The sequence below is a fragment of the Vibrio eleionomae genome, assembly GCF_009874545.1.
Classification (GTDB): domain Bacteria; phylum Pseudomonadota; class Gammaproteobacteria; order Enterobacterales; family Vibrionaceae; genus Vibrio; species Vibrio nitrifigilis.
Window position 1 is genome coordinate 1 of the sequence record NZ_WEKT01000020.1, and the last position, 57,671, is coordinate 57,671.

General features: G+C 41.2%; 45 protein-coding genes and 2 pseudogenes (1 of these 47 running past the window's edge). 18 read left to right on the top strand and 29 right to left on the bottom strand.

Going from position 1 to position 57,671, the window contains the following annotated elements:
* Nucleotides 1–107 precede the first annotated feature (107 nt).
* The 3 genes from F9817_RS12020 (at nt 108) to F9817_RS12030 (ending at nt 3,570) form a co-directional block, all read left to right on the top strand.
* On the top strand, nt 108–1,787 hold the full coding sequence (locus F9817_RS12020) for a hypothetical protein (protein WP_161155823.1): 1,680 nt from the start codon (nt 108–110) through the stop codon (nt 1,785–1,787).
* Nucleotides 1,788–2,076: 289 nt separating this feature from the next.
* Nucleotides 2,077–2,331, top strand: coding sequence for a helix-turn-helix domain-containing protein (locus tag F9817_RS12025; protein WP_161155825.1), 255 nt, complete (start codon nt 2,077–2,079; stop codon nt 2,329–2,331).
* A 3-nt stretch (nt 2,332–2,334) separates the two neighbouring features.
* The gene (locus F9817_RS12030) at nt 2,335–3,570 is read left to right on the top strand and encodes a type II toxin-antitoxin system HipA family toxin (protein ID WP_161155827.1); all 1,236 of its coding nucleotides are present in this window, start codon (nt 2,335–2,337) and stop codon (nt 3,568–3,570) included.
* Nucleotides 3,571–3,583: 13 nt separating this feature from the next.
* Here F9817_RS12030 and F9817_RS12035 read toward each other — a convergent pair whose 3' ends face one another.
* Both F9817_RS12035 and F9817_RS12040 read right to left on the bottom strand, forming a co-directional pair.
* A complete protein-coding gene (locus tag F9817_RS12035) occupies nt 3,584–4,330 on the bottom strand; it encodes an aminoacyl-tRNA hydrolase (RefSeq protein ID WP_161155829.1) in 747 nt (248 codons plus the stop codon).
* Between the two features lie 520 nt (nt 4,331–4,850).
* A complete protein-coding gene (locus F9817_RS12040) occupies nt 4,851–5,126 on the bottom strand; it encodes a helix-turn-helix domain-containing protein (protein WP_345789730.1) in 276 nt (91 codons plus the stop codon).
* A 225-nt stretch (nt 5,127–5,351) separates the two neighbouring features.
* On the opposite strand from F9817_RS12040, the gene F9817_RS12045 reads away from it, so the two are divergent.
* Nucleotides 5,352–5,780, top strand: a complete 429-nt coding sequence (locus tag F9817_RS12045; RefSeq protein WP_161155831.1) for a hypothetical protein — start codon at nt 5,352–5,354, stop codon at nt 5,778–5,780.
* 76 nt (nt 5,781–5,856) lie between these two features.
* On the opposite strand, the gene F9817_RS12050 is transcribed toward F9817_RS12045, so the two are convergent.
* The 5 genes from F9817_RS12050 to F9817_RS12070 form a co-directional block, all read right to left on the bottom strand.
* Nucleotides 5,857–6,267, bottom strand: coding sequence for a PaaI family thioesterase (locus F9817_RS12050; protein ID WP_161155833.1), 411 nt, complete (start codon nt 6,265–6,267; stop codon nt 5,857–5,859).
* Nucleotides 6,251–6,736 carry a NifB/NifX family molybdenum-iron cluster-binding protein gene (locus F9817_RS12055; protein WP_161155835.1) on the bottom strand — a complete coding sequence of 162 codons (486 nt, stop codon included), beginning with the start codon at nt 6,734–6,736 and terminating at the stop codon, nt 6,251–6,253. Before F9817_RS12055 ends, F9817_RS12050 begins: the two co-directional genes overlap by 17 nt.
* Nucleotides 6,737–6,876: 140 nt before the next feature.
* Complete coding sequence (locus F9817_RS12060) at nt 6,877–7,146, bottom strand: DUF134 domain-containing protein (protein WP_161155837.1); 270 nt, start codon at nt 7,144–7,146, stop codon at nt 6,877–6,879.
* Between the two features lie 77 nt (nt 7,147–7,223).
* Entirely contained in the window at nt 7,224–7,535 is a 312-nt protein-coding gene (gene yciH / locus F9817_RS12065; RefSeq protein ID WP_161155839.1) for a stress response translation initiation inhibitor YciH, read from the bottom strand.
* A gap of 7 nt (nt 7,536–7,542) precedes the next feature.
* Nucleotides 7,543–7,929: a DUF3319 domain-containing protein gene (locus tag F9817_RS12070; protein ID WP_161155841.1), complete on the bottom strand. Its 387-nt coding sequence runs from the start codon at nt 7,927–7,929 to the stop codon at nt 7,543–7,545.
* Nucleotides 7,930–8,033: 104 nt separating this feature from the next.
* On the opposite strand from F9817_RS12070, the gene F9817_RS12075 reads away from it, so the two are divergent.
* Nucleotides 8,034–8,993, top strand: coding sequence for a tyrosine-type recombinase/integrase (locus F9817_RS12075; protein WP_161155843.1), 960 nt, complete (start codon nt 8,034–8,036; stop codon nt 8,991–8,993).
* Here F9817_RS12075 and F9817_RS12080 read toward each other — a convergent pair.
* From F9817_RS12080 to F9817_RS24520, 3 genes and pseudogenes are all read right to left on the bottom strand, one after another.
* Nucleotides 8,977–9,981 (bottom strand): D-alanine--D-alanine ligase, encoded by a 1,005-nt coding sequence (locus tag F9817_RS12080; RefSeq protein ID WP_161155845.1) that lies wholly within the window; start codon nt 9,979–9,981, stop codon nt 8,977–8,979. The genes F9817_RS12075 and F9817_RS12080 overlap by 17 nt on opposite strands.
* Before the next feature lie 219 nt (nt 9,982–10,200).
* A pseudogene (locus F9817_RS24515) lies at nt 10,201–10,530 on the bottom strand (SPOR domain-containing protein); the annotation flags it as partial.
* 56 nt (nt 10,531–10,586) lie between these two features.
* A pseudogene (locus F9817_RS24520) lies at nt 10,587–10,764 on the bottom strand (SPOR domain-containing protein); the annotation flags it as partial.
* 317 nt (nt 10,765–11,081) lie between these two features.
* On the opposite strand from F9817_RS24520, the gene F9817_RS12090 reads away from it, so the two are divergent.
* Nucleotides 11,082–13,772 (top strand): bifunctional acetate--CoA ligase family protein/GNAT family N-acetyltransferase, encoded by a 2,691-nt coding sequence (locus F9817_RS12090; RefSeq protein ID WP_161155848.1) that lies wholly within the window; start codon nt 11,082–11,084, stop codon nt 13,770–13,772.
* A gap of 58 nt (nt 13,773–13,830) precedes the next feature.
* On the opposite strand, the gene F9817_RS12095 is transcribed toward F9817_RS12090, so the two are convergent.
* Entirely contained in the window at nt 13,831–14,718 is an 888-nt protein-coding gene (locus F9817_RS12095) for a LysR family transcriptional regulator (RefSeq protein WP_161155850.1), read from the bottom strand.
* Between the two features lie 280 nt (nt 14,719–14,998).
* Between F9817_RS12095 and F9817_RS12100 the strand changes: the two genes are divergently transcribed.
* Nucleotides 14,999–17,095: a TonB-dependent hemoglobin/transferrin/lactoferrin family receptor gene (locus F9817_RS12100; protein ID WP_161155852.1), complete on the top strand. Its 2,097-nt coding sequence runs from the start codon at nt 14,999–15,001 to the stop codon at nt 17,093–17,095.
* Nucleotides 17,096–17,377: 282 nt separating this feature from the next.
* On the opposite strand, the gene F9817_RS12105 is transcribed toward F9817_RS12100, so the two are convergent.
* The 3 genes from F9817_RS12105 to F9817_RS12115 all read right to left on the bottom strand — a co-directional run bounded on the left by F9817_RS12105 (nt 17,378) and on the right by F9817_RS12115 (nt 19,870).
* On the bottom strand, nt 17,378–19,090 hold the full coding sequence (locus tag F9817_RS12105; RefSeq protein ID WP_161155854.1) for an SgrR family transcriptional regulator: 1,713 nt from the start codon (nt 19,088–19,090) through the stop codon (nt 17,378–17,380).
* Between the two features lie 115 nt (nt 19,091–19,205).
* Nucleotides 19,206–19,436 (bottom strand): DUF3389 family protein, encoded by a 231-nt coding sequence (locus tag F9817_RS12110; protein WP_161155856.1) that lies wholly within the window; start codon nt 19,434–19,436, stop codon nt 19,206–19,208.
* A 2-nt stretch (nt 19,437–19,438) separates the two neighbouring features.
* Nucleotides 19,439–19,870: a hotdog fold thioesterase gene (locus F9817_RS12115; RefSeq protein WP_161155858.1), complete on the bottom strand. Its 432-nt coding sequence runs from the start codon at nt 19,868–19,870 to the stop codon at nt 19,439–19,441.
* Between the two features lie 252 nt (nt 19,871–20,122).
* Between F9817_RS12115 and F9817_RS12120 the strand changes: the two genes are divergently transcribed.
* From F9817_RS12120 to F9817_RS12130, 3 genes are all read left to right on the top strand, one after another.
* Nucleotides 20,123–20,689 carry a PhnA domain-containing protein gene (locus F9817_RS12120; protein WP_161155860.1) on the top strand — a complete coding sequence of 189 codons (567 nt, stop codon included), beginning with the start codon at nt 20,123–20,125 and terminating at the stop codon, nt 20,687–20,689.
* A gap of 402 nt (nt 20,690–21,091) precedes the next feature.
* Nucleotides 21,092–22,996: a methyl-accepting chemotaxis protein gene (locus F9817_RS12125; protein ID WP_161155862.1), complete on the top strand. Its 1,905-nt coding sequence runs from the start codon at nt 21,092–21,094 to the stop codon at nt 22,994–22,996.
* Nucleotides 22,997–23,962: 966 nt separating this feature from the next.
* The gene (locus tag F9817_RS12130; protein ID WP_202436442.1) at nt 23,963–25,948 is read left to right on the top strand and encodes a M6 family metalloprotease domain-containing protein; all 1,986 of its coding nucleotides are present in this window, start codon (nt 23,963–23,965) and stop codon (nt 25,946–25,948) included.
* Nucleotides 25,949–26,073: 125 nt separating this feature from the next.
* Here the strand turns inward: F9817_RS12130 and F9817_RS12135 are convergent, their stop codons facing one another.
* On the bottom strand, nt 26,074–26,283 hold the full coding sequence (locus tag F9817_RS12135) for a hypothetical protein (protein WP_161155863.1): 210 nt from the start codon (nt 26,281–26,283) through the stop codon (nt 26,074–26,076).
* 392 nt (nt 26,284–26,675) lie between these two features.
* Nucleotides 26,676–28,403 carry a bifunctional metallophosphatase/5'-nucleotidase gene (locus F9817_RS12140; protein ID WP_161155865.1) on the bottom strand — a complete coding sequence of 576 codons (1,728 nt, stop codon included), beginning with the start codon at nt 28,401–28,403 and terminating at the stop codon, nt 26,676–26,678.
* Nucleotides 28,404–28,685: 282 nt separating this feature from the next.
* Here F9817_RS12140 and F9817_RS12145 point away from each other — a divergent pair, with 282 nt between their 5' ends.
* A complete protein-coding gene (locus tag F9817_RS12145) occupies nt 28,686–30,329 on the top strand; it encodes a DUF2813 domain-containing protein (RefSeq protein WP_161155867.1) in 1,644 nt (547 codons plus the stop codon).
* Nucleotides 30,330–30,370: 41 nt separating this feature from the next.
* On the opposite strand, the gene F9817_RS12150 is transcribed toward F9817_RS12145, so the two are convergent.
* Nucleotides 30,371–30,925: a cytochrome b gene (locus tag F9817_RS12150; protein ID WP_161155869.1), complete on the bottom strand. Its 555-nt coding sequence runs from the start codon at nt 30,923–30,925 to the stop codon at nt 30,371–30,373.
* Between the two features lie 358 nt (nt 30,926–31,283).
* On the opposite strand from F9817_RS12150, the gene F9817_RS12155 reads away from it, so the two are divergent.
* A complete protein-coding gene (locus F9817_RS12155) occupies nt 31,284–31,919 on the top strand; it encodes a hypothetical protein (RefSeq protein ID WP_161155871.1) in 636 nt (211 codons plus the stop codon).
* A 304-nt stretch (nt 31,920–32,223) separates the two neighbouring features.
* Entirely contained in the window at nt 32,224–33,084 is an 861-nt protein-coding gene (locus F9817_RS12160) for an EAL domain-containing protein (protein WP_161155873.1), read from the top strand.
* Between the two features lie 53 nt (nt 33,085–33,137).
* Here the strand turns inward: F9817_RS12160 and F9817_RS12165 are convergent, their stop codons facing one another.
* The 3 genes from F9817_RS12165 to F9817_RS12175 all read right to left on the bottom strand — a co-directional run bounded on the left by F9817_RS12165 (nt 33,138) and on the right by F9817_RS12175 (nt 38,612).
* Nucleotides 33,138–35,447, bottom strand: coding sequence for an FdhF/YdeP family oxidoreductase (locus F9817_RS12165; protein ID WP_161155875.1), 2,310 nt, complete (start codon nt 35,445–35,447; stop codon nt 33,138–33,140).
* Between the two features lie 846 nt (nt 35,448–36,293).
* The gene (locus F9817_RS12170) at nt 36,294–36,794 is read right to left on the bottom strand and encodes a hypothetical protein (RefSeq protein ID WP_161155877.1); all 501 of its coding nucleotides are present in this window, start codon (nt 36,792–36,794) and stop codon (nt 36,294–36,296) included.
* A 579-nt stretch (nt 36,795–37,373) separates the two neighbouring features.
* A complete protein-coding gene (locus tag F9817_RS12175) occupies nt 37,374–38,612 on the bottom strand; it encodes an MFS transporter (protein WP_161155879.1) in 1,239 nt (412 codons plus the stop codon).
* A gap of 312 nt (nt 38,613–38,924) precedes the next feature.
* Here F9817_RS12175 and ylqF point away from each other — a divergent pair, with 312 nt between their 5' ends.
* Entirely contained in the window at nt 38,925–39,869 is a 945-nt protein-coding gene (ylqF, locus tag F9817_RS12180; RefSeq protein ID WP_161155881.1) for a ribosome biogenesis GTPase YlqF, read from the top strand.
* 56 nt (nt 39,870–39,925) lie between these two features.
* On the opposite strand, the gene F9817_RS12185 is transcribed toward ylqF, so the two are convergent.
* Nucleotides 39,926–40,945 carry a CobW family GTP-binding protein gene (locus F9817_RS12185; RefSeq protein WP_161155883.1) on the bottom strand — a complete coding sequence of 340 codons (1,020 nt, stop codon included), beginning with the start codon at nt 40,943–40,945 and terminating at the stop codon, nt 39,926–39,928.
* 775 nt (nt 40,946–41,720) lie between these two features.
* Between F9817_RS12185 and clcA the strand changes: the two genes are divergently transcribed.
* Nucleotides 41,721–43,163: a H(+)/Cl(-) exchange transporter ClcA gene (gene clcA / locus F9817_RS12190; protein ID WP_161155885.1), complete on the top strand. Its 1,443-nt coding sequence runs from the start codon at nt 41,721–41,723 to the stop codon at nt 43,161–43,163.
* 279 nt (nt 43,164–43,442) lie between these two features.
* On the opposite strand, the gene F9817_RS12195 is transcribed toward clcA, so the two are convergent.
* The 4 genes from F9817_RS12195 to cra all read right to left on the bottom strand — a co-directional run bounded on the left by F9817_RS12195 (nt 43,443) and on the right by cra (nt 51,128).
* Nucleotides 43,443–45,533, bottom strand: a complete 2,091-nt coding sequence (locus F9817_RS12195; RefSeq protein ID WP_161155887.1) for an ATP-binding response regulator — start codon at nt 45,531–45,533, stop codon at nt 43,443–43,445.
* A gap of 129 nt (nt 45,534–45,662) precedes the next feature.
* On the bottom strand, nt 45,663–48,698 hold the full coding sequence (locus F9817_RS12200) for an AAA family ATPase (protein WP_161155889.1): 3,036 nt from the start codon (nt 48,696–48,698) through the stop codon (nt 45,663–45,665).
* Nucleotides 48,699–48,702: 4 nt separating this feature from the next.
* The gene (locus tag F9817_RS12205) at nt 48,703–49,842 is read right to left on the bottom strand and encodes an exonuclease SbcCD subunit D (protein ID WP_161155891.1); all 1,140 of its coding nucleotides are present in this window, start codon (nt 49,840–49,842) and stop codon (nt 48,703–48,705) included.
* A gap of 299 nt (nt 49,843–50,141) precedes the next feature.
* Nucleotides 50,142–51,128, bottom strand: coding sequence for a catabolite repressor/activator (cra, locus tag F9817_RS12210; protein WP_161155893.1), 987 nt, complete (start codon nt 51,126–51,128; stop codon nt 50,142–50,144).
* A 323-nt stretch (nt 51,129–51,451) separates the two neighbouring features.
* On the opposite strand from cra, the gene fruB reads away from it, so the two are divergent.
* Genes fruB through fruA form a run of 3 tightly spaced genes read left to right on the top strand, consistent with a single transcriptional unit; the run spans nt 51,452 to nt 55,311 of the window.
* Nucleotides 51,452–52,597, top strand: a complete 1,146-nt coding sequence (gene fruB / locus F9817_RS12215) for a fused PTS fructose transporter subunit IIA/HPr protein (RefSeq protein ID WP_161155895.1) — start codon at nt 51,452–51,454, stop codon at nt 52,595–52,597.
* An 11-nt stretch (nt 52,598–52,608) separates the two neighbouring features.
* Nucleotides 52,609–53,562, top strand: a complete 954-nt coding sequence (gene pfkB, locus F9817_RS12220) for a 1-phosphofructokinase (protein WP_161155897.1) — start codon at nt 52,609–52,611, stop codon at nt 53,560–53,562.
* Nucleotides 53,563–53,580: 18 nt separating this feature from the next.
* Nucleotides 53,581–55,311, top strand: coding sequence for a PTS fructose transporter subunit IIBC (fruA, locus tag F9817_RS12225; protein ID WP_161155899.1), 1,731 nt, complete (start codon nt 53,581–53,583; stop codon nt 55,309–55,311).
* 419 nt (nt 55,312–55,730) lie between these two features.
* Here fruA and F9817_RS12230 read toward each other — a convergent pair whose 3' ends face one another.
* The 4 genes from F9817_RS12230 to F9817_RS12245 all read right to left on the bottom strand — a co-directional run.
* Nucleotides 55,731–56,144, bottom strand: coding sequence for a GNAT family N-acetyltransferase (locus tag F9817_RS12230; RefSeq protein WP_161155901.1), 414 nt, complete (start codon nt 56,142–56,144; stop codon nt 55,731–55,733).
* A gap of 298 nt (nt 56,145–56,442) precedes the next feature.
* Nucleotides 56,443–56,760, bottom strand: coding sequence for a MazG nucleotide pyrophosphohydrolase domain-containing protein (locus F9817_RS12235; protein WP_161155903.1), 318 nt, complete (start codon nt 56,758–56,760; stop codon nt 56,443–56,445).
* A 114-nt stretch (nt 56,761–56,874) separates the two neighbouring features.
* The gene (locus F9817_RS12240; RefSeq protein WP_161155905.1) at nt 56,875–57,333 is read right to left on the bottom strand and encodes a hypothetical protein; all 459 of its coding nucleotides are present in this window, start codon (nt 57,331–57,333) and stop codon (nt 56,875–56,877) included.
* Nucleotides 57,334–57,647: 314 nt separating this feature from the next.
* On the bottom strand, nt 57,648–57,671 hold the 3' end of the coding sequence (locus tag F9817_RS12245; protein WP_345789732.1) for a DUF1289 domain-containing protein. 168 nt of this gene lie beyond the right edge of the window; the window shows 24 of its 192 coding nt (coding positions 169–192); the start codon falls outside the window, past its right edge — the gene reads right to left on this strand; its stop codon occupies nt 57,648–57,650.

Genomic DNA, 57,671 nt, shown 5'->3' on the forward strand with positions numbered 1-57,671 from the left:
GTGTAATATAGTCTTAAATTTGATAAATGATTGACAAAACGTGCCATTAATATAGTATCCATTCAAACTTATATTAGTAAAAACCTAATTTTTTAAGATTTTAGTTTATGGCATATAAAGAGTTAAAGATTAGTCATTTAAAAACGTTAATTGTCGATCGCTCTGACTTTTCCTTAACTAATATACGCAGTATTCTACATAAAATAAGTATTACTGATGTAAAAATAGAAAAAAAAATTGACGCAGCAGAAACTCTAATAAAGAAAAGCATTGAAGATCATTATCTCTACGATTTAATAATTGTAGACTACGATATCTCTAAATTTCTCACGCCTAAGAAAGTTGAAAAGTTTCTACAAATCATAAGTCCCCGCAGTTGCTTGGTTCTAACCAGTGCCGATCACAGTAAAGAAAACATCATCCGTATGCTTGAAAATGAGCCAGATGATATTCTTTTGAAACCCTATCGTATAGATATCTTGAAGAATCGTTTACGCAATAATGCCCGCAACGTTATCGTTACCGGGGACTTGCGTAAAGCTCTAGAGCAGCGCAATAGTAAAGAAATTCTTGAAGCGATTCATGAGATAGAGCGACACAACGAGTACGGTATCTCATCGACTTGGTTGAATAAGTTAAAAATTAAAGCCACTTATGATGATCAGCTCTATGAAAAGACAATTACGGCAGCGGAACACTTCCTTAGTTACAGCGAAGCTGAATGGGCCCGTAATTATCTGTGCCGTTCATTGGTGAAAGAATCCTTTTATGATAAAGCCATTCAAGAAGCGAAAATTGGTCGACGTAAATACCCGATGTCGACCAATTTTTGTGTCGTGATGGGACAGGCATTCCTAATGAAAGGGGATATTAAACAGGCTGAGATTCAATTTCGTAAAGCAGCCGCGATTAATCCAGACTGTATTGATGCTTCTTTAGGTTTAGTTGAAAGTATCGGGCAACACGATAACGTTGACAAGTTAGTTAAACGTTATGAAAAGCTGTTCAATCAAGTGGAAGGGACTATCTACGATAACGTGGATTACTATATTGATTATGCGAATGCTTTAAAAGAGTTATCTGATGTTAGTGTTATTGGTGAACAGATGACTCATCTGATGCTTGCAGACGAAATTTTAAAAAAAGGCAAAGCCAATTTTCCTAACGAATCAATTGTTGATATCAATATTAAGTTACAAGAGGTCGCACGTGACATCATTGAATGTAGAACTAACAACGCGTTAAATATGCTCAATGACATTGTTGATAGTCATCAAGAAGACATTATTTCTTCAGTGAGCACAACGGCGAACGTCGCATTTATGTATGATGTGCTGTGTGAGAAGGATAGATTAGATAAGTTTCTGACTGAATTAGAGTTATCTGAATTGCAACTCTTTAACGGAGTAAGTAATGCTACGAGAATCAAACAATTAACGTTACAACGTTACGCTTCAAGGCGGAAAGGAACTGGTCTTAGCGGTAAGGATTACGCGGCACTAAAAGAGGAAATTAATAACTTTCTTCATCAAAACGATTATGATATGGCTGCTGTTAAGCTTAAAGAGTTATTAGATTATGGTAAGTACGTTCCAAGTTTAATTTTATTCTATTTAAAGTTACGTGTAGTTGGCTGTATTCACAAAAGTTTTAACCGCCGCTCAGTTGCGGCTTATAACGATGCACTTAATTTTGCTCGGAATAATTTAAGACATGAACGTGATTTACACCAATTAGACATGATAGTAAAAAGTTACAAGAGCGATCGTGTTAAAGCAAGCGCTTGAATCATTTACAATGTCACGGTGTCACAAATCAGCCTGTATGCAAATTAATTTATATACATCTACTGGCGCTTAACCTATGGAAGAACTACGATTAAACGGTTAGTTAATTATCTGCATACTTAATATCCCATTCGGATAAACTCCTTTACCCGCATTTATTGCGGGTTTCTTTTATGTGATTATTCACAATACTTCGATTGTTTAACGGCTCGCCAAAAAGTTTACTATATAGTAAACTTTGGTATTAATTATTTAATTTTTGCTATTTAGTAAAATAATGGAGGCAGGTATGAGCCGTTTATCCATAGGTGAAACGCTTAAAGAAGAACGTAAGTCTAAAGCTATGACCCAGAAGCAGGTTGCAATAGAGACCGGTATACATAACACCACAATTTCTCAAATCGAGTCTGGTCGTTTTACTGGTTCACTTGATATCTTAGAACGTTATGTTTGTTACCTTGGTTTTGAACTTAATATCACTCCAATGAAAAGAACACTCCCAGATTTCGATAACCTTAGCACGTTATTTTCTGATGAGGACTGATTGATGTACGAAGACTTCCCGAAACAGATAAAGAAGTTAAAGGTCTCTGCTCAAGGACAACAACTTGGTATCTTAACTCATGAATCAAACCATTTTTATCAACCAACCCAAGATACATTGCATGTCTCTTTAACGATGACTGGAAAAGGGTATGACGGTTATAGCAATGGTGCTTTACATCCTATTTTTTCTCAAAACTTACCTGAAGGTGTTAACCGACGCTACATAGCACAAAAACTAGCAAGGTACGCAAAAGTTGATGATATGTATTTATTATCATTACAAGGTGATAGTGGCATTGGTCAACTCTGTTTCGATGGTGGATATCAATTGCCTAGTGTGGAACCGATGGAATTAGCCGATATCATTAATTATGATGGTTCAACGCCACTGTTTCCACAGTTGATCGAGCGGTATTACCTGAGAAATACATTATCAGGTATGCAACCGAAGGTGAGTATCAGTACGGGGAGAACGGTACAGCAGGCTGATCTCATTGTTAAGGCATGCGATGAAGAATTTCCTTTGCTTACTGTCAATGAATTTGTCTGTATGGAAGCGGCGCGCTTTTGTGGTCTAAACCCACCTAAAACCTATCTATCCGAAAATTTGGAAACCTTCGTCATTGAGAGATTTGATACCCCTGATCCTAATGTGTTTTCTGGATGCCAATTAGGGTATGAAGATTTCACGGTGCTTTTGGGCAAAAGTAACTCTCCTGATGCGAAATACACGGGTAGTTATGAAACGTTACTCAAAGCGACGGCCATTTATACGGGCACTAATTACACGGAAATTGAAAAGATGTATCGCTACGTTGTCTTCAATTGCCTAATTGGTAATGGTGATGCTCATCTAAAAAACTTCGCTTTGCAATATACACCGGATATGCAGAATATTTTTGTGTCACCTCCTTTTGATATCACCCATACGCCAGTTTATCCAACGCTCAATATTACTGGTGTTCAGATGGCATTGAAGATGGCTAAGAGTAAAGAATTCCCAGACCGGAAGACCTTACTCAACCTGGCAGAATCGAAAGAGTTTAAATTAAGAGACGCGAAAGAAATCATTGAATCAACGGCAGAAGGGATTTTGCAATCGATTGAAGGTAGTAGCGAAGTCAGTTTGATTCCAGGTTTAAGGGAGTCCATCATTAAGTCGGTCGATATTGGTGCTTCTTTGGCGTACAACAACAAAGGATACCGTCATGCGCCAAAAAGAAAGTATCCACGCTAGATAACGTAAGAACTTAACTAAGTAAGTTGAACGTTTTGTACTTCGTGTATTTATGAATGACCTTTGCGTCGATCGGTTGTGTGCAATAGCCAAGGCAGTAGTCATTAAAATAAACACGGCGATAGTGAATGTGGTCTTCATCAAGTAGTGCACTCACTTCTAATAATTTGCTCACTTTCTTGGTGCCCACTACCGTTTTACCAAACGCAGATGTAATCCATTGATAAAGTGGCTCGCTGATATTCAAGTTGAGCCGGCCATCGGTAACAGGCTCTAAAATGATGGCCAGGCTTGCCTTAGCAAACAGAGACATGATTTGCTGATCGCTTAATGCCAGCGTCGCGATCAGTTTTCGGTTGACGAAAAACGTTTGTTTGTAATTAATGACGTCGTCGTTAAAAAGAAGACGTTGGGAATCGGGGAGCGCATCACCGAGAACAGTCGAGACTGCGACACATGTTTTCGTCGGGCGCTCAAAGATTGTTTTACCTGCATCTATAATTTCAATATGTTGTTCTTCTTCTGTGGGCAATTCTTGCTGAGAAACGGGGACGATCTTTGGCGCTAGTGCCAAATTTTGTTCCAATGCTACTCGAGCTGAAGGTGTCAGCGTCAATGTTATTTGATTATCTTCTTGTTGTGAGGGTTTCATCCTAGCCAACCAAGCCGCTCCAGTCGCGTGCGCAACCTGGGCGATGGCTTTTCCTAGATTCATATCAATATCATCCGCCAAATAGACAGTGAGATCCTGATTTTTCATGGTTATCCTGTTCTTTTTCAGATAGATAAAGAAATTATCTCATATTCTCTCAATAGAAAGATCTTTCTTTTACTACTGTTCTCAGTCGAGCACAACGTTAGCCATAACGATACGATATCTATATCAAGCGGCCATGATAGAGTAGGGATAACATATAAAAAACTTGGTATAGGCAATTTGTTGTAATTCTTACTGAGTAGGTACTAGACTAAATAGTGATGAAATTGCCTTTCATAAAAACTTGCATGAATATAACTTCCATTCGCCCGCACCCTGCGGGCTTTTTTTGGTGTCTATCCAATCAACAGCTCCCAATAAAATTAGATACCTAGCGTTTAAACAAACTAGTGAGGAAATTGTGGTTATAGCGTTGATTAATAAGAAAACCAGCGCGGTTAATGTTTTCTTGTATAAACTCTGCGGCTTAATCAAAATGATCTAAAATAGGTAAGTTATAATAAGTGACAGTGTAATTAAAATCTCAGCATGTTGAGTCTTAAACAAAGGACCGTTCAATAATTCATTCACACTGCAAACTGGTCGTATTGGAAACAGGTAATTTATGGATCTCTAACAATTTTTCTTGTGCTAATGTTGGAGAAAAATCCGCATAGTGCTTTCGAACAATCGCTAAGATAGTCTGTCGATAATCACTGGAGATACGATTATTACTTGGCTTACCGCGAGCACCATGCACCAAACTGGCCGCACCGGACTCTCGTAGCCGGTTCATTAAACGTTGTACTTGGCGCTCACTCAAGTTGAGGATATCTGCCGCATCCTTAAATAAGTTCACATAAGAATGAGGCTAGCTGCAGAACCTAAAAAGTGACATTACAACTTTGCCCTTACACAAACAGTGCGTATTATATGTGTTATGTTAAATTCACCCTCAGTGTAAGTTAGTACACCAACTCTTCCTTTCATTATTTTATTCAACATAAGTCATTTACCATAAAGTATATAATATTCCTATTTGTCATCTTCGATTAAAAATAGGAATATTATTGTTGGCTATGTAATGCCATTGCGTTTTGTATCTGTGTTAAACTTGGCCATTCAATATCTCGAGCATCTTACTACTGCAGGCCTTAATGATTTGGTGGAATTAGATAAAATCCGTTGTTTAATGGCAACATCACTCATGATCGAAGCTATTACTCACAACAGAGATCATCGTTGGTTTGAACAATTTCGAGTCGGTCGATTGGACGAACATGATTTGGAAATGATGTTTTTGGGTATGATTCAACTTAATCAATTACCGAATACATTACCGCTTAGTAAAAAGCAACCAGAACAAACTAAACGCTTTAATGCTCGGGTCAACTCTGTCAATTACTTGGTTGCGGTTAAGATTATTCGAATGTGGCACAACATGAAATTTGGCTCTATTCATTATCGTGAGCGTATTCGCTATTACTTTACTCACGTGGAATCAATGAATTAATAAAAAGCGGCATAAGCGTAATGCCTCCCCAGCTAGAGCTAGCTTATGCCTAAACGACAATTGTCGTGTGAAATGATTACCCTGTGCGCATAAATTTTGCTTTGGCAGATACACAGCATTGGTCATTCACCAGTAAAGAAGCCGTCATATGCAGTATCCGATGGCGTTCTTTTTCAACGCTCGCTTCTATAATAACGAGATCGGAAATGTGTATTGTACTGTGATATCGCATGGTCAACTCAACAGTCATGGCCATAATGCCCGCTTGATTCAAGCAACTGACCATAGCGGTATCGAGTAATGTTGCAGCGATTCCACCATGTAAGATCCCTTTATAGCCTTGAAATTGTTCCTCGATAATATATTGAGACTTAACGGCTAATGGTGCTGTTTGAGTAAACGGCAAGTTTAACTCTAATACGTCTCTACATTCGTTAGGTTTCTCAATTGAATTTATCGCAGTATTAATATTAACGACCGCAGCCATGGCAACACTCTCTATTTTTACGACGTAATCCCTTAATGATTCCCATCATGTTACGAGTTGTTTGTTGCTCTTTTGTGGCACTCATTGTTTTACAACCACGAGTTCTCGCGTTCATTTCTTTTTTAGGTCTACCTACTTTTCCTTGCGAAACGTTAGTAAGTTCAGTACTGGCAGCTACATCTGGCCCAATATTCGAAAAATCACGGCAATGTCTAGGAAGAGAAAATACTTTAATTCCATGATTGAATAACCTTTTTAATGAATGTTGACCTATACCTTTTATGTAAACACACTTTACCTCGTGAGAAATAAGCCACTGGACAAATGCTCGTTTTTGACCGCATTTCTGATCAATATTTTCATATTGTGAAATGAATTGTCCCGACTCAGTTAATAACACATAGCTATGTGCTTTTGAGAAGTGATTAGAAACACAATCGTTATTTGTTTGTGGAATGACAATATTCATATCTTACCTCACACACTATTATTTGCATATGCTACTTATACGCCTTATTTATAGCATATGCAAACAATCAGCTTATAAAAAAACGGTAAGTTACCCTACCGTTCTTTATCTGTATTCGATGTTAAAGAAAAGTGACATCGTCACATTTTTAGAGCTTTACTATTTACAATACAATCTATCACTTTCTTTCGTGCAGACTTAACAAGATTAGCTAATGTTTGCCTTGAAACACCCATTTCAATAGCGGCTACTTGTTGCTGCATACCTTCTAAATCGACTAACCGTAATGCTTCGAACTCGTCTAGTTCGAGTTGTATTTCTTCAAGTTCAGATACAGGAATGCCATTAGGTTTAAAACAAGAGTTTGTGGGTCTACCACATATGTTACGAGGAAGCTTTGGTCGTGCCATGCTTATTTGCCGTGTTTGTAGAGTAAAAAAGGAAGCATTGACGGCTTCCTTTCAAATTGGAACATATCAAATATAAATTAACCGCCGGCTAATTTTACTGTATGTCCCTTCTTTTCAAGATGAGCTTTAATTTTATCACGCATATCACCTTGAATTTCAATGTTCCCTTCTTTTACGGAGCCACCACAACCACAAACTTTCTTTAACTCCGCAGCGAGAAGTTTTAGAGGCGCATCATCAAGATCGAGACCTTTGATGATAGAGACCCCTTTTCCTTTACGACCTTTGGTCTCTTTATGAATGCGAACAATACCATCACCTTTAGGTCGAGATTTTTTTTCAGGTTCAGGTTGAATGCGACCAACTTCAGTTGAATAAACTAAACTCATAACTATACTACTTCTTCATTTGATTCTGTCTCGCTTCCGCTTTTTGCTTGGCAACGAGATAAGCTTCAATGTGTTTTTGAATCGCTAACTTTGATCCTTTAATAAGGCGACCATTAAAAAAACAATACCATTCATTGGGCTGACCAGTATCGTTTTTTAAAGTGTAGCCGTTAAAAATCTCTTGAGCACCACTAGAAGCATCTTCCCGTTTATGCGATAGAGATTCAAATTCTTTCGGATCGATAAGTTTGGCAGTGTCACACCACCAGTCGATACTTTTCTTCACGGCAGCAAGACTGCCAGTTAACACGTGTTGCTTTATTTTAGCTTGCCAAATATCAGTCGAGTTCGGGGCCGACTGAAGATGAAAGCCTCGGTAACTTGACACAGCCATAGGCGATCTACGCTCTTTTAGATTGATTACCTTAAATAATAATTGTATATCTTATCTTAGCAAGTATATTAATGTCTAAATTCTCATGGTTATAGTGCTCTAAAATGAAAAAATTTTCATTATCGGTCACAGATTCAGAAATTTTGAAACGTAACTGTCTAAAACTTAAGCATCCGATCACCGTGGATGATTTTAAATTCATCACCAATAACCACTATGCTCACAGTACGTGTTTGGCAATGACAAAAGACTGGAATCTATTCATTGAATTTTGCCAATTAAAACATGTTGCGGTAATGCCCGCTTCTACGACGGTTGTGCGTTTATTTCTAGAACATGTCGCTCGTCAACGTAAATATGCAACTGTTCGCCGCTATTCTATTACCATTAGCGTCATGCATCAATTGTGTGGTCAAAATGATCCTACAAACCATAATCAAGTGCGTAAGGTATTGATGCAACTACGTTTAGATAAACATGGTGATGAAAAACAGGCCACAACCTTCACTGTTGTACATTTGAACGAATTAACAAAGCAAATGGCTCATTCTGATGTCATCAAAGATATTCGTGATTTAGCTATTTATTACGTAATGTTTGAATGTGCATTAAAACGAGGTGAGTTAAAACGGATGACTGCGGATCTTATCACCGACCACGATACTCATCTATCTGTGTTGCTTGGCGACGCTCAATACCAACTATCGACAAATGGCTCAAATGCATTGCGAAATTGGTTATCTGTGTTGGATGATGATTCCGGATTCATTTTTCGCGCGATTAATCGCCACGGAACAATTTCTGATAAAGCTCTCGATGACTCTTCCATCTATCGGATTTTTCGTAATGCTGGTGAACGATTAGGGGAACCGCAGCTAAAATTCTCAGGACAATCGACGCGCATTGGTGCGGTAAAAGAGTTAGCTAAACAGGGATATAAAGCCAAGGAGATTCAGAAGTTTGGGCGTTGGTTGAGCCCTGCTATGCCTTATCAATACTTAGGTGACAAAAACACAGCAGAGCAAGAGAAAATCAAGTTCCTAAAAATTAAGCCTTGGGAGTGAGTGAACTTTTTACACAATAAGCTAAGAACTCAGCAAACTTGTGGCCATTATGTTCTAACATTTTCGGGAACATGGAAATCGGCGTCATACCTGGAAAGGTATTAATCTCATTGAGATAAACTTCACCGTTTTCCGTTAAAAAGAAATCTATGCGTGATAAGTGACGAAGCTGCATATGTTGGTATGCTTTAGTCGCAGCATCATGAATAGCATCAAGTTGCGATTGGGTTAACCCTTCAGCTTCGACCACTGTATGAGAATGGCTATGATCACTGTATTTTTCTTCATACGTGTAGAAGCCGTCTTGTGGCGCAATCACCTCTCCGGGAGAAGTGATGAATACGCTTCCATCCATTTCATAAGCGGCTACTTCTAGCTCACGAGGCTTAATGGCTTTTTCGACTAAAACTTGTGAAGAAAACTTAAATGCTTCACGAATACTTGATGCAAGATTCTCAGATTCAGTGACTTTATAGCACCCTACTGACGATCCCTGACAAGCTGCTTTAACAAACACAGCTCCCCATTGAGCGAATGCTTGTTGAGCCTTGGTTAATGATTCTGAACTCTGGTCTGTTAAGAACACGTATGGGGTGTTAGGTATTCCGAGTGCGTCATACCAGAGTTTTGAGGTAATTTTGTTGAAGCTATTGGTGCTAGCTTCAGGTCCGCAACCTAAATAAGGGATTCCAGTGAGTTCTAACATCGATTGGATATCGCCTGTTTCACCTGGATAACCATGTATACAGGGAACAACAAAATCGATTTTGTAAGATTGTTCACTGCCATTAAGAATAGCAGTATTGGTATCTAGTGATACCAAAGTCGTTGAATTTAAGAACCAACCGTCTTTTTTCATTTCAACTCGAACAACATCAAACTCAGCAGTTTGAGATAATTGCTGTTCAATAAAATTTGCCGATATGAGCGAAACTTCATGCTCAGATGAACATCCGCCACACAAAAGTAGAATTGTTGTTTTTGCCATTAAATATGTTCCGTGACTGACCTTAATCAGGTTTGTGACTATGATAGTCAATTCACTGATAACTTACAGTGTTAGACGTCCTTTCTTACCAAATTATGGCTTAAGTGCTCACATAACAGACGGAAAAAGGGGCAAAGCCCCTTTTTGTTATGTGTACTAAATTCACTTATTGAAAATATGAGTTATTTAACAACTCATGGGGCAACTCTATTCAGTGATCTAGTTTAGTTTATTCATTGTTGGAAAATCTGAGTTTTTGATTGAATCAATACTCTTAACAAATGGTTTCAACCGTTTTAACTCAGCAGGTAGTGATTGAATTGCTTTTGCTGCTTCGGTGCGTGTGGCGAAATCACCATAAAGAACAGTGTACCACTTGGTGCCATTTACCACCTTGTAGTTTTCCCATACCGGCTGGCCTTGTTTAGGCAAAATATTTGCAAAGCGGTCTACTTTGTTTTGATTACCGACAGCGACAACTTGAATGGTGTAACCAAAGCGCATGTGAGACGCCTGCTGCTTAGCGGTCGGTGGCGTGATTTTCACAGTGTTAGTTGCTTTTTGAGTGGCTGGTTGCTTACGCACTTCAGTGTGAATAACACGAGGCGCTGCATTTTGTTCTGAAATACCTTGAACATTCCCATTTTGTGAGACGATGGGTTGTGAAACTGGCGAAACCTTAAACTCTTCACGATGACTCTCAGTCGTCACATCAGTTGTGTAATTTTCTGAAGCACAAGCAGCGAGTAAGGCTGATAAACCAACTATTGCAATCTTTTTCATGGAATCTTTAACGCTCTTTGTAGATAGTAAGTAAATCATGCCGATAGCGGCGCAGATAATCAAGTTTCTGTACCTAATATATGTCGATATCCTGTGATTTATGACACAAACTACACCTTAGACGTAACAGATGTGATCTTGCTGACATTTATCTTTACCCCTATACATCGTTACTTATGTAGTTCGCCTTGTGGTTTTCATTCGAGATACTTGATGTTACCACCTTCAAAAAACGAAGAGGATTCGGGCGATTTGATCATGTTCGTGTATATACTCAGACCATAGAAGTGTTTGAAAACACAAATAGGAATCAAGGTATGAACGCATTAACATCACTACTTTCGCCACAATCTGTCGCGGTGATTGGTGCCACCCCTACAGCGTACCGTGCGGGTAATGTAGTGATGAAAAACTTGCTGCAAAACGGCTTTACTGGCGCCATTATGCCAGTAACGCCTAAGTACCCTTCAGTCTGTGGCGTTTTAGCTTATCCGAGCATAGATTCGTTACCGATTATTCCTACCATTGCGATTGTCTGTACTCACGCTACGCGCAATGTGGATATTATCCGACAGTTAGCGGATAAAGGCGTTCAATATGCTGTCATTGTTGCGGCAGACATGCATGATAGGGCAGATTCAGTTCATACCATTCAAGAGCTGTGTTTATCGATTGCAAGACAGTCGGGAATGCGGATTTTAGGCCCGAATAGTCTCGGATTACTTCTGCCATGGGCGAATTTTAGTGGTGCATTCTCTCCTATTACCGCTTTACCAGGCAATGTTGCCTTCATTTCTCAGTCTGCTGCGGTGTGTACCACTGTACTTGATTGGGCTAATGAAAAGCGCATCGGATTTTCAGCATTTATCTCCTTAGGGAATGCGTGTGATATTGATTTTGCGGAGCTACTTGATTGCCTAAGTACAGAAACTCACACTGAAGCGATATTGTTGTATGTTGACACCATTAATGATGCTCGCCGCTTTATGTCCGCCGCGAGAGCCGCGTCGCGCAACCGGCGAATTTTGGTGGTGAAAAGCGGTAGAACAAAACGGGGACAGATGGCAGCCCATCGCCATAACGGCAGTGATGATACATTGGATATCATTTATGATTCTGCGATAAGGCGTAGCGGTATGCTGCGTGTTAATAACATGCATGAGTTGTTTGCTGCTGTCGAAACGTTAACTCACACCATTCCCCTGCGTGGCGAACGTTTAGCCATCGTCACTAATGGCGGCGGTCCTGCAATTATGGCAGTTGATACCCTACTAGAACGAGGAGGCAAATTGGCTGAGATAGAACCAGAATTATTGGTAAAGCTAGACTCCTTTCTTCCAACGAGTTGGTCATACGACAACCCCATCGATATCGTAGGTGATGCGGGCAGTGAACGTTATGTCGAATCATTAAAAGTCCTGTTTGATAGCCAGCAAATAGATGCGTTTCTGCTTATGTTAAGCCCTTCTGCTGTTGCAGATGCCACGGAAACTGCACAAAAACTCGTGCAATTGATAGCCACAGACGCTAGAGCCAAGCGTTTCAATATTTTGACCAATTGGTCGGGCGAGCTGTCTGTGCGAGATGCGCGCTTATGTTTTAGCGAGGCGGGGATCCCCACCTATCGTACTCCGGAAAGTGCGGTAGGTGCTTTCATGCATTTGGTCGAGTATCGGAGAAACCAAAAGCAATTAATGGAAACACCAACTTCGACAGAGTCGTTACTCTCGTCACAATTAGTCCAAGCAAAGCACTGGGTTGATCAACAATTACAGGAGCGAGATTGTGTGGAGCTAGACACTCACCAAGCTCGGCCACTTTTGGAAGCTTTTGGTTTTAATACCTTACCCAGTGGCATCGCTTCTGATGCTATTGAAGCGGCCCATATTGCGGACCAGATAGGTTATCCTGTCGCGGTCAAACTTTATTCGCCTGATATTTTACACAAATCCAATGTATCGGGAGTGATGCTTAATTTACGTCACCACAATGAAGTAGCCAGTGCCGCGCAATCGATCTTGGATAGAACTGAATTACATTATCCCGCAGCACGAATTCAAGGTTTGCAAATTCAGGCGATGGCAAAAATAGCGGACTCTGAAGAGCTACGAATTGTGATTAAGCCAGATACCACATTTGGCCCTGTCATTTTAATCGGTCAAGGCGGTTCTGAATGGGATGAGCAAAGCGATGCTGTTGCAGGTTTACCACCGCTTAATATGACGTTAGCTCGCTATATGGTTGTTCGCGCATTGCAAGAAAGAAAGATACGTCAGCAGAAATCAGTATCTAGTATTAATGTAAATGCCCTATCGGAGTTTTTGGTTCGATTGTCACAACTGGTGATTGAATGCCCGGAAATAAAAATACTGGATATACATCCAGTGTTTATTAATGGAACGAATTTAACGCTCATTGATATGGACTTAACACTCACCCGTTTTACTGGTGATGCACAAAATCGGCTTGCAATACGCCCTTATCCAACGGAGTTAATCGAAACCTGGAGTGACAAGAAAGGTGACGCCGTCACTATAAGGCCTATACTGCCAGAGGATGAACCTCAACACGCAAAGTTTATCAATTTAGTCACCAAAGAGGACTTATATAGACGCTTTTTTACCGAAGTTGGCGAATTTAACCATGAAGCTTTAGCCAATATGACTCAGATAGATTATGACCGTGAAATGGCTTTTGTTGCAGTAAAGGGAACCGATATTATTGGGGTATCCAGAGCGTTGATCACGCCTGAGAATAGTGATGCAGAATTTGCTATCTTGGTTCGCTCCGATCTAAAAGGACGTGGCCTTGGCAAGAAGCTGATGGACAAGATTATAAAATACTGTATAAATAAACAGGTTCTGAGAATTTCTGCGATTACTATGCCTAATAACCAGGGCATGCTGACTTTGGCCCGAAACTACGGGTTTAATATTGAAGTGTTCTTTGAGGACGGCATAGCAGAGATGACACTTGCCTTAGATAAACGGATACCCGAACAAAAGTAACAATGGTATGACTATGTATCTGCCATACCATTGATGAATACGAGTTATCGCTTGTACACTACTTCATTTTCCAGTGTTTTTTCAAATATTGGATACACCATGATTTGGCTTCACCGATTTTGTTGCGTCGCCAAGCCATGATGATATCAAGCTCTGTTCTTTGTGCGCCCTCAATAACCTGCAGGGATCCCGCTTCAATATAGGGTTGAGCAACGCATTCTGGCAAAGTACCAATACCGAGACCATCAACTAGCGCTTGGCATTTTGCGTTTAAGTTCGTTACAGTCAAACGAGGTTGTTTTTGTAAAATATTCACGCTCATGGCAGGTTGGTCTCGAGCTGTATCAGCGATGGCAATCACGCGATATTTTTGTCTTGCTTCTTCGTCAAATTCGCCACTACGTTTATGAATATAATGGCTAGTCGCGGCAACCCACACTGTCGAGATTTTACCTAGCGTTTCAGCCTTAACATCTTGAGGTAATGTGTCAATGCGTGGGCAAACTAACAAATCGGCACGATCACTTGCCAATGATTCCCAGCAACCGGCTAAAATTTCTTCTTGCAAACGAATTCGGGTTTTACTGACATTGCCCAATGCATCAACCAACGGGAAAAAATTGTTGATGGGAATAAGGCCGTCAAAAGCAAGGGTGATATCTAGCTCCCAACCGTTGGCTAATACTGTTGCGTCATGGACTAACTTTTCAGTTGCAGATAGGATGGTTCTGCCCCGTTCCAAAATTAGCTTGCCTGCCTCAGTAAAATTGGCTTTATGACCTGAGCGGTCAAAGATCATAATGTCTAGATCTTGTTCGAGTTTTTGTATTTGATAACTCAATGAGCTTGGCGCACGATTCAGTTCATTAGCGGCAGCAGCAAAGCTACCTCGACGATCAATAGCATCGAGAATATGTAATGCTTCTAAGGTTATTGGACTTTGCACTCTACGTTTTTCCTCACATTTCCGCCATAAATCATGACCTTTACACAATTAAGGCTTTACAAACCTTTACAGTGTATCTGTTACCCCAAATGTTTTCAAACAATAAGATAATGAAAAATATAGAATATTTATATCTTTAGGCAAAAAATAATCTGTAAAGATAATTATTTATTAATTTTTGTTAATGTTTAAATGCTAGTAATTATCATTTGTATTAAATAGTATGCGTGACACAACCTAACTCTCTGAAAATATAATAGATAAGATAAAGGTAACGTCGATGCTCAAACAAACGGCTGTCTCTGCCGCAATATTACTAGCACTAACTCCTACCGTTTATGCTGCCAGCGAACAGGAAAACATTGTTGTCACCGCAACACGAAACCATCAAACATTAGGCAACACAGCGGCCTCAGTTACTGTGATTAACTCTAAAGATATTGAACGCAATTTAGATACCACTTTAAAAGATATCTTTGATGATGTTCCCGGTGTAAGCGTTAATAGCGCGGATCGTCAAGGTATTCAGAATATCAATATTCGTGGTATTGAAGGAAGCCGTGTAAAAATTGTTGTAGACGGAATGACCCAAAGCCAAAGTTATAGTGGTGGCAATACAGGTTTTATCAATTCAGCCGGAGTGTATATCGACCCTGATATGGTGAAAGATATTCAAATCGTCAAAGGCGCTGCATCGAGTCTTTATGGAAGCGATGCGGTTGGTGGCGTTGTCGCCATTGAAACCAAAGACCCTATCGATTTTATCAAAGATGGTAGCAATACCGGGGGCCAAATTAAACTGGCCTATTCTTCTAAAGATAAATCCTTTGCGGAAAACATGATTGTGGCTCATCGTTCTGGTGATCTAGACGCATTGATCTCTGTAACACGTCGTGATGGGAAAGAAGTTCAAAACTTTCGTCATGATAGTGACTTAGCAAACTACTCAACAACAGGACAAGATACAGAGAAAAACGATGTATTACTGAAACTTCAATACCAACTCAACGATCAGCACCGTGTTGAGTTCATTGGTGAAGATATTCATAACCAAACGGATTCTGATATCTACAACTCTAACTATACTGATTATACAGGTGATGATACGTCTGATAAGCTTCGCTTTGGCATCAAACATATTTGGGAACTTGATAGCTCACTGGCAGACATCATTACCTCACAAGTTAATTGGCAAGATAAAAAAGAGACTAATATCACCAACCGTATATCAAACTATACTTCTGCTCAAGAGCACAAAAACTATGTGTATGAGTCAAAACAGTGGCAAGGTCTAACTCAGTTGAATAAACGTATTATTATTGGTGAAACAGAACACCGTTTAACCTATGGCGCTGATTATGTGTATAGTGATATACGTAATGATTTTAATTCGGATAGCACGTCAAGTGGTACAACAAGCAGTAGCTCAGTTGTTTATACCCCTAATGTAAAAGAGCAAAAAGCGGGAGTTTATCTGCAAGACCAAATTGTTCTTAATCATGGAGATTGGTTAATTACTCCAGGGGTTCGCTATGATTGGTTTAGTACGGAACCAAGTGATGTAGATGGGGAAAGTTATGATAGTTATAGTGACTCAGCATTCACTGCTCGACTGGGTTCAGTTTACCATTTAACAAAGCAACACTCCGTATTTGCGCAAATCAGCCAAGGATTTAGAGCGCCCTCTTTCGATGAGTTATATTACATCTACGGTCACCCCGCTTACGGCTATGAGAGCATACCGAACACGGATTTAAAAGCAGAAAAAAGTATTTCATATGAGCTAGGTTACCGTTTTAATAATGCGTATACGTCGGCTGAAATTTCAGCGTTCTATAGTGATTATGATGACTTTATTGATCGAACTAGCCGTGAAGGCAGTGATGGCCTGACTCAGTACTACTATACCAACTTAAGTAAAGCAAAAATCAAGGGAATTGAACTGTCTAACCAAACTCAATTGGATGAACTGTTAGGAGCACCTAACGGTACCAGTTCTAAATTTGTGGCTGCTTACACAGAAGGTGAAGATGGTGATGGAGCAGCATTGGATAGCATTAACCCTTGGAGTGCGATCTTCACCCTAGCCTATGACGCGCCAAACAGCGTTTGGGGTAGCAGCTTTAAAACTCACTTCACAGCGAAAAAAGATGATAGTGATGTGAGTGATGGTCAAACACAAATGCCTAGCGCGACTGTGTTTGATTTGACGGCATACTATAAGCCAATGAAACAATTAACCCTCACTGCTGGCGTATTTAATTTGACTAACAAAGAGTACTACAACTGGAATAGCCTACGTGATAAGAGCTCTCTTTCCTCTTCTTATACCGAAGCGAAACGTAATTTTGCTGTAACAGCAAAATACAGCTTTTAAATCATCAAGTGATCCCCGCCATAAACAAGAAAGCCAGCATTCATCTTGCTGGCTTTACTTCAATTACCGTAGAAAAGGATACAGAAAATGTTTAACGGTTTTGCTTAATTTCTCTTGCAATCATAACAGTGCAAGTTGCAATGTAAAAAAAGATTAACCCTAATGCCATGTTGCCTCGCTCAATGAATGTTCCAATGGAATTGCCGAGGATAGTAGCAAAATAGCGGGTATAAATCTGTATCGTTTCTGGTGTAATTGACTTATTTGTCAGTCTTGTCACACTTAAATATGGTCTGGTTTGATCCATACCTGACTAAAATCGAACCAACCAAGTGCGTTACATTTTGCATTTTGAAGTGCGCCACATTGATCTTTAGATACCCCTAACCAGCAATGGAACATCGGCACTAATTGATGTTGCACAACCAACGCCTTGGCTAATTCCCTACCCGGGAAATGAGACTCGTCTTGAGCACGCCACATGTCAATCATCAAACTCCACTTAGCAAAATCATCACTTAAACTCATATGTTCAATATCAGAATCATTTAATACCCACCCGGCTAACGCGTCATCACGATGATTAGCAATCCCCATTGCTTTGATCCAGATATCCACATTCTCCGGTTCATCAAGGGTTAGCTCATACTTGATAAATTCAACGCGGATATTATCTTGCAAAAGTAGCTGTTCAATCACTTTTGCGATAGTTGGAAACATCGGATGCTTCGCATGATATGCGACAACCAATTTACGGTGACCTGATACATGAAATGAGGTTGGCGTCGGAACTGGGAAATCAGACAACGAGTTATGATACCAACCGGGCTTTAATCCATAGGCTGGTAGTAAGCCCATTTCGACAATGGCTTCTTCAGGGATATGCCGCATGATATTGAGCGAACTTAATTTATGGCATAAATAGTGAGCCCAATGTTCATCATTCGCTATGCCATACTTACGATTAAGTAATAGATAGGTACACCCAGGATCAAGTTCAACATCTTCACTAAAAGAGGTTCTTCGTCCGGATTTTATCGGGTTATTTAAAGATGGGAATACTAATGAAGAATGAACCTCATCAATTACCCACACCTCGACCCGATCAAGCAATGGTCTAAAACCAAAATACCCGTCATAAGCTTGTAATACCAACCTTTTACTGTCGTTGACCACAACCTTATATGGGCCAGTACCGATCGGAGTAAGGTCAAAGCCTTCTTCTCGTTTGGATTCTGGCAATAAAATTTTGGCGCACGATTCTGCTAACCACAGAGGTAAATGGTAATCGGGCTTTTGTAGCTTAATATCAATAACCCAATCGTAAGGAGATGAAATAGAATCTAGATGTGCGAATAGATTAAAAAAACGCAACTGCCACAAGCTTTCAATCGCAATATTGGTGGTAAGCAATTCACCATTATGAAAACGCACCCCTGGTCTTAAATAGAAACGCCAATGGGTATCGCTCAAGGCTTCCCAACTATGAGCCAAATCGGGTTGAATTTGTTCATGCTCATCTAATCGGGTTAAACCACTGAACACGTGTCGAACAATGTGTTGCTCGGAACGACGCATGGGCTTAAGTGGATTAAGCATAGAAAGAGGACGGTAATATGGAAGACGAACAACCGGCATTCCTTCACTGTGTTGAACACCCAAATAACTTTGAATGACCTGAGTTAATTTCGTCGCATCGTGATCGAGTACACCGAGCGCTTGCTCTATTTTACCTTCATCGAGATAACGTCTAGCGACATTTTCACTCACATCAGAACGAGAACGTTTGAACAACAGTTCAGAGAGTTTTCCACGTCCAGCCGAAGGATGCCATTCAATCCACCCTTCCTCTTCCATTTTATTGAGAACAATACGAGCATTACGGCGAGTACAGCACAGTATATCGGTCACATCTTCTAACTGAGTATGCGAATCTCTCCCAGCGAAGTGTTCAAATAACGTTTCAAATTGTGCTCTTAAACGTGGGCTACTCATATTGAGGAAATCTCTAAGTGGTTCTCAGCATGAGTTAGTTTCCCTATTTTCGAATCGATGTGCAAGTGCTCATCAAACAGAAAATAGAGAAAATGCGTAGTGCGATAAACATAACTTATTGAATATCGCAGCCTAATTGTTCAGATAGAATATTCAGTTGTTGCGGATTATCCAAAGTGATGGTCCATTTTACTGCACCAGTATTGGCCACCATAACGTTTGCCCCAGAGAATAAGGAAATCGCCTCGCTTTGTGCATGAAGCATACACTGACTCGGAGCGGCAAGTTTGACGACAACTTCATGAGTCGTCACTATAATTTTACCCTGACTAAATTCAACTAACATTGTTAACCCTGCTGACGTACTTTTCTTACGGCGATGGTCAGACGGCTAGTACAAATCAAACGTCCCCGCTCATCGGTAATGTTGATTTGCCATACTTGGGTAGAAACGCCACGATGCAATGAAACAGCCGTTCCGGTCACAGTGCCTTCTCGTGCAGAACGAACATGGTTTGCATTAATATCTAAACCCACGCAGAACTCCTGCTCGCTGACCGCAAAGTTAGCGGCTACAGAACCGAGCGTTTCAGCTAATACAACAGACGCCCCACCATGCAACATTCCTAGTGGCTGATGAGTAAAGGAACACACAGGCATGGTTGCTGATAGGGTCTCATCGGTAATTTCGGTATACACTATTCCTAAATGATCGATGAGCGTATTTTGCGAGGTTTGATTAAGAATATCGAGACTTATAGGCTTTTTCCAAATTTTCATGGGTAAGCTCCTAATTAATTGTAGTTTTATACCATTCTAGCGAGGTTATTATTGGAAAAAAAGCCATCATTTTTAATTTAATTACTGCTATTTTGTCGCATTTACCGCTAGGTTAAGACACAAAATATCAATTTATTGATGATTTTCATCACACAAGACCGCTATTTTTGCTTTTTTATTGTAATAACCCTTTCCTTCTTGTGTATAAAATGGATAATACGCCGCTCATAAAAATTTACTATGGTGGGTACAATGTCTACTGAAGCAACTTTACTTGCACGCTGCAGCTCAAAATGTGAACTATGTTCTAGTGAAAGTCCTTTAACTCCTTTTGTTGTTGCACCACACACTCAAGTTACAGTCGATCACGCTGTAATGCTATGTGACACCTGTAAAGGTCAAATCGAAGACGCTGAGACAGTAGATGTCAACCACTGGCGTTGTCTAAACGATAGCATGTGGAGCCAAGAGCCACCTGTTCAAGTATTAGCATGGCGTCAACTTAAGCAACTAGCGAGTGAAAACGGCTGGGCGCAAGATCTTGTTGACATGATGTACATGGAAGAAGAGACCCTAAAATGGGCTGAAATCGGTATGGATGATGATGCCGAAAAGACACTTGATGTAAATGGTGTTGAACTTAAAAAAGGTGATGACGTAACAGTCATCAAAGATTTGCCAGTCAAAGGCTCATCTCTCGTCATCAAACAAGGTACTGTTGTTCGTGGTATCAGCTTAGCAGATGATCCTAAACTGATTTCTGGCAAAGCGAACGGTCAATCAATGTACTTAATCGCTGAATATTGTCGTAAAAAATAATTTGCCTTTCTATTTTTAGAATCAATATCACATTAATTTCAAAGGTACCCTTAAGGGGTACCTTTTTCTTTTTACTTTCAAAGAGTAGCGATATCAAGCTCTCTCCCTCACTGAACGTCTTAATTATCCATTAAATTCCATAAATATCTGTATAATGAGGTATTTATTATCTTGTTGATAATAATTTTATCATCATAATCTCTGAATCTTGTTCTACACTCATTCAATGGGTTGCTGTGCGTAGGATTGAAACAAATTAATTCTACTATTTTGTCTTTCAAACACAGGGCTGAACCATAAACAACGCAAATAAGAAATGAACAGTTGGTGTCAAGTGGGCACACTCCCTCTTTGGCATTACCAGATCGCCATATAAGGTTATAACTATAATTTGAGGACAACATGAGTAAGATTGGATTCAAAAAAACACTTATTCTATCTTCTGCTCTTATAATGGGCATCGCAGTTGGTACGTCAAACTACTTCAACTATCGTAGTGAAAGTAAAGTATTAAAGACGACAATTTATCGTAGTACGCAGAATTATGTGCATCAGCTTTCTAGCCGATTAGATAACTTCATTAAGCAAAAATCCGATGCGGTATCGAATATCGCTGATGATTATAAGCAATACCAATATCAAGACGGCCATGCAGAGCGTATGCGTGTGGCTGCGGTGACTGGAGATATTTTCAACCTTACGGTTGGATTTAGTAATGGGGATGCTTATTGTTCATATAATCTTCCAGGTTGGACGAACAACAAAAATCCAGACTCTTATAATGCTGCTCAGCGGCCTTGGTTTAGCAAGGCGATGCAAAGCCCTGGGCTTATCTATACCGCTCCCTATGCTGACGCGACGACGAAGCAAATGATGGTTAGCATCGGTAAAAAATCAGGCAAAGACTCGGTTATTCTCGCTGATATTCCACTAACCTTACTAAAAGAAATCGTAGAATCAGTGCAAATCAAAGGCTCTATTGCCATGATTATGCAAGATAATTCTTCGATATTAGCCAGTACATCAGCCGTTGTAAAAGTGGGTGATAAGCTCAATGACTACGACTCACTCGCTCATCTTGTTCCATCAATCAAACAAAATAAAAAATACACCGATTATGACCTTAATGGCGTCGATAAAGTCATGTTTGCAGAGCGAATACCCTACGGAGACACCAGTTGGTATCTGTTGGTCGGTTTAGATAAAAGTGTTGTATTCGCAGATCTTAATGAGCTAGCGAAACAGACCATTATTTTAACGATTATTTATGTTCTTGTGGCCATCGCATTAATAACGTTAATTTTACATATTATCTATCGCCCTATCTTAGAACTCAAAGCCACCATCAGAACATTAGCAAGTGGCGAAGGTGATTTGACTCGTCGTTTAGACGTGAAATCTAACGATGACCTTGGGCAAATTGGCCAAGATGTGAATACCTTTATTGCGCACTTACAAAAGCTGATGCTACAAATTGAAGATTTTTCAGGTCAGCTCGTTTCCAATATTTCTTCAATGGAATCGACATCAAAACAAAATTCAAAAATCCTCGGGCAACATGTCCAAGAAACAGAGCAGATATCAACAGCGATTGAAGAGATGAGCGCAACAGCCAATACAGTGGCACAAAACGCACAGGAGTCCGTCGGTTACACGCAAGAAGTGGCTGATATGGGGCAATCTTCTCTAGTGATACTGAGCCGTGCAAAAACTCATGTGAATCGTTTAGTCTCAAACGTTGATAATACAGCAGAAAGCATGGAAAACATGAGTGAGGAAACCAAAGGGATCAATCAAATATTGGCCGTGATCGGTGATATTGCATCACAAACAAATCTTTTAGCACTCAATGCGGCGATTGAAGCAGCGCGTGCTGGTGAACAAGGTCGCGGTTTTGCTGTGGTTGCAGATGAAGTTCGTGCTTTAGCTAGCCGCACTCAAGACAGTACCGAAGAGATAGAAAAGGCTCTGACCAAGTTATTACAAGGTAGTGAAGAAGTCCTATCCTTAATGGAGGGGACCAAGGATACTTGTCAGGAAACCTTTGATGGAACAAGTGAAGTAGAAACGTCTTTGAATAGTTTAACGGGACAAGTTAACAGTATTAACGATTTGATTATCCGTATCGCGACATCTGCAGAAGAGCAAAGCAGTGTTACGGATGAAATCAGCAAAAACATGAATCAGTTGACGGAAATAGTTAAACAGCTTAACGATAACGATACCACTACAGTTTCTCAACTGAATAGTATCTCTAACATCAATGACAGCTTGTCTTCGATCGTTAATAAATTTAAATTGCGTTAAGTTAAGGATAACCACCCCACCATCATTGGGGCTTGGTTACATCTTATTTTAGATTATTAAGACCTAGCCCCTTGCTAGGTCTTTTTTATTGAAGAAGCTTAAATTCTGCAGATGAATATCCATAATTCATCGCTATCTACTCAGATTTCTTAATTTCCACTAGATGAGCTGTAGACACATATTACCCAGCAAGTTACCTAAATAATTACCAGCTAATTATACCCAAATGACCTCAAGATGCAGGATTCAGAGCTTCATCAACGAGCCTAGGTCAAGCTTAATCACGGCAGGAATGGTCATTCCCTTTTAACGTGATTGAGCGTAGAAATAGGTTTGTTGATGAGCTCCCAAAGGGCGAGTTGTATTCGCTCCTAGGCTGTGTTACTGATTTTTAACGTAGAATGACTATGTCTTCAAATCAGTGCCTTGCCTAAGAGCGAATATATTCTCGCTGAAACAGCATCTTGAGGTTATGTTGATGAGCTCCCAAAGGGCGAGTTGTATTCGCTCCTAGGCTGTGTTACTGATTTTTAACGTAGAATGACTATGTCTTCAAATCAGTGCCTTGCCTAAGAGCGAATATATTCTCGCTGAAACAGCATCTTGAGGTTACTTGGGTATACATAATATTCACGATGGCGTATTAGACATTTCTTCATTATATAAACACCTAATTTAACTTACTGTAATTTACATATATTTACAAAATGGCGTTCAATTAGCCAATTTAATAACAGTATTCTGTATATAACTAGATGATATTGGAAGCGATATCTATTATCGCTTATTTTATAAACTAATCAATAGACCGTTATGTAAATTTAAATACACTAATTAGCGAAGATGATATCTATTAAATCAACTTCATAACATAGTGTATGATTTGAATCATATTCATACATTATCCGGCAAATAAAAATAACTAATAAAACTAGTTAACAACTGTTTATAGCAGGATACTTATTAATGAAAATTAAATTAAGCAGTGGTATTTTATGTTTATCTTTAATCTCTGCGATGAGCCATGCGGCGATTCCATATAAAGGTCAAACTTACCAATATACTCAACCTAATGGCGAAAAACTCACCCTTAGTTTAGACGGTAACGACTACTATGCTGAACAACGCACCACGACCGGAAAGCTCGTTATTTATGATGCTGACCTAAAAGGTATGGCATATGCTAAAGTATCACAAGATGGCAGTCAACTTATCTCTACTGGTGAACTCGCAACAGAGAAGACGACGATCAGTACCGATGCCCTTTCGGCTTCTAAATTCGTTAAACATTATCAAGCGCAACAAGGATTATCCCGTGCAGCTCGCTTAAAGTTAGCAGAACAAGCGCGCGATAAACTTTTGCAACCAGAAAGGTCTCAATATTCATGGCTCATGTCATCGAAAGCGGCAGTCAGCGATAAACACGTTATTGGTAAAATCCAAGGTTTAACCATCATGATTCAGTTCCCTGATGAAGCGGGAACAATGACGAAAACCCAAATCAATAACTTTTTAAACGCAGAAAATTATTCAGAGTTTAATAACAAAGAATCCATCCGCGGCTACTACCAATCGGTGTCTGCAGGCAAAGTGGACTACACAAACACCGTTGTGGGTTACTACACAGCCAAGCACAATAAGGCATACTATACCGATGAAAGCTTAGAATTTTCTTTACGCGCTCGCGAACTGATCACTGAAGCACTAAATTGGTTGGAGAATGAACAAGGTTTTGATTTCTCAACACTATCAACCGATGGCAACAAGCAGATCCGCGGACTTAACTTCTTGTATGCTGGCACATCAGGCGGTTCTTGGTCAAAAGGACTGTGGCCACATATGGGCTGGTTGTCGCCACAATTTTGTGCCGATGGTGTGTGTACTAGCAAATATCAGATTTCAGACATGGGCAGTAGCCTGTCGATAGGTACATTTGCTCATGAATCAGGACACCTACTCTTCGATTGGCCAGATCTTTACGATTATGACGGTAGTTCTTACGGCTCTGTTGCTAGCTACGGAATCATGGGATATGGCGCTGTAGGCTATAAATCTATGTATAACCCAACAGCGCCTGTGTCACCACTGCGTGATTTAGTCGGTTGGGAAACAATCACTGAACTGAACCCAGCAGTAGATAGCAATGCGCCGAGCGGTCGCCTTTCACTAACAAACATGAGTAATCATGAATATAAGTGGACTAACCCAAACAATTCCGGTGAAGCCTTTTATATTGAAGCGATTAACCAACAAGGTCAAAATAGCGAACAACCGGGGTCTGGCCTCGCTATTTACCACGTAGACAGTAATGGTGACCGTGATAACGAGTGGCATCCCTACATCCAAATGGAACATGCTGATGGAAATCGTGATCCTGAAAATTACGTTAACCAAGGTGATGCCACTGATGTCTATACAGAATACGGTGAATTTACCGCCACATTACCTAACGCTTTAACGACCAAGGGAACCAACTCTCTATGGTGGGATGGCAGCGAATCTGGCTTAACTATCACAGATGTATCACAACCTGGGCAAACGATCTCTTTCCTATCCACTACATCATCAGATACAGGATCTAGTTCATCAGAGCAAGGCAACAACCAAGAAACAGATGATAGCTCGACGGGTGATGAGACAAATACCGATACAAATGATCTTGTTTATGCGGGTAATATCGATCAGTATTCATCGGTTGTCGAACCTAATGGCAGCTACTTTCAGCTTAACCAAGAGCAAGTATTGAATATTTCACTTTCTGGAGCAGCCAATACAGATTTTGGTATGGCACTGTATAAATACCAAAATAATGAATGGCAAGCTGTTGCTGTATCGCAAACGGAAGGTTCATCCGATGAAGCCATTAGTTATGATGCGCAATCTGGATACTATTACGTGTTGATTTTGGCCTATTCTGGTTCTGGTCAATACAAGTTAACGATTGAACAGTAATTATTATATGTAAATGACCTCAAGATGCAGTATTCAGTCTCGCTGAAACAGCATCTGACGTGACTTAGGTATAGAGACAACCAAGCCGGCAATTTGCCGGCTTTCTTATAATTACTCAATTTTTACTAACGATAGATACCAATATCACGTTGAAGATGAGCAGACAATTCACCTGTATAAAACTGTTCCTTATGGCCTTGGCTAACGAATAATACGTCAGCTAAGTGTGACATCAATCCTTTGAAATTAACCGAATAGTTTTTCTTATCAATTTTAGTTTGTGAGGACACGGAATTTTCAATTAGATAAGTTCCGATATTCATCGCTTGAGACATAAGCACCTCCCATCGGTCACTCAAGATTTGTGCATACTTTAAGCACTTATCTCGCAACAGAGAAATGACATATTTTGTAAATTTTCATTACTTTAAGTAATGCGAATGAAGTAAGAACTTAACATGAATAACTATTCAATTAGTACGCCGTTTCATCGACATACTCATTCATAAAGTATGGTGTACACTCGTTTAACTACTAGTAAACGGTACTACGTAAGCAATCGCAACCCACACACTGATCCAAACAATAACCATTAATGTATCTAACCAGTCTTTGCTCCACACAATAGTGTCCTCTTTGGTTAATTACTCTTCTAGCTTGCCTATTGAGAGATGGCATACGCTTGCCGCCTAATCCAATATCAAGTTATAAAGCAATTATTGAGCCACTATTGATTAATGTATTCATAATTGGCGTTTTCTATGAGTAATTCTGGACGCTCAGTCACCAGTTTAACAAAGGTATCTGCCATTGAATGTTGGCTCATCACCGGTGTATCCAATATTTCGTCAAAGGCATCATAACCTTCTTTACCTTTGATCGTATAAGCGGAAGACACCCCGGTATAGCGCCGATTCGCATCGACGGGTCGCCAAAAGCCATTTTCTAGTACTCGTAGCTGCTCTATCCTTTGTCCCTTCGGTTTGTTTGCAACATACTGAAATTTAAGCCCATAAGTATACGGATAGCTACCAGAGCCCGTTCCTTCAACGCCGTTATTCGTCGCATTATTTATCGCACCTTCCAACAGTTTTGCTATTGTGCTGCCTTTAACACGATAGACACCAATGGGAATAGCAAATGGTAATAATTTACCAATAATATCGGCTTTTGTGAGTGGACCTTCTTGGATAGACGCTCGAATGCCACCAGCATTATGCATGGCGAAATTGACAGTATGACCTTCTGATTGCATCGCTTCATAAAAACCACGAGCGACCAATGGAGCGAGTTGGCTGGCGCCTTTTTCATCGGGAATACGAACATGGCGAATTGGTGCCGGAACGTGGGCAACAACCTGTTGCTGTAACTCACGAACTTGAGGCATATATTTTCTTTGCAGAATCCCTTGAACATCAGGATCTTTCTTACAGACAACCACTTGAGGATGTTTTTCCAGATACACACATGCTTCTTTATGCAGGTGATCCATGCCCTCTTGATTCATAGTCGCATCTAAGAATAATCGTCTTCCTAGTAACAATTCATTCTGTCCACAAAATCGCACCACTTTACCGGTTTGATCAAAATCGATCTCACAATGGCCTAACGCTAAAGCGTAATAACCTGCTTGTACGATATACGTATCATTTATACGTAGGCCGTAATCATCGTGTTGAGATAAGCCAACTGAGCGGAAGTCACCTTGTAAAACATGACTATGCCCGCCAACAATCAAACCTATGCCTGTTACCTGCTCAGCCAGCTCAATATCGTTCTCATAGCCCAGATGACTCAGTAATATGATATTGCGAATACCTTCACGATGAATGGCCTCGACCGTGTTGCGCGCAACCTCGACCGCATCAACAAAGGGAGTATCATTGTCAGGGTTCGCTATTTCCGCCATTTTATCGAGCGATAAACCAAAAATAGCAACACGATGTTGCGTTTCACCTTTTACAATCCAGCGCGCACAAGAATGCGCATTATCATACGCTTTAATGTTGGGCTGATTCGCCAATGGATAACGTTTTTTTTGCTCTGATGAAAGGTCCCAATTCCCCGCAAGCAATGGAAACTGAATATTACGGACAAAACGACCTACGGGTTCATTTCCCATATCTAATTCATGATTTCCCAACGTCATGGCATCGATGTTTAGAGCATTAAGCATATCAATGTTCACTTTCCCCTTAAATAAGGAGAAATAGAGGGTACCTTGAAAGCAATCCCCCGCATGCAGAAATAAAAACTGGCGTTTTTGCCGTTCAGAATCACTGCGCAACTGCGCGACACGAGTGGCAATACGGGCAAATCCCCCCGCACTCACAAACGGAGTAAGGCGCTCCCCGTCAATGTCTAACTGCAATTGCAGAGAAGTAGGCTCAAAGTAAGAGTGAGTATCATTAATATGTGCCAGAGTGACAGTCGTCTTATGCTTTGATTCGTTCATATCCCCCTCTTCTCTATCCCTGAAATCACATGCAACACTTGAGTTTATTGGGATAGTAACTAAACAATAAGGTGCTAATCTAAGCTTTCCACTCTACCACATCTCATTGGTCTTGCCGTTAACGATAGGAAAATATTCTTCATATTCACCTTACCTTTCTTCTTTATCTTTCGCTCAACGATTAAATCTCATTATTTGCGTTATAAGAGACTGCTTTTATTCATTTTTTCTTCTAAACTTAAATCAAGTCCGGACCACAGATGAACTAAGTGGAGAGCGCCTATGCATTTAGATAGAATTGAGATCTCAGGATTTCGGGGAATTCGGCGTTTATCGTTAAGTTTTGATGAATTAACCACCTTAATCGGTGAAAATACTTGGGGCAAATCTTCATTACTTGATGCGCTATCGGTCATGCTGCCTCCTGACGGCTCGCTCTATCAATGTCAAAAGAAAGACTTTCACCTCGATTACTCACTATCTCAACCTAGAAGCCAAGACTTACAAATCATATTGTGCTTTATAGCAACCAATAAAAAAGAGCCCCTCTCAGGGCGAAATCGTCGTTTAAAACCGATTTGGCGTGAAACATCACAAGGTGAACCCCGCATTATTTATCGTTTATCAGCGTCCTTAATCAACAACATCGTCACAACACAATACGATTTTTTAGATCTTTCTGGGCGAATTATTAGTGTCCACCACAAAGAGAAACTCGCCCAAGAGCTCATGAGTTTGCACCCAGTGATCCGCCTTAAAGACTCGCGCCGTTTTGCAAGAGATGGTGAAAACGGTCATAGCGACCATAAAAATGCACGAATGGAAAAACGGATTGATAATACCTGCCGGCGTTTAATGGCAATACCTGGGCATGTCAATAAAGGTGAAATGCGCTCAAGTCTTGCTGCGATGAACATATTAATTGAGCATTATTTTTCTTTTAAGAATCAATCACGTCATTATCGTTCGCCCGAACATAATGGCTTACTATATACGCCGTCAAACAGTGGTCAAACACTTCATCAAATGGTCATTGGCGTCAAAAATCGCCAAACGCATTTACTGTTTTTGCGTTTACTGAATACCTACTTGCAAGCTAAAGGCCCGAATGATTTACGCCGCTGCGCCCGCCCTATTTTAATTATTGAAGATCCCGAAGGACGTTTGCATCCCACCCATTTAGCTCGGGCATGGAGCTTACTGGCGATGTTGCCAATGCAGAAGATTCTCACCACGAACAGCTCGGACTTAGTCTCTTCTGTACCACTATCATCCATTCGCCGATTGGTACGACAACAAGATAAAACCCTCTCTTTAAGTATGCCAACTCAAAAGCTCTCTTCCGATGAGTTAAGACGCATAGGCTTTCATCTGCGGTTCCATCGCTCTGGAGTGTTGTTTGCGCGTTGTTGGCTGCTCGTTGAAGGCGAAACTGAAGTGTGGCTATTTAGCGAGTTAGCAAGGCAGTGTGGTTACAACCTAGCAGCCGAGGGGATTACTATCATTGAGTTTGCTCAATCAGGTTTACGAGCAATGATTAAAGTTGCGCAAGCATTTGGTATTGATTGGCATGTCATCACAGATGGCGATCAAGCAGGCAAAAAATACTCCGCTACTGTAAAAGGAATGCTACATCACGATAAAGTATCGCACCGTTTAACCGAATTACCTGACAAAGATATCGAGCATTTTCTTTATGCCAATGGATTTGAACCCTTCTTTCGCTCCTTAGTAAGATTACCCTTAGATCATCCAATACCCGCCAAGAAGGTAGTAACTAAGGTATTGAAAAAACATGCTAAACCAGATTTGGCACTAAAGATAGTCAATTATGCAGAGCAGCAAGGCGAACAGCAGATTCCGCGCCTGATAAAGGTGACGCTGTCACGAATATTGCACATGGCTAATGCTAATAATTACATGTAATGATCGACTTTCGCTAAGAGTAAGATGAGTAAAGAGCATCGCTATTTAACACCGCGCATTTTAATCAGAGTATTGTCGCGGTCGATTAGGTGATGCTTTAACGCAGCTAATACATGCACCACCGTCATTGTTATCATCGCCCAAGCTGCGTACAGGTGCATTTCGCCGATAAAATACGGCGGCTCCGCCCACCAACTTGTGACACCGGGTAACGTTATCCAATCGAACAAACGGATATCATCTCCATACTCGGTCGCGACAACATAACCGCTAATAAACAACACAAATAAATCAACATACATTAACCAGTGCACAATATGAGCTGTATTGCGTTCCCAACGTTTTCCTTCAATGCTTGGGGATTTGGTAGTGAGTTTCCAAAGCACACGAGCAACGGTCACAATCGCTAATAAAATGCCCACGCTCTTATGCCAATTAGGAGCTGACACTGCCCATGGGCTCGAAAATGACAATTGCATCATCCATAATCCTAGAGCAAACATCGCAATAATAATGACAGCAGACGCCCAATGAAACCAACGTGCAACACGTCCATAATGGCTCACCTGGCTATTTTTTTTTAGCTCAGTATGCATAACTTCCCCTTCTTACCCAGCACATCTTATTAAGCACGTAATTTTGTAAGTCTAATCTCAACATAGCAGTATTAAGAACAACCGGTTTGTTCCTCAACACAAATAACGTTGCAGAATGTTACGTGATACGCCACGCTTAATCACTGAGAGACAATTGCGCTATTCACGTTGCACGATTATAGTTAGAGAGTAATAACGCATTGAAGTTATTTACGAATAGCCTAGTTGTTAGTGAGCATACAGTCGCCCTGTTAACCGCCAATCAACAACCTATTTTTGGTCAGTTCTGCCCTGAATGACAAAGATTAATATTAATGAAATCTGAACGCTTGCCTACGCTCAGATAGGAGAACCACGATTGTTATTGGATATTCTTACTCAGAGTGTGAATGAGTTCCAAGCTGACTGCCTTAAATTGTGTGAGAAGCACTATCCCACTATTCATAATCAAGGAATGAGTGAACATCATCTTGGCCTCGCATTTTCCCGTCGTTTAGCCCGGACACTGACCGAGTTTGGTCACCCTTGTGATTATGCTCCTATAGAGTCAATGGCCAACAAAGAAGCGCCACACCATTATCGAATCAGCTGTGATGCTGGGTCAGTGTGGGTTATTACCCACCATATGGTGAGCGCAGGTAAAACATGTCGCGAAAAATTAATGCGAGAGATTTATGAGTGGAAAGAAGAATATTCCTACGCGATTCAACCCAGTGATTTATTACTGATTCTCACCGATCACTGGATCAGTCGTAGCCAGAAAAGCCGCGAGCTTTTGCATTGGTGGACCGGGCAATTACCTGATGAAATTGAAGAATATAAAACTCAAGGGATCAATCTTTATGAAAGCGAATCTCAAATGACGAAGACACTTGAGCAATTGTTCAATATCAGCCCTTGCTATCTTAAATATGGTCATCCACTTAAACGCTCTAAAAACCAGCAATTAGTCCGTAAATATATCCAACTCTATGCGGTCTTGCAGTGGGGGTAACTGCCAATTCAATATCTTGTTCTATGACTATTGGTAGTTTAATAAGTTCAAGCAAGGTGCTTCCACATTCTCTATCGCAATTTATTACCCCGACAGTAAATCACTACTTATCCCTTAATTTTTTTGACCTAAAACGACTAATTAAGTAACAAAATGTCGTGAATTCCCGCAATTAAAACATAATTTCTGTAAGGTTTCGTAAAGACAACGTAACTAGAGTAAATGCTCAAATTGTGTCCTATACTTTTTTTAATACGTTGTCGCGGACGTCAGTTCACACGTTAACCAAGGCAAGGAAACTCGCATGGAATTAGCAAAGCACCAACCATTTCATCAATACATCCATGTCGATTCTTACGGTCAATACACCGCCTCCTATCACGGGTTAGTTTTACAAAGTGTCTATCAACCTATCTTCAACCGCCAATACAATATTGTGGCTGTTGAGGCGCTTGTGAGAATCACTACAGAGCAAAACACCCATATTCGTCCAGATCTGTTCTTCAGTTCCAACTGTTTCAGTGACGAAGAAAAAATTCAAGTCGAGCGACTCTGTCGCGCTATTCATATTCGTAATTTTGCTCACTCTCCCTTTTGCCAGTTAAATCTGTTCCTTAATATGTTGCCAGCTGTGGGCGAGCGATATATCGACAGTGATCGGCTTTATGCGCAATTCTTTTCCACTTTGGGGAAATTACATTTGGATAATCAGCAGATCGTGATGGAGTTATTAGAATTCCCTTTCGATGACAAGCTGCAACTATTACAAATAACCAATCACTACAAAAACAATGGCTTTCATGTGGCGATTGACGATTTTGGTACAGAAGCTTCGAATAAAGAACGGGTTGATATGATTAAACCTCAAATTATCAAAATAGATCGAAGTTTGCTCCTGCAATACATGTCTGGTAATCGAGCTCCTTTACTCAATGCGGTCACTATCGCTCAACAGTGTCACGCTTTAACCGTCATTGAAGGAATAGAAACTCGTCTCCAATGGGATGAAATGACTCAATTACCTATCGACTTCTACCAGGGATTCTATTTAGCCATGCCACAACCCTGTTTGATGGGTGTAGCCGGTAATCAGTCGCGCCCAATTGCTAATATCTTAGATACACAAAATACCTTAGTTGATCTGTCTTTAATTAATCATCACTAAGATCAGAAAAGCTCGCCGACATAGCGAGCTTTGAATGGACATTATCGGTAAATTTAGATTGCGACCGTGTTGATAGCTTGAGTCACTTTTGAGGGTGAAATGATGACTGCAATTGATTTCGATGTCGGAGTATCGCTTAAATCCCCTTTACTGCTGAGAGGAATAAGCGCGTTAGCTTCTGGAAAATACGCGGCCAGGTTCCCTTTCGCAATTTGGAATGGCACGACTTTAAAGCCTTCGATCTTGCGTTTAATCCCATCATGCCATAGCGTTTCGATATCAATGAGATCCCCGGCTTGTAGATTCTGAACAGCCATATCTTCGGCATTCAAAAATACCACATTACGTTCGCCAAATACGCCGCGGTAGCGATCATCATAGCCATAAATGGTTGTGTTGTATTGATCGTGTGAACGCATCGTTTGTAAGACAAACACCTGTTTCTTCGTCATATTAGCTGAATCTATCGGTACCACTTGCTCTGGAAGCTGAGTCGCCGAGATTTGCGCTTTACCCTGCTTGGTATTCCATTGCAAATCACGCGCTGAATTACCTAGATAAAAGCCACCCGGTGCATCAAGACGTTGGTTAAAGTCTTTAAAGCCGGGAATTGTTTTTTCAATTAAATCACGAATATGATCGTAGTTATCGATTAATGACTGCCAATCAACCGGATCGTTACCTAATGTTGCTTTGGCCATGCCGCATAGAATCGCCACTTCAGAACGCATCTCTTCACCGCGAACATCCACTCGACCTGATGACGCATGAACCATAGAAAACGAATCTTCAACGGTAATTTTTTGCGGTCCTGTGTGTTGCAAATCGATATCGGTACGTCCCAAACACGGTAAAATTAATGAATCTTGACCAGGATTTACGTGGCTACGGTTAAGTTTGGTAGCGATATTGACGGTTAGGTTGCACTGACGCATTGCACTCGCCACGCGATCGGTATCAGGTGCAGCAGCGACTAGATTACCGCCAAGACCAATGAATACCTTACTTTTACCTGCGAGCATAGCTTCAATCGCATTCACAACATTATGACCATGTTCACGTGGTGGTTTAAAACCAAATACCGCTTCCAATGAGTCTAAAAATGCATCACTTGGTTTTTCGTTAATCCCAACCGTGCGATCACCTTGCACATTAGAGTGACCACGGACAGGACAAAGACCAGCCCCTTCTTTACCTACTTGCCCAAATAGAAGCTGAAGATTCACTAATTCCTGAATCGTCGGTACAGAGTGCTTGTGCTGGGTAACGCCCATTGCCCAAGTCACAATACGTGTTTTGGCGTGTTGATAAATATCAGCCGCTTGAGTTATCTCGTTTTGTGTGAGCCCTGATTGTTCAGTGATCTGTTCCCATGATGTTTGACGCACTTGCTCAAGATAACGCTCCATCCCTTGGGTATGTGCCTCAATAAATTCAAGGTCAAACAAGGAATCACCCTTTTGCATCGCCTCATCATGACGCGCTAACAGCACTTTGACCATACCGCGAATGGCTGCCATATCTCCGCCCAATTTAGGCATAAAATAGTGGCTGGTCGTTGGCGTAGAGCCGTTACTTATCATTTCAATTGGGTTTTGCGGGTTGGCAAATCGCTCTAAGCCACGTTCTTTAAGGTTGTTAAACGCCACGACTTTTGCGCCACGACGATAGGCACTCGATAGAGTTTCTAGCATGCGTGGATGGTTGGTACCAGGGTTCTGACCAAATAGGAAAATCGCATCAGCCACTTCAAAATCTTCTATCGTAACCGTGCCTTTCCCGATACCAATCGTTTGTGCTAATGCGACACTCGTCGCTTCGTGACACATATTCGAACAGTCTGGGAAATTGTTGGTACCAAAACGACGAGCAAATAATTGATACACATAAGCCGCTTCGTTACTTGCACGACCAGACGTATAAAACTCAGCTTGATTTGGCATCTCTAAGGCATTGAGATGTTGACCCACTAATGAATAAGCGTCTTCCCAACTGATTGGTTCATAATGATCGGTTTGCGCGTTATAACGCATAGGTTCAGCGAGACGTCCCTGATATTCGAGAAAGTAATCGGTTTGTTTGTTTAACCATTCAACTGAATATTGCGCAAAGAAATCACGATCAACGCGACGGGTTGTTGCTTCCCAGTTTACCGCTTTAGCGCCGTTTTCACAGAAACGAAACCGTCCAGGAACACCTTTTTCACCCCAAGCGCACCCTGGGCAGTCAAACCCATGGTCTTGGTTAGTACGTAATAAGTTCGAGATGTTCTTTGCAACGTTTTCGCTCTTAAATAAATGGCGCGTGGTACTTTTTAGTGCGCCCCAACCACCGGCGGAACCGTTGTATTCTTTTATACTCATATTACTTTCTCACTAAAGTCACACTGTCACATATAACACTAAAAATACATCTGTATGGTTTTCCCTTAAGCATAGTGAAACTATTTAAAAGGTACGACAATTGGACGTGAACCATTAGTTACGTCTAAAAATGTAAATAAGTTATTGGACAGTTGAGTCGAACGCGACCATCACTGAGCGATTTTACCTATGTTGAGCCGTAGGTCTCGCCTTCTAGTCAGTCATGATATTGGACCAAGGAGATGTTCTGTCGAAAAGTATTCAATTCACGTAAATGTGTTAAATAGCAACTCGGCAAAACTCTCTGCAGCCACACATTGTGTTTACCTGCATGATGTCAATATTCGTCATTCGACGCGTTTATCTTAATACCATTTAAATTGGCAATTATATCGACGAGTTAATGTTGAGGTTTTGTAACACAGACGTGTCAGAGGAAAGATCAACACTCGTCATAACAATCAATTATTACTTATTGGTTAAATTGACTCTTGCAGTGAAAACTACTCCTCAGTTTGAGCTGCGTCAAGAAATGAGAATACGACCTATCAAAAAGAACTATCGTTGATTCAAAAAAATATCCATTATAAACATAGTGTTATTTTAAAATTAGCTAAAATACGTTCTCATAGGAACAAAATTTCAATCTTATTTTTCATTTATACTATGTAAATGATTGTTTTTCAGAATGTTAATTTGAGGGACATACGAAATTAAGATAACTATAGATTGAAAACAATAGATGCTTTCTTCATAACTTCTATCGTTGTTTGGTGGTAGCTAGGGGATGGATCGGTGCCCACTTTCTCACTTTCTGGGGCACCGTCTTTATGACGTCTGGATTGACTATAGATACTCAACGTCAAAGATGAATCGTTCAACAGCATGTTCTGTTGCTAACGTAGACAATAATGTGTGCAATTGTTGTGCTTTTCTACCCAGCTCACTGTTGGTGATCGTATCGCCGACGATTCGGTATACCGTATCGGCAGTAATGACCAAATTATTAAGCTGATAATTATCAAACAAATTTAATGGTAATTGCGTTACTTCAATTAACGGCAACTCGTCGAACACCACCGCTAGAGATTGTTCAAGTCGTAACTGCGGATCGGCACAAGACTGCCCTGTCACAACATTAATCTGCCCAATTTTATGCCCTTTTTGATACTGACTTAATAGGTGATTTACCACGTTTGAATTGGCAAAATCAGCTTGGGGGTCAACAACCCACAACGTATCATTCGCGCCATAAGCGATAGAAAAGGCAGATCCATCTGCAGTTGATAGTAAACTTGAAGGAATAGACATTGACTCGTTACTATCGAAAAATTCATTAGAAGTCATACTTAACGTATCCTCTGCAGTCAATATACTGAATAATTTTAACCGGTTATGGTTATCTCTACTTCAATGCCAATGACACCGTCATTACGCTCCCATCAAGAGGGATATTGTTATTATCACCACATGACGATGATGACTATTCTTATAAGCTGCGACACTTGTGACAATGTCACAACAACATTCCATTGAAATTTAAGACATCTTCCTTTGTGACAATACATGTTTACAAAAATATATAATTTATCACTCAGTAAGTTATCTAAATTTTGGAACACGTGTCATGTGAGTGTGAGATTTGTATCATATTTTGGACACAAAAGAATCAAAAAGCATACTGTATGTGATTTAGATCACCTACTTTCATATTAAATGACGAATGTTACATGAGAATAATTGAGCTCACGAATACTCTAGCAATAGTTGGTGTGATTAAGCACGCGGTAGAGATAGAGCTTTCACAAAGGATAAAAAAGCAGCGAGAAACAAAGTTCCTCGCTGCGGTTAAATAGCATTATCTAGCTTTACTTCAACTTGTTAGATGGTTTGTAGTGAAACATTTATGTCGGAAAGACAACCCCGTTATTGCAATACATTAGCTTGTTCTAGATCGATGGCAGAATGTTTGGGTAACAGAAATAAGGTCGCGCACATTGCAACAATATAGATGGAGGCAAGTAAGGCTATCGCTGTTGAAAACGAGCTTTCGCCAGCTACGGCACCAACGATAAACGGCCCAAACCCTCCGACGCCACGTCCTATATTGAATAGCACATTTTGCGCAGTCGCACGGGCCTCAACTGGGTACAGATCTGAAATTAGAGCGCCATACCCTCCCATCATGCCATTGACAAACATCCCCATGACAGCCCCTGCAATAAGCATTTCACTCGCAACATTAAGCTGGGAATAGAGTAATACCATCACAGCCGCCCCTAATTGGTAACATAGAAATACTTTCCATCGACCAAATTTATCCGCGAACCAACCAAACAGCCAGATACCCAGAGTCATCCCTACCACAGTAAATGCCGTCCAAGCACCCGATGCATTAAGCGATAGCCCATGCTGTTTACTTAAATAGCTCGGCATCCAAATCATAATGCCGTAGTAACCAAAGTTCTGAACAGAGGTTAGTATCACAACACCTATGCTCGCACGCGCTGTTTTGCTGTCTTTAAACAACTGGTTAAACCGATCTTTGTAACTCATCGTGTCGTGTTGGGATTGCTTAAACACGACGGGTTCACCAATACGCTGACGAATAAAAAACGCCGTAAGTGCTGGTATTAGCCCAACAACAAACATGCCGCGCCAACCGATGAAGGGTAATAACAGTGGAGTGAGAATAGCAGCAGCCAATACGCCCGCTTGCCAGCCAATACCAACATAGGACGAGGCTCGGTTACGCTGACTTTTAGGCCAAACTTCAGCGACTAAACTCATGCCAATGCCAAATTCTCCCCCGAGTCCCACTCCCGCAAGCGTTCTGTATGTTAATAAATCCCAGTAACCTTGTGCGATAGCGCATAAACCAGTAAAAAGAGAAAACATTAATATACTGACACTTAGCATTTTTATTCGGCCATATTTATCACTGAGTTGGCCAAATATAATTCCGCCCATCACCGCACCAAATAATGTCCATGTCACTAATGAACCAGCTTGCGATGAAGTCAGGCCCAAACCTTGACTGATCATAGGTAACATAAAACCTAGAATGAGCAGGTCAAATCCATCCATCGCGTAGCCACTGGCACTAGCAATTAATGCTTGCTTTGGTGACGGTGAACGCCTTGCGTTAGCTGTTGCTAATGTCATCTATCGCCTCCTTTGCGACCGATAATACGTATACGAATAAAGCCGGCGAATCATACAGCGCAAACGATTACATTACTAGTTAGGATTGAGCTAAACAGTTATTTTTGCTGTTACTTACGGTTCAATGATAGAATTCGCGCCCAGTTTACTGCAGCGCGTTCTTATCCTAAGTGATAGGAAAACGTCATCGTTTATCTTTGGCGAAGATATAAAGTTACAAAACATATCGGTTGAACTATGCTCAACCTTTGCACCGCGCTTAGAGATTACCTGCAGTCACCCTATTAATTTGAAGTAAAGGTTTCAATTTCAATGATTAGCAATAAAATCCAATGGTTTCCGGGTCACATGCATAAAGCCCGTAAAGAGATCGAAGAAGTCATTCCACAAATTGATGTCATCATTGAAGTTTTAGATGCCCGAATCCCGTTTAGTAGTGAAAATCCATTAATTTCTCAGATCCGCGGCGATAAACCGGTCGTTAAGGTACTGAACAAACGCGATCTTGCCGATCCAGAAACCACTGAGCTATGGATTGAACATCTTGAAAAAGAGCAAGGGGTAAAAGCGATGGCCATTACCACATCGCAACCTCAAGAAGTACAAAAAATACTAGAACTTTGCCGCAAACTGGCGCCACATCGCGAAGAAATTGGCAAAAACATTCGCACCATGATCATGGGTATTCCCAACGTGGGTAAATCAACGATCATCAACTCTCTTGCGGGTCGTACAATTGCGCAAACGGGTAACCAACCAGCCGTAACCCGACGTCAGCAGCGCATTAACCTGCAAAATGGTGTTGTACTGTCAGACACTCCGGGAATTTTATGGCCGAAAGTGGAAAACCCGCACAGTGGGTTTCGTTTAGCCGCCACAGGTGCGATTAAAGATACGGCGATGGAATACGATGAAGTGGCCTTTTATACCGTTGAATATCTTGCTGAACACTACCAAGACAAACTTAAAGCACGTTATCAAATCGACGAAGCGCCTGAGTCGGATTTAGAATGGATGGAAGAAATAGGCCGTAAACGTGGCGCATTGCGTGCTGGAGGCCGTGTTGACTTACATAAAGCGTCTGAAATCTTACTTCACGAACTACGCCAAGGCACCCTAGGTCAAATTACATTAGAGCGACCGGAGATGATCACTGAAGAGCTCATTCAAGTTGAAATTGATGAAGCGCAAAAGGCAGAAGATAAAGCGAAACGAAAAGAAGAACGCCGCAAACGTTATTTACGTAATAAGCGTTAATCTAAAGTCAAATAACGAATTAACCCCCCTCATCTGAGGGGGGTAATTTTTATAGGTTAGCGTGTTGGCTTTTGTAATGTCCATTCGAACGGCACTAAAATCCCAGCAAGTTTAAGTAGGATTTTTTCTAACTCATCCCAAGCCATAAGCTGAGTATCGATGACTTCAATGCGTGACTCAAACCCTTCTAACGTCATCTCTGTTACAGACACAACACCGTTAGAAACGTTAAACGCATAACACCCTTTATCGGTATTAACCACCGCTTTTACGCGTTCAGCTTGTAAGTCACTCAATAGCGAAAAGATATCATCAAAATTAAAATGATATTCAGCACCAAATAGCCACCCACAGCTGTAATACCCTTGCCCACGATTTTCACGGCGAACATAGGCCTCACCCGGTGCCAATGCAAATTGTGGTTCTTGATCAGCATGCTCATGATGATGAGGCTCAATATAATTCGAAGCACTTGAGCTGGTTCGGTCAAGAGAAAGAAGTTGCGGATCGATTTCCCCTGCAACGATAAGCGCACTATAAAGCTTACTTGGCTGTTGCTGACTTAACCATTGCTCAAAATTGGCTAAGTCTTCAGGTTGAGCAAGGTCAGATTTACTGGCAAGAATAATATCGCCGCAATCGAGTTGGTCGTTAAAATTTTGATTTGAAGTGTAACGGTCATCTTTAAAATTGCGCGGATCAACCAATGTGATGGTCGATTTAAGATCAACATAATCTTTATATTGATCCGACGTTAAAATCGCTACCACTTCTTTCGGATGGCCAAGCCCTGTTGGTTCAATGAGCAAGCGATCTGGCTGTTGGCGCAATAAAGCCGTAATACTGACGGACATCGGCACACCAGCAGAACAACACATGCATCCACCTGGTACTTCTTTAATTAATGCCCCTTGCTCAGACATCATTGCACCATCGATACCAATTTCGCCAAATTCGTTGACTAACACGGCCCATTTCTCATTATCAGGCTTATTTTTTAAGAGATTTAGAATGGTCGTCGTTTTACCGACGCCAAGAAAACCAGTGATGATATTGGTAGGAACTTTATAAGACATTAGGTACTCCTTTTGCAGGAAGTATACCCAAATCTATTGGAGAATCTAGCTGCATCAATATCATATACCCAAGTAACCTCAAGATGCTGTTTCAGCGAGAATGTATTCGCTCATAGGCAAGGCACTGATTTGAGGACATAGTCATTCTACGTTGAAAATCAGTAACACAGCCTAGGAGCGAATAAAACTCTCCCTTCGGGAGCTCATCGACAAACCTATTTCTGCGCTCAATCACGTTGAAAGGGAATGACCATTCCTGCCGTGATTGAGCTTGACCTAAGCTCGTTGATGAAGCTCTGAATCCTGTATCTTGAGGTTACTTGGGTATAAACCATATTTAATTAGCACTTAATGCTAAAAATTGAATTTATGGCTTAAAAACACACTTATTTTCCCATTCAACGGTAAATACTTACATTAGATTTATTGGTTAAAGCCCCAACTCTGTTATGATAGCGAGCGCTTAAAATGACATTAAGTAATAAACGAAAGATGACTTATTACTTCAATTCGATTCTCTTGAAATATCACGACGAGGAATTGATGAAACCTTGAAATACTTTTGATCAAAAGCAAAGAATATTGAGCAATAAATTAGATAATAGACATTAAAATGTTAGCTAGATCGTTCTATTTTAAAAATAGTTGAAGCACGTCACTCCATATCTGGAATACAACATTCCATTTATAGATATATGGTTCATTTATTTCGAGCGTATAATCCCAGCTGAAAAGCTGTTTTCCTTAGTCTTCAAGCCAAGAGGGCCCAATTCAAATGACCGCCAGAGAGAGATTAACCCATAGTTTATTAGCCAAAGTTCCAAAAGATACCATTAACCAATTTCTCTCGATCGATAAAGCCCCTGCTTCTGTTTTACTTTTGTCTGTTTTGGTTGGCATATTATCTGGCTTTGTCGGTACTTATTTTGAACATGCTGTTCGTTTGGTTTCTGAAAGCCGCACAAACTGGTTGTCTACTCAAATCGCAAGTATGTTACCTCTTGGCGTAGCTGCATTCTTGATTAGTGCCATTTTAGCGATATTGGGTTATTACTTAACACACCGCTTTTGTCCTGAAGCTGCAGGCTCTGGCATCCCTGAAATCGAAGGTGCGATGGATGGAATGCGTCCCGTACGCTGGTGGCGCGTGCTACCGGTTAAATTTTTCGGCGGTATGGGTGCGCTAGGCTCAGGCATGGTCCTTGGCCGTGAAGGTCCTACCGTACAAATGGGCGGTGCCATTGGTCGCATGATTTCTGATATTTTCCGTGTGAAAAATACAGATACCCGCCATTCACTTTTAGCCGCAGGTGCTGCCGGCGGTCTTTCCGCTGCGTTTAACGCACCGTTAGCTGGAATCATGTTTGTGGTTGAGGAAATGCGTCCTCAATTCCGCTATAGCTTAATCTCGATTAAAGCTGTGATTATTTCATCGGTCATGTCTGATATTGTCTTTCGCATTATTAATGGCCAAGAAGCCGTTATTAAGATGCCACAATATCACGCACCTGAATTAGTCTCATTAGGACTATTTCTTTTACTTGGTATTCTTTTTGGTATTTTTGGCGTTATTTTTAATACATTAATTACCAAAGCTCAGGACTTTTTCGCTAAATTACATCGTAACGATCGTAAACGTTATTTAATTATAGGCGGTATCATTGGTGGCATTTTTGGTTTAACTCTGCTTTATGTTCCAGAATTAACCGGAGGTGGCATTTCACTTATTCCTACTATTACTGAGGGTGGATACGCTGCTGGAATTCTAATTCTGTTATTTATTGGGCGTATATTCACTACATTATGCTGTTTTGGCTCTGGTGCTCCTGGTGGTATTTTTGCACCAATGCTCGCTTTAGGTACGCTTTTCGGCTATGCATTTGGCTTGATCGCACAAAGCTTATTCCCAGGATTAGATATCACTCCAGGAATGTTCGCCATTGCAGGTATGGGTGCCCTATTCGCTGCAACAGTGCGTGCTCCGGTAACAGGCATTTTATTGGTGATTGAAATGACCAATAACTATTACTTAATTTTGCCTTTAATCATTACCTGCTTAGGTGCCGTGATTTTTGCCCAGTTATTGGGTGGGCAACCGATCTACAGTCAATTGCTGCACCGTACACTGAAAAAAGCAAAACTCCAACAAGACGATTTACCTCAGCAAGATACACAGGCTCCGCAGCAGGTTCAACAAACCAGCAACCAGCCTATGTAATCGTTTCTCGTATTACACATACAACAATGCCGCGTTATTACGCGGCATTGTTGTATCTGAGTACCATTCTATTACCTAAATGACCTTGAACTCTCAGGATGTCTGATCTCTTGAACAAGACATTGGTTTGAAGCTCAAAACCACTCTAAAAGCTGGATAAAATAAGCATTCAATCTTTTTATAGCCTTGTTTTAAAGATAACTGAGTCTTAAGGATAACTGAGCTAAACCTCGCGCGCTATTTCAGTATGAGCAGCCGCATCTCTCGGCTCAGCGTAGCTTACGCCCACTTTTCAATCGTATGTAGTAATGTCTGCTTCTCAGCTGGTTTAAAGATGTGATCGTCCATCCCAGCTGCATGAACATTACGAATCGCTTGTGGACTATTATCTCCGGTGTAGCCAACGATAGGAATTTTACTGTAACGCTTGTTTGATAACCGAATGGCTTTTGTCGCTTCTAGACCATCCATAATAGGCATTTCAATGTCCATCAATACCAAGTCCACATCATTGCCGTCTAGCATCTCAATGGCATGCTGCCCATCGTCTGCTTCTATGACATCGAAACCCAGCTTACGAAGTAACAAGACCGTCACTGCACGTAAAGAGTGATTATCATCAACAATCAGCACCCTTTTGTTCGAAGATTCTCCACTGACTTCCGCAATGGCTTCTTCACTGATCTCATTTAGAATCGTCATCGTTTGCGCTTCTATAATATCTTGAGAATCAAACAGTAAAGAATCAAGAATTTGCTCAGTGTCGAGCTGTAATACGCGAAATTCTAATGGGTAGATGTCTTTTTCGGCTTGGATATCAATCGGGTAATAGTGATTGCTATCATAAAGGTAAGCGACTTTTGATTGTGAGAAATTAAGCCGAGAGCGCAATAATTCTAGAGGTTGCCAATCTACACCCACATTTTCTAAATCAACCAGAATTAAATCGTGTTCTGAGTCAGTCTTACGGTTATCGAGGAAGGCTTGTAACGTCACTACTTCAAAATGATACTGCAAGTAAAACGCCTGTTGATCCAATACTCGTGTTGCTAACCCTGGCTTTCCGATATAGAGAATTGACTTACTAGCCAGTAACTCCGTTTTCATCTGATTGGTAATCGGTGAACTGTATTTAGGGAAAGTTAACGTAAACTGAGTCCACTCACCAAAGACAGAGGTACAATATATATCACCACCAATAGAGCGCATGACCTTCCGGCAAAATGGCAATCCTAAACCATATCCGTGAGGTTTACCGAAGGTATAAAAGTCTTTAAACACTTCTTCCAATAAATGGGATTCGATACCGATACCATTGTCTCTCACAGTAATCACATTCATATCATCCTGTTCTTTCAGTTCAATATCAATATGAAAATGTTCATTATTTTGGTAGTAGAACGCGTTCTTCAATAAATTATAGAGTGTGAATTTTAATAAGGTGTCGCTACCAAAGAATTCAAAATCATGTCCAGCGTGGCAACGCACTGCATGGCGATCTTGCGGACGTTTATAAGCAAAAGAATCGAGGCTGCGTTGTACAACCGTTGTTGCATCGTATTTTTTAAACGATTTGGCCGAAATTCGATTTTGATCTATCGAGGTGAGCAATAAATCAATCGTTTCATTCCCTGAGCGAATGACTTCACTGGCATTGCGCAAAATTTCATTCACTAATGAAACATCGCTCGATTGCATCTGATAAGATTTTGTTCCGTGACTGCCCGTTGACTCTTCAGGAACCATTGTTTTCAACACATCGATCGAAGATTTTAGCGCACTAAATGGATTACGCATTTCATGAGCAATACCCGCACCAAACGAGCGAGCGATAGACACTTTGGTGTCATGTGTCACACGATTACGGAAATTAAACAGATTGCCAAAAACATAGGTAAACACAAATATAGGAATATAAGCCCATTCGATTAGCAAATGCGTTTGATCACTATCAAAGACTGACACCACCAAATAAGCGCCTATAACGCCCGACAGTGATTGCGCCATCATGACTCTAGGTTCATGAACTAATAATATATGTAGGAAAAGTGATGCCATAAACGACATCGCCCACACTGTTGACCACTGGTTCATAAACAGCATGAAGCCGAAAAAGAAAGGAAGCCCATATAAAACAGCAATGAAGTAGAAATAAGGTAGCTTAGGTTGCCATTGCTTAGGAAGACGATCACGCAGTGCTAAAATAAGAAACAAAGCACTCCCTACTGCTCTGAGCAGCAAGGATTCATAGGGTTGCGGAAATAGATATTGCCACAATACATAGTACAGCGGGTAACCGATGGCCCCCAGCCAACCAATGATCGTTAGATTTGGCTCCGCGTATTGATAAACTCTTTTGATTACATCCATGTAATCAACCAACTAGACTTAGATATCATTATACCGTTTCTACTTATGTTATCTGTCACTACGACGTTGTTATCTTATTTATGTGGCACATAGGCCTTGTTATTTTAATTTTGTATGCGATTTTCATCGCTAAGCAATAAGTTTTATAACACTTCCACTGCGGGAAGTTTGTATATCTAACCTTAATGCCAGTTGTTCTTTAAGTTCACTTACATGTGAAATAATGCCAATGGTGCGTCCACCTTGCTGCAGGTCTACCAGAGTCTGAACTGCTAAATCTAAAGACTCTGGATCAAGGCTACCAAACCCTTCATCAATAAATAACGTATCTAAACGCACACCGCCACTATAGGATTGAACCACATCCGAGACACCGAGCGCTAACGACAGAGCAGCCATAAATGATTCACCGCCCGATAATGTCGCGACATCACGCCATTTTCCGGTATAACCATCTTCGACCATTAAATCGAGCCCCGAACCTGCGTTACCTTTAGCTCGTTCTTGCTTACGTTTAAGCAAATAGCGGCCTTTACTCATGATTTGCAATCTTTGTGATGCTTGTATGAGAACATCATCGAGTAGCACACCTAAAACGAAACGATGTAAACTGACTTTTGCTCCAGTTCTCCCGTTAGCAATATCGCTTAATGTACCAAACACCTGATATTCTTTTTCGAGTGTTTCATTGTGTTGGTAAAGCAATTTTAACTTTTGTGCGACTTGGGTGAGATTATCTAACTTAGACTTATATTGTGTAAACACTTGAAATGTGCGATTGACCCCAGTTTGACATTCATAGAGTTTATCTTTAATCGGCTCAACCTCAGGTTTAGGTTGGTTTTCTAGCTCTTTATCGAGCGCTTCAACTTGCCCAGACAGTTTTGATAATTGACTGTCATGCGCAGAAACTCTCGCTTGAATCTGATCTTGCGCCTCTTTGTCCATTATGGATAGCTTATATTCATCCAAATTATTAAAACCACTTTGTTCTAATGCAGACTGCCACTTTTTCTCATTGACATCAACGTCTAACTGCCACTGATTTATTTGCTGATTTAAGGACTCTACCGTAGAGAGAAGAGCCGATAATTGGTTCTGTACTGTGACAAAATGTTGCTGTGTCTGCTGTTCTTGCGTGGTTAACTGAGCAATCTCTTGTTCCAATGCCTGTTTATGACAAAGCACTTTTTCTAACGTGTCTAATTCTGGAGTCAATGATTGATTTAGAGAATCTAGCTCTGTTTGCAACCGCGTTTGATTTTTCTGAGCCTCTTCGATCACACTAAGCTGACGCTGGTACTCTTCACGTAATGCAACCAATTTTTTCTCTGCTTTATCAAGCATGAGACTGTGCTGTTGAACGTCGAGCGCAGATAACTGCTCAAGCTCCTGTTGCAATGCTTTTTTATTCTGATTGAGTTCGGCTAATTGTGGCACTTCAGCTAGCTGTACGAGCAACTGCTGTATTTCACTTTGCAAATGCTCTATCTCAACCACTATTTTTTCTACTGAGTTAGCCAGCATAACTTCATGGTCATAATCCCTTTGCTGGATAGTTCTGGCATTATCCACTTGCTCTTTAGTGACAACGTCACCATCAGCCATAGCCGGAGCCGGGTGTGTATGACTACCGCACACTGGACAGGGTTGATCATCTTCCAACGTTGCTGCCAGAAGCGCCGCTTGATTACGATGCCATTGTAACTCAAGTTTATTTGCCGCTACGCGACTCGCTTCTGAGATTGCTTTTGACTGCACAAGTTGGGTTTCTGCCTCACTTTTTTTAGATAGTAAAGCCTGTAATTTAGTCTGTAATGCTTGTTCTTTGTGTCGTAATTCGATGTTCTGACCGAGAGTCTTAAGTTGCCACTGTTTCACATCGATTTGTGCAACCTTCTCTTTCAACGCTTCTAACTCTGCGCGCTTTTCTTTTACGTGAACTTCACCTTTGGCAATACGCCCTTCTAGCACGGTTCGAAATTCTTGAGCCGCCTTCACAGTTTGGTCAGCGGTTACTCGTTGCTGCTCATGTTCGCCAATCAAACGTATGTTCTTTTCGATACTTTGCAGTTCGTACAAGGTTTTATTTTTGTCAGGAATGACCGATGCGTTCTGAGTCGCTTGCTTAGCCGCCAACTCGGCTTCTTTTAACTGCTTTTCGCATAATTCAAATTCGACTTGTGCCTGTTTTTGTTTAAGCGTCACAACGTCTAGTTGTTGTTGCGCTGAGTGAAAAGGCTGATAAATCGTTGTTAATTGAGATGCTTGCCGCGCTTTAACAAGTCGAATTTTGTCTGATTCTATCTGTGACGTGGATTGATTGAGAACCTGCAGATCTTTGTTTAATGATTCGCGCTGGTTGTATTTCCCCACTAACAGCTCAGCTTGAGAGAGTTGCTGTTTAATCTCATCGCGCTTGTTTTGCTGAGCTTGGTATTCACGTTCACTCTGTTCCACAAGTGGTTTTGTCACGCTAAGTTCTTGTTGTAACTCAGCTTCACTGGCTATAGAAGCAACATCAAGTGCTCCTTTTATTTGGTTATCAAATTGGTCTTTTTCTTTTCGAATCCCAGCCGCTTTATCAAACAGTGCCCGTTCAATTTGTGTATAAATTTGAGTTTGAAACAGCTGACCAAAAATAACTTCACGATCTTTTGAATTGGCAATGAGTAAGTCGCGAAATTTACCTTGAGGTAACACCATAACTTGACGAAACTGATTCACCTCTAAACCAATCAATTCCTCGATGGCCTTACGTACCGGCGTTGGTTTATTGGCCAACAAGGTTTCTTCGCCTTGGGTAATTTGGGTTAACGTCGCAGCATGAGTTTTACGAGTAAAGCCCTCACCACGTTTTTTCGGCACTTCTTGATCAGGACTGCGAACTACAGCGTACTGCTTATCACCAAGAGAAAACTCGAAACGCACTTCAGTGGTTAAATGGGGATCGGCATAATCACATCGCATTTGATCCCCAGTCCGCTCACTGCCCGTTGTTTCTCCGTATAAGGCATAACAGATGGCATCTAATACGGAGCTTTTACCTGCACCGGTAGGGCCGTTAATCAGAAAAAGCGGCGCAGCACCAAATTTATCAAATTCTACTTGTTCAACACCCGCAAATGGGCCAAAAGCTTGTAATGAGAGTTTTATTGGTCGCATAAGATTACTCTTCCCCTTTTTTCAGATCTGCAATGACCGTCGCTATAGCTTGTTCTTGTTCGCGGGTTAATGGTTCTTGCTTGGCCTCTTGAAAAAAGTCTTTAAACATGTCTATTTCATTTCGCTTTAAACGTTGGCTGCTCATCTCTTGGTCAATGCCAATCAACATGCCTGGTTTTTCAATGTGTAAAACATTTGGATAGACCTGACGCAATTTTTCCATTGGATCTAAAATGGCGTGCTTATCGGTTAAGCGAATAAGTAAATAATCTTCTGGGCGAGGGTCGTCTGCGGCTTGCTCGAGAATATCCGCTAGGTTTCCTTCAATAATGCGCATTTCGTGGGCAGCATGTAATTCTATCTGGGTTGCACAAACAAAGCCTGTTTTGTCTAATTCCACTAATGTCATACTTTTCTTCTGATGTTGCTCAGAAAAACTGTATTTCATCAATGAGCCAGAATAACGAATGAAAGCTTCCCCTTTATATTGAGGCTGATGTAAATGCCCCAAAGCAACGTAATCGAACGGAAGGAAATGCTCATGACTCACTCTATCTGAGCCACCAATAGAAAGTGGACGTTCCGATTCTGATTCGATAGCCCCATCCACAAAACAGTGACTTATCAATACGTGACACTGTGACGTATCAAACTGGGCAACTATTTTTTCGCATAATACTTGGTGGGCTTCATCATGTGTTGAAACCGTGACATTAAAATGATGCCGTACCAACTCAGGATCGTTATATGGCATCCCATAGAATGCTACCTCTCCCGCCAGCTCACTACTCAACACAACCGGTTCAAGCATTTGGGAAAAATCGGAAATAATATAGAGTCCAGATGCTTTCATCTGTTCAGCTGCAAAACCAAGACGTGCCGCTCCATCGTGATTACCGGGAATCATGATAACGGGCGTATTAAGCGACTGACATAAATCAGAAACAACCTGATTAAGTAATTGAATAGCTTGAGTAGGAGGAACCGAGCGATCATAAATATCACCAGCGACAATAACGGCATCGACAGGATGGTGTCGGACGTAATCAACAAGTTGTTGTAATATTAAAGCTTGATCATCAAGTAGAGATACATTGTGAAACTGACGGCCTAAATGCCAATCTGAGGTATGGAGAAACTTCATTACGTTCCTATTGTTATTTAAATCGCTAGCCAAACATATCATTCTAAACTGTCGCAAAACTATGTTACTAAACAGATAATTGGCTCAGTAAACACATATTTTAAAACTATTTAGATCTAATGTGCTTATTGTGAATCATTTCTCTAATGAAGCAATAGCAAAAGCGGCCAATAAGACAAAAAATGTCCAGTAAATGGACATTTATATACCCTGGCGATTTTAAGAGGCGCTCTTAATGAGCATGCACGCGCGTCTAGGCAAATCACTGGTTTGAAGGTAGGGTCATTCTATGTAGAAAATCACCTATCAATACGCACTTTTAACTTACGCGGAATAAGTTCAATGCCACTTTGGTAACGTTTTGCCGACGCGTTTAGCGCTAATTCAAGGGCACTATCGGCAATCAACTCGAACTGTTGAGGCAGTGAGTTAATCTTAATCGGTAGGAAATTGAGCAAGCGGTTATCACCAAAGGTCGCTAAACGAATACGTTGCATGATATCCGGATTTTCGATTAACACATCTAAGATGCCTTCAACCAAAGTGTAGGATGTCGCCACAACCGCATCAGGAACACATCCCTTATCGACCCATGTTTGAAATACACGACGGCCATCAGCACGGTTAAAGTGTTCTCCGTAGCCAAGTAGTGGTGTTAGCCCTCTTTCTTTAACTGCTGATTCAAATCCCATCTGCCTTTCTTGCGAGACGCTCAGCTTCGGTAATGCCCCCACTAGCCCCACACTTTTAACTTCATCAAATAATACCGATTCAGTCAGTTCATGAGCGGCGTTAAAATCCTCACTGATGACACAGGCAAAAAATTCATCATCTAACGGACGGTCAATCGCAATAACCGGCGTACCTGACGTTTGAAGTTTTAGATAGAACTCGCTCGCATTAGGAATCGCACTCGCGACAAATAGCGCATCAATTCTGCGTCCGACCAACGTATTCGCCACCGTTTTTTCTGTCTCAACGCTATCGTCAGAACAAGCAATTAAAATTTGATACCCAGCTTGGCGAGAATTTTGTTCCAACAATTTGGCTAAACGTGCGTAACTTATGTTCTCTAGATCTGGAATGATTAAACCAAACGAACGGCTATTCCCAGCCCGTAATGCAGACGCTGCATGATCAGGACGATAGTTATGCGCATCCACCACTTCCATCACTTTCTTTTGGGTTTTGTCACTGATGCGATACTTGTGGGCCTTGCCGTTGATGACATAACTGGCAGTTGTTTTGGATACTCCGGCTAATTTGGCAATTTCTTCTAACGTCATGTCGTGTTCTCTTATTATGTGCGGCTGATCATAGAAATAACCACTCGATCCTTGTTGATGTTGAATTATATGCTGAATCGATTCAGTATGACAGCTGAAATTATTCAGCAAAGTCACCAACAACTCGCATTATTGAGATTTTTCGACTAAATCTTAATACGCAAGATATCAATTACTGATGTTAACAGTGGGTTTTGCTGAATTTTTTTAGGCACTAGCTGAAACGATTCAGCAACCTTAATTAATATAGCGTAAACCTACAGACCACAACGAAGAAATGTGGTTACAACAATTGGCTATTAAAGCCAAACAAAGGGGCAAACATGCTGCAACTATCTACTCAAGACATCAAACTTGGTCAGGCTCAGTCTAACAAGCTAGATGCAATCCGAGCGATCGCTGCCGATCTCACCACAAAAGGCCTAGTACAAGAAGGCTACGTAGAAGGAATGCTAAACCGTGAAGGTCAAAATTCGACTTTCTTGGGTAACGGTATCGCGATTCCACACGGCACAACAGACACTCGTGATTTAGTACAACAAACTGGTGTCGCTGTACACCACTTCCCTCAAGGTGTTGATTGGGGTGATGGTAATACCGTTTATGTTGCAATTGGTATTGCAGCAAAATCAGATGAGCACTTAGGCATTTTGAAGCAATTGACCAAAGTCTTATCCGCTGACGGTGTAGAAGAAAGTTTAAAAGATGCGAAAGACGCACAGCAAATTATTGCCATCTTAAATGGCGAAGTGCAATTTGAGGCTGACTTTGCTCCATCATTAGTTCAAATCAAATTTCCAGCAACAGATTTTGTCCAACTTAGCGCGGTGGCGGGCGGCCTACTGAAAAACAAAGGCGCTGCGGCAGCGGATTTTGTTGCCGACCTAGTAACAAAAGAACCCACTCATCTTGGTAAAGGTCTATGGCTGGTAAGCAGTAATAAATCTGTTTCTCGTACTGGTCTTTCTTTTGTTTCTACCTCACAAGCATGCCAGCACAATGGTCAAGAAGTGAAAGCGGTAGTGGCGATCGCTGCATGTAACGCAGCGCACCAACCCCTGCTTACTAACCTGTCCAACATCGTGTTCAAACAAGAGCAAGACTCACTCACCAGTGCTGATTCAGCTCAGACAGTCATTGCATTACTGAATGGCGAAGCTGCTCCAGCAGCAGCTGGCGACGAAGCTGCTGATGACAATACTCGCGTATTTACCATTAAAAACCCACATGGTTTACATGCTCGCCCTGGTGCTTGTCTTGTTGCTGAAGCGAAGAAATTCGAAGCTAGTATTAAAGTCATTAACCTTGATGGTGATGGTAAACAAGTTAATGCTAAGAGTTTAATGAAAGTTATCGCTCTGGGTGTTAAACAAGGCCATAAACTGCAATTCACCGCTGATGGCGCAGATGCATCTCAAGCATTAGATGCTATCGGTGCAGCGATTGCCGCTGGTCTAGGCGAAAACTAAGGAGTGCTCTCATGACGAAAAAAGTCGTCACTATTACATTAAACCCTGCACTCGATTTAACGGGTAGCCTAGACACATTGAACGTGGGCTCAGTGAGCCTAGTGAAAAGTGCCAATCTGCACGCGGCTGGTAAAGGCGTTAACGTGGCTAAAGTACTCAGTGACCTTGGCGCAGAAGTGACTGTTACTGGCTTTCTAGGTGCAGACAACCAAGAAATGTTTTGTCAATTATTTGAAGAAATGGGGGCTAAAGATGAATTCGTCCGCATTCATGGTTCAACTCGCATAAACGTTAAATTGGTCGAAGAATCAGGTGAAGTTAGCGATATTAATTTCCCTGGTATTCAAGTCTCACCTGACGATGTTGAAGTATTTGAGCGCACCCTACTTCGCCTTGCACAAGACCACGATTTCTTCGTACTTGCAGGGAGCCTACCAGGTGGTGTAACTCCTGAACTTTGTGCATCTTGGATTGAAAAACTGCACTCACTTGGTAAAAAAGTGTTATTTGATAGCAGCCGTGCAGCACTCGCTGCTGGGTTAGACGCTCATCCTTGGTTAATAAAACCCAATGATGAAGAGCTCTCTCAATTTGTTGGCCGAGAATTAGTAACCCCAGCACAATGCCGCTCGGCAGCCGCAGAATTAGCGAGCAAAGGCATCGAGAATGTCGTTGTTTCTATGGGTGCTAACGGCACAATGTGGCTAAACCAAGGCCAGTGGCTACATGCTCAACCTCCACGTATGAGTGTGGTTAGCACAGTGGGTGCCGGAGACACTTTAGTGGCTGGTATGTGCTGGGGCCATATGCAAGAAATGCAAAAAGAAGAATTAATCACCTTTGCTACTGCATTGTCTGCGTTAGCAGTGACGCAAGTCGGTGTGGGTGTGACTAATGCGAGTGAACTCGCTTCCCTACAAAAAGAAATCCAATTACAACCAGTAAGTGAAACTACTGATAATTAAGGACAAAAGGTCTTAACTATGAATATTGCCATTATCACCGCATGCCCAAGCGGCGTTGCGAATAGCATCATAGCGGCCGGTTTGCTTGAGCAAGCAGCCAAGTCGCTAAACTGGACCGCTAAAGTAGAGTGTCATTCAACCGTACTGACACAAAACACACTGACTGCAGAGGATATCGCCGCAGCGGATCTCATCGTTATTGCAGCTAACGCTCCCGTTGATACATCACGTTTTGTTGGTAAAAAGGTGTATCAGAGTGATATCTCAGCATGCACTACTGATGCCTCAGCTTATCTAAAACAAGCAGCAGAACAAGCAACGGAGTTAACTGCAGACCAAGGGGCTTCTTCCTCGGTTGCTGAAGCTGCAACAACGTCTGCAACGAAGAAAATCGTTGCGATTACTGCCTGTCCAACGGGTGTTGCTCACACATTCATGGCTGCAGAAGCACTTGAAGATGAAGCAAAACGTCTTGGTCACGAAATCAAAGTTGAAACTCGTGGTTCTGTTGGTGCGAAAAACCAATTAACTGCCGAAGAAATCAAAGCGGCAGACGTTGTTATTATCGCTTGTGACATCGACGTACCACTGGATCGTTTTGTTGGGAAAAAACTTTACAAAACCAGCACTGGTGCTGCACTGAAGAAAACAGAGCAAGAAATCAATAACGCACTCGCGAGTACCTTAGTCTACTCACAAGCTGGCGGCGATAGTTCAGAGCCAGCGAAAGAAGAGAAAAAAGGCGTTTATAAACACCTAATGACTGGCGTATCACACATGCTTCCTGTTGTGGTCGCCGGAGGTTTGATCATCGCGCTTTCTTTCGTATTTGGTATTAAAGCGTTTGAACAAGAAGGCACTCTACCTGCTGCATTGATGAAAATCGGTGGCGGTTCAGCTTTCGCATTGATGATTCCAGTTCTTGCTGGTTACATTGCATTTTCTATCGCGGACCGTCCCGGACTTGCTCCTGGCCTGATTGGTGGTATGTTAGCAAGCTCATTAGGTTCCGGCTTCCTTGGTGGTATCATTGCCGGTTTCATTGCTGGTTATGCAGCGAAAGCGTTGGCTGATTACGTCAAACTTCCTCAATCGATGGAAGCGCTAAAACCTATCCTTATCATTCCATTTGTTGCGAGTTTAATCACTGGCCTCATCATGATTTATGTTATCGGTACTCCGGTAGCCGAAATCATGACCGCCATGACTAACTTCCTCAATACGATGGGTGATGCGAACGCCGTATTGCTTGGTATTATCCTTGGTGCAATGATGTGTTTCGACTTGGGTGGCCCTATCAACAAAGCCGCTTACACGTTCGGTGTGGGTCTATTAGCGTCTAGCCAATATTTACCAATGGCGGCTATCATGGCTGCAGGTATGGTTCCACCGCTAGCAATGGGCCTTGCAACCTTTATTGCTCGTAAGAAATTTGAAGCAAGTGAACGTGAAGGTGGTAAAGCTGCTTTTGTACTTGGCTTGTGCTTCATCTCAGAAGGTGCAATCCCATTCGCAGCGAAAGATCCTATCCGCGTAATCCCATCATGTATGATTGGTGGTGCAATCACAGGTGCTCTATCAATGTTGTTTGGTATCAAATTGATGGCGCCTCACGGTGGTTTATTCGTACTCGCGATTCCAGGTGCAATCTCTCAAGCTGGTTTATACCTACTGTCTATCGTAGTGGGTACGGTTGTCACTGCCGTTATTTATTCAGTGCTAAAACCGACTCCAGTAGTGAAAGCATAATTTACTCGTGAGCCACGCGAAATAAAGTGGCCACTGTATCTTAAAAGCCAGCATTCAATGAATGCTGGCTTTTTTATTGAATCAGTGCCGTTTTTCTTGCAACGATATACGCCATAATCAACATATACCCAAATGACCTCAAGATGCAGGATTCAGAGCTTCATCAACGAGCCTAGGTCAAGCTCAATCACGGCAGGAATGGTCATTCCCTTTTAACGTTATTGGGCGTAGAAATAGGTTTGTTGATGAGCTCCCAAAGGGCGAGTTTTATTCGCTCCTAGGCTGCGTTACTGATTTTCTACGTAGAATGACTATGTCTTCAAATCAGTGCCTTGCCTAAGAGCGAATACATTCTCGCTGAAACAGCATCTTGAGGTTACTTGGGTATAACATTTGGGTTAACTCATCCCTTTGTTGTCCTATTTATAGCTAAAACGTATAAAATCCATCTCTAAATCAATATCTATCTCACTGGTTAAAGCAAATTCATCTCCCACCACTGCACGTACTGCAGCCATCCAAAACCTTAGCGCTAACGTATTCTCTTTCAACACTCGAATTTGCCATTCGCCCGGATGCAATTTCAAAACCTGTGCTAACGCTTTCTTACCAATCCCTAGCCTTTTATATTTTCTCAGTACAAAAAACTGTTCAACATCGAGTTTAGATCGGTCGATAGGGTAATATCGAATCAACGCAAACCCTGCGATTTTTTCATCCACATAAATAAAATAAGGAAAATAATCAGCATCTTGCCAATAAGGATCGAGGGTCAGCGCATTAAACGTGTAACAGCCTAGTTCACTAGGATCCCATCCCATGAACTCCGACATATCGTACACATAATAAGTAAAAAGATTCTCTAAAATAACCCGCTGGTTAGCAGGTATTGGGTGTAATGTAATGCACATAATAAGTAATTTGTAAGGGGGATTGTTATAGACTTAGTTGGTATCGAGCAACATCAAATCCTAATAATGTTTGTCGATCCACCAGCTTGAAACCAAATGTTTCGTAAAACGTTCTCAGTCTTAGTCGCGCTCCATGGCAATCGCAGCGCAACCACTCACATTCAAGTAATCTGCATATGACCTTCGTAGTCAGCAGCAGGTATCTCTAACCAAGGATTATTCATCGCCACGTCCGTGTTTTATTGATCTTTTCTTTAGCGTCAAAAGCCTCCGCTAAATCAATATCATATCGGTTAGCTATCGCACAAAGGTAGATGAAAATATCCGCCAGTTCATCGCCAATATCTGCAATTTTTGACCGAGGGTCAACGGCAATCCCTTCCGCTTTCCGAACCGCTTTAAACAGTTCACCAACCTCTTCTCCCATCAATAAGCATTTGTTTTGTGCATTTTGATCAGAAAATCCACGTTCAACTTCTAACTCAGCAACGTACTGCTGGAAATCGTGTAACGTGGCGTTTGGTTTAAGGTTAGGCATAGAGACTCCAAAGCAAGTTTAAATATGACTGCAAATTCAATGCAGTATATCACTAAGAAGCCGTGCAACCGTGTTTGTAGCTCACAAGAATGGCATCATAATCTTTCATTTCAGTCACTTAATATCAGCTTTTGTCAGTGATTGGCCTTCAATTTTCTCTTCATCTAGCGTTGCTTTTGCCTTTGCTTGTTCATCTTTCTTTTGCTGTTTCGCTTTATTAAATACAGGATCCCAAGTCGAATCGGGGCTTTTGTCTAAATTGCCACCACGAACTTCCTCAGCAAGCAAACGTACAGGATTTTTTTGAATGACTTTCACATCGCCTTTTTTATCCACTTTTACATCGCTACCATCAATATTTTTGTAGACCTTACCTTTGGAAGCGACACCATCTTGAGGGCCTTTGTATTCATGACCTTTTTTTACTTCAACGGGATCGTTACTGTGCTCGGGTTTCACATACACAGATTCATCAGAGTCGTTATACACCGCTGCCAAGCTAGCGGTAGGCAGCATGATAGTTCCTAACACGACAATGCTTAATAGCTTGAGTGATGTCATTTCTTTTTTCATGTTGGACCTCTAATGTAACCTTTCTTATTTACTTCATAAAATTGTCACAATTATGGTTGTTTACACGCCATCACATGGAAAGAATTACGTCAATTTTTCATCATGAAACGCAATAACCCACCCAATTAATAGTGGTGTTAGCGAATAAAGTACTATGGATGCGACAAAACGTATCCAATCACGTGGAAAGAAAATAATGACTTATTCGATGATTAGGCTTAAATAGAATTCTTGGATTAAGAGTTTAATCCGATATTCTGAGGCAATTTAGGTATAAAGGGTAAGAGACCGAATAAAAGCGATTCGCTCGTTCATTAAGATGGCTGTTTTTTCCGAGC

Coding starts and splice junctions, on each gene's coding strand:
- F9817_RS12020 (WP_161155823.1), top strand. CDS start 108: ATGGCATATAAAGAGTTAAAGATTAGTCATTTAAAAACGTTAATTGTC.
- F9817_RS12025 (WP_161155825.1), top strand. CDS start 2,077: ATGAGCCGTTTATCCATAGGTGAAACGCTTAAAGAAGAACGTAAGTCT.
- F9817_RS12030 (WP_161155827.1), top strand. CDS start 2,335: ATGTACGAAGACTTCCCGAAACAGATAAAGAAGTTAAAGGTCTCTGCT.
- F9817_RS12035 (WP_161155829.1), bottom strand. CDS start 4,330: ATGAAAAATCAGGATCTCACTGTCTATTTGGCGGATGATATTGATATG.
- F9817_RS12045 (WP_161155831.1), top strand. CDS start 5,352: ATGCCATTGCGTTTTGTATCTGTGTTAAACTTGGCCATTCAATATCTC.
- F9817_RS12050 (WP_161155833.1), bottom strand. CDS start 6,267: ATGGCTGCGGTCGTTAATATTAATACTGCGATAAATTCAATTGAGAAA.
- F9817_RS12055 (WP_161155835.1), bottom strand. CDS start 6,736: ATGAATATTGTCATTCCACAAACAAATAACGATTGTGTTTCTAATCAC.
- F9817_RS12060 (WP_161155837.1), bottom strand. CDS start 7,146: ATGGCACGACCAAAGCTTCCTCGTAACATATGTGGTAGACCCACAAAC.
- yciH (WP_161155839.1), bottom strand. CDS start 7,535: ATGAGTTTAGTTTATTCAACTGAAGTTGGTCGCATTCAACCTGAACCT.
- F9817_RS12070 (WP_161155841.1), bottom strand. CDS start 7,929: ATGGCTGTGTCAAGTTACCGAGGCTTTCATCTTCAGTCGGCCCCGAAC.
- F9817_RS12075 (WP_161155843.1), top strand. CDS start 8,034: ATGAAAAAATTTTCATTATCGGTCACAGATTCAGAAATTTTGAAACGT.
- F9817_RS12080 (WP_161155845.1), bottom strand. CDS start 9,981: ATGGCAAAAACAACAATTCTACTTTTGTGTGGCGGATGTTCATCTGAG.
- F9817_RS12090 (WP_161155848.1), top strand. CDS start 11,082: ATGAACGCATTAACATCACTACTTTCGCCACAATCTGTCGCGGTGATT.
- F9817_RS12100 (WP_161155852.1), top strand. CDS start 14,999: ATGCTCAAACAAACGGCTGTCTCTGCCGCAATATTACTAGCACTAACT.
- F9817_RS12105 (WP_161155854.1), bottom strand. CDS start 19,090: ATGAGTAGCCCACGTTTAAGAGCACAATTTGAAACGTTATTTGAACAC.
- F9817_RS12110 (WP_161155856.1), bottom strand. CDS start 19,436: ATGTTAGTTGAATTTAGTCAGGGTAAAATTATAGTGACGACTCATGAA.
- F9817_RS12115 (WP_161155858.1), bottom strand. CDS start 19,870: ATGAAAATTTGGAAAAAGCCTATAAGTCTCGATATTCTTAATCAAACC.
- F9817_RS12120 (WP_161155860.1), top strand. CDS start 20,123: ATGTCTACTGAAGCAACTTTACTTGCACGCTGCAGCTCAAAATGTGAA.
- F9817_RS12125 (WP_161155862.1), top strand. CDS start 21,092: ATGAGTAAGATTGGATTCAAAAAAACACTTATTCTATCTTCTGCTCTT.
- F9817_RS12130 (WP_202436442.1), top strand. CDS start 23,963: ATGAAAATTAAATTAAGCAGTGGTATTTTATGTTTATCTTTAATCTCT.
- F9817_RS12135 (WP_161155863.1), bottom strand. CDS start 26,283: ATGTCTCAAGCGATGAATATCGGAACTTATCTAATTGAAAATTCCGTG.
- F9817_RS12140 (WP_161155865.1), bottom strand. CDS start 28,403: ATGAACGAATCAAAGCATAAGACGACTGTCACTCTGGCACATATTAAT.
- F9817_RS12145 (WP_161155867.1), top strand. CDS start 28,686: ATGCATTTAGATAGAATTGAGATCTCAGGATTTCGGGGAATTCGGCGT.
- F9817_RS12150 (WP_161155869.1), bottom strand. CDS start 30,925: ATGCATACTGAGCTAAAAAAAAATAGCCAGGTGAGCCATTATGGACGT.
- F9817_RS12160 (WP_161155873.1), top strand. CDS start 32,224: ATGGAATTAGCAAAGCACCAACCATTTCATCAATACATCCATGTCGAT.
- F9817_RS12165 (WP_161155875.1), bottom strand. CDS start 35,447: ATGAGTATAAAAGAATACAACGGTTCCGCCGGTGGTTGGGGCGCACTA.
- F9817_RS12170 (WP_161155877.1), bottom strand. CDS start 36,794: ATGACTTCTAATGAATTTTTCGATAGTAACGAGTCAATGTCTATTCCT.
- F9817_RS12175 (WP_161155879.1), bottom strand. CDS start 38,612: ATGACATTAGCAACAGCTAACGCAAGGCGTTCACCGTCACCAAAGCAA.
- ylqF (WP_161155881.1), top strand. CDS start 38,925: ATGATTAGCAATAAAATCCAATGGTTTCCGGGTCACATGCATAAAGCC.
- F9817_RS12185 (WP_161155883.1), bottom strand. CDS start 40,945: ATGTCTTATAAAGTTCCTACCAATATCATCACTGGTTTTCTTGGCGTC.
- clcA (WP_161155885.1), top strand. CDS start 41,721: ATGACCGCCAGAGAGAGATTAACCCATAGTTTATTAGCCAAAGTTCCA.
- F9817_RS12195 (WP_161155887.1), bottom strand. CDS start 45,533: ATGGATGTAATCAAAAGAGTTTATCAATACGCGGAGCCAAATCTAACG.
- F9817_RS12200 (WP_161155889.1), bottom strand. CDS start 48,698: ATGCGACCAATAAAACTCTCATTACAAGCTTTTGGCCCATTTGCGGGT.
- F9817_RS12205 (WP_161155891.1), bottom strand. CDS start 49,842: ATGAAGTTTCTCCATACCTCAGATTGGCATTTAGGCCGTCAGTTTCAC.
- cra (WP_161155893.1), bottom strand. CDS start 51,128: ATGACGTTAGAAGAAATTGCCAAATTAGCCGGAGTATCCAAAACAACT.
- fruB (WP_161155895.1), top strand. CDS start 51,452: ATGCTGCAACTATCTACTCAAGACATCAAACTTGGTCAGGCTCAGTCT.
- pfkB (WP_161155897.1), top strand. CDS start 52,609: ATGACGAAAAAAGTCGTCACTATTACATTAAACCCTGCACTCGATTTA.
- fruA (WP_161155899.1), top strand. CDS start 53,581: ATGAATATTGCCATTATCACCGCATGCCCAAGCGGCGTTGCGAATAGC.
- F9817_RS12230 (WP_161155901.1), bottom strand. CDS start 56,144: ATGTCGGAGTTCATGGGATGGGATCCTAGTGAACTAGGCTGTTACACG.
- F9817_RS12235 (WP_161155903.1), bottom strand. CDS start 56,760: ATGCCTAACCTTAAACCAAACGCCACGTTACACGATTTCCAGCAGTAC.
- F9817_RS12240 (WP_161155905.1), bottom strand. CDS start 57,333: ATGAAAAAAGAAATGACATCACTCAAGCTATTAAGCATTGTCGTGTTA.